This is a genomic window from Streptomyces violens (genome assembly GCF_000717745.1).
Lineage (GTDB): Bacteria > Actinomycetota > Actinomycetes > Streptomycetales > Streptomycetaceae > Streptomyces > Streptomyces violens.
On the sequence record NZ_JOBH01000013.1, the window covers coordinates 112,298 to 169,968 of the forward strand.

A 57,671-nucleotide genomic window follows, 5' to 3' on the forward strand; every position below is an offset into this window, starting at 1 on the left:
CTACTCGACGTGGCGACCACCGCGAGTCTGCGTGTCTATGTGTCCGAGTGGGAGAACGGGCGACGCTCCATCTCCGACCGATACGCCGCCATCCTGCGGCCGTTGCTCGGTCTCACCAATGACGAACTACGTGGTGCGCCCGCGGCCCCGACTTCCTCTGTGCAGTCGGTCATCGGGGGCTATGACGAGCTGATTGAGCGGGTCGACTCGGCGCGCAGCGTCAGCAAGTCGATGGTGGCCACGCTCATGGACCAGACAGAGCTCCTGCGCACGATGGACCGCCAGTTGGGCGCCGCCAACCTCGTGGATCAGATGAATGGCCACTTGGCGACGCTGGAGGACGCGCTCACCTTCGCGGTACTTCCCGACACGCGGAAGCCGATCGCGGTTGCCCTTGCGGGTGCAGCAACTCTGGCTGCATGGCAGGCATTGGACGCCGGTGCGGTCGAGAGAGCGTGGAGACACTACGAGCTGGGCAAGCGCGCGGCCCAGGAGGCAGACGCGCCTATGTACGTAGCGCACGCCATGGGGGAGCAGGCGTACGTCCTGTGTGACGCTGGCCGCCCGGAGCTGGCGGTCGAGCTGGTGCGCAACGCGCAGACGACTGGAGGCGACAGACTCTCTCCGCGACTGCGCGCGTGGTTGTTCGCCGCCGAAGCTGAACTGTGCTCGAAGGCAGGCAAGGCCGACGAGTGCCGGCGGGCGTTGGACAGGGCGGCCGCGTGCCTTCCGGAAGGCGATGAGGCACGCGACCCCGACATGCTGAGCGTCTTCCTGAACCACGGGCACCTCGCCCGCTGGCGGGGAAACGCCCTTGCTCTCCTCGGCGACGACGAGGCCGTGACCAGCCTGTACACGGCGTTGAAGGCCATGGACCCGACCTTCATCCGCGCGCAGGCCGGCCTGCGGTGCGACCTGGCGCATGCCCACCAGGCACGGGGTGAGCTCGACCAGGCCCGCGAACACCTCCGCCAGGCGCGGCTGCTGGCGAGCCGTACCGGCTCAGTGCGTCACCGCCGCCGAATCGATCTGCTCATGGGGCAGATGTAGGCCCGCTGGCCAGGACGTGGAGCAGGGCTACGAGCGTGCCGGATCCCATCAACTGTCCCTTGGCCATAAGCCCCGGTACGTCAGCCAGCGGCACCCAGGCGACGTGGCCGGCCTCTTCGAGGTCCGTCGGCTCACCGATACGGCGAGCGCCCCGCCCCACGTAGATCTCGTGGGGAGAGTCGACCATGCCCACCATCGGCTGGTACGTGACCACGTGCTCCAGCCGCTCCGGACGCCAGCCGGTCTCTTCCTCGACCTCGCGCAGCGCTGTCGCGTGTGGGTCCTCACCGGGGTCAACGATCCCGCCGGGGAGCTCCCACCCCCACTGCTGCGGCACGAAGCGATACCGCCAGAGCATCAGCACACGGTCTTCATCGTCCAACACGGCCGAGACGGCGACATGGTGGAGCTTCACGACGTGGTGCTCGAATCGCTCCACGCCGGGCGGCTCAACATCGACCAGGTCGAGCTTCACCCAGCGGTTGTCGTAGAGGTTCCGCTCCCCATGGATCTTCCACGGCTCCAGACCTTCAGGGGCCTCGGTGGTTACCCCGCCGGCCACTCGGTACGCGCTCCGCCCGTAGGCCCGGATCAGCCTCTCCGCAGCGAGCCGCGCCAGCACCTGCCGCAGGGCTGTACGCCCGATCTCCAGGTCCTCGCTCAACGAGCGCTCGGAGGGCAGCTTGTCTCCCGGCCGCAGCGTCCCCGACGTGATCCACTCCCGAATCGTCGAGTAGACCCTGGTCGACTTCGGTCCCATCCGCAGAGCACTCTCCTGGGTTCGTTGACTGGCGTGTACCAGCGTAGCCGTGGATATTCACCTCAGGCAGAGCCGAGCCCCCATTCCGTCCGGTCTCTGCTGCACTAGACAGGTAACAACCTCCCTTACGGACACAAGGCTGCTCACATTCGCGCGGTGGGACGCAGCCTGGCACTGTCCCGCTTCAGCCGAAGTCGCTCTGTCGTCCCGATCCCGCTCATCTACACGCGAAGCGAGCCTCCATCCAAAAACAGTTGGTCCTCTGCCTCAAGTTCACTCAAAGTGTCGATTAGCATCGGCAAGGCGCACTCACGCGCTATCGCGTCGAACAGTAGCGCCTGCTCTGGATAGATTTGAGAATCAAAAGCAGAAGGTTTGTAACGGACGAGTGAGGAGGCGTAATAAGTGATTGCATATCTAGCCAATGATGACGGCATCAGCAGCATTTTCGAATCGTAAAGGCTAGGGCAAAGAGCAGTCTCGTAATACTCGGAGTGTCTGCGCTGCAGGAAATCCTCCAGTCTCAGCGAGATGTGCAGGGCTCCCCTGACGTCCGGGTTTCCGTCTTTGTCGTGTGGCGCAGTGTCAATCGCCTCAAAGAGTCGAGCTCCCATTGAGCGACGACTGATCGCGAAGGTATCTCTCCAGTTGAACGCCGGTGCAACCTCTCGGAAAACCTTGTGGAAAGCTCGTGCGGTCACGCTGCCGTCCTTCGGGACCTCTTGCGAGAGGAGTACCGGCCACGCAGCACTGGAATCCATAGCGATCAGGTGATGAAGGCCAATAACCCGGTCGCTCCCGAAGCCCGCATCAACAGCTTGCGTGCCGATTTCGGGAACATGGCGGAGCAGTCTCTTGACGGGTAGCTTGGTGCCAACGGGGATCTTGTGGCCGGTCCGCTTCTCGTACAGCCATGGAAACACTCCGTCCTTGACGATCAGGGAATCTCCGGCCGTCGTCCGTGCCCGATTGGGGCCGAAGCTCAATCCGTGTCCCACAAACCTCCCGAGTATGTTCGACGGATGTGTTTTGAGTAGTTCAGCTTTGGCGAAATTCAACATGGAGTAGTAGTAAAGAAGGCATGCAGACCGATTCTCGACGCCTAGCGCCGCGCTGAAATTGCTTAGTGCTTGCCTCATGAAGTTCCGGTAGTCGAGCCAAAGTTTGTTCTTTTGTGCCAATGTGCCCGAGAACTGTTTTCTCCCTACGGTGCTGATTTCGGCATGCCGTCTTAGGTTTTCCAATAGGAGAGGGAAACTTGCTTTCTCGCTCCAATAGCGCACGTCTTGGGTGCTTGGCGTCGTTATGACCCAAGACGTGAACGGTCGTGGCTGCGGCAGGGGCATAGCTCCTCCAGTTATACTTGGTCACTCTTCTTACACTACTTACCGCAAGAGGTCTTAGCGTCTTTTCTGTAAGTGCGCGAGCGTCATCCTGACCCGGTTCGATGCCGTGGCTAGCGCCCAACAAAGATCAGCAGCCAGCGCAACAGGAGTTCAGAAGATCGATCGCCCGGGTGTCCGCAGGTCATAGCCGCCGACAGTCCGCTCCGACCTTCCGGCCCTGAGTGGGGATATGGCGCTGCGACCGAGGAAGATCATGAGGGAACTGTGGTCAAGGTGCTGCTGGCACCTCCAACGCGCAGTTCTGGGAACGGAACGGAGCAGGACACGTCCGCGGAACACGCAATGCTGACGTCGCTCATTGATTTCTGCAGCTAGACGAGACTGCCGCGCGCTCACGAGCGGATGCGGTGCCACCAGGAACTACGACGGCGTGCGTCCTTCAGTTGCCTGAGCAAGGACGAGAATGTTGCTGGCCCAGGAAGCCATTCCTGTTCCCAGTTCCACTCAAGATCTACATAAGGTTCAACGGCAGCGAGAGCATCGCGCATCTCCACAACGGCAACCCTGAACTCGGTAAAGCCTTCCAGAGGTAGTTGGACGCGAGCTGCGTGAGCTTGTTCCAAGTGCTCAGTTGTCAGTTCTGGCCAGCGGTCCTGTGCTGACATGTCTACATCTGCTGGTAGCAGCTGATCTTTTGCTACACCTCGAAGGTAGTTGCGCCGCAAGCTAGCTTTTCTAGTGGCTACGATGGCTCGGTCTAGGGTTTCGCGTCGAGCTGCAACCCACGCTTGCCGGCGAGCCGCCCAGGGGCTCACTATTGCACCCGTGATCACGCCAACCAACGCGAATGTAGCGGTTACCCAGACCCCCACCGTGCCCCCCCTCGTGAGCCCTCTGTAGGGACTAGTTTGGCGTACGGCACAGACAACATGGTCGGTCATGCGGAGAATCCCGGAAGTTGGCACGGCCAACCTGTGACCAAGCCTTGGGCCACCTGTACCGGCCCCCATAGTTCTATTGCAGGTCAGACGGGGTACAGAGCCGGGAACCTGGGCGTGTGGTGACAGGTTCTCTACTTGCCGTGCTCTGGGCCGTCCCTGGGCCGTCCCTGGGCCGTCCGATGGCGGCCCCGGACGGCCCGAGTCGACCAACGACGACCGCTACCGGAAGCCGACGGTCAGGGCGTCTGCCCAGCTACACCCAGGTGTCCAGCCACATCCGTGCCTGCCATGCGCTCTTGGGGATCGGTAGCCCTGTGTACACGGGATAGAAATAAATGAAGTTCCACACAATGAGCAGGACCAGGATGCCCGCCGCTACGATGCCCGCCGCGCGGCGCCGGTCGCCGGTGAGGAGCAGCTTGGATTCCGTGACGAGGCCCTCCTGGGGCCGTCCGATGATCGCGCCGAGCATCATGGCCAGCGCCAGGCAGAGGAACGGCACGAAGACGACCGCGTAGAAGAGGAAGATCGTGCGCTCCTGGTAGAGGAACCAGGGGAGATAGCCCGCCGCGATGCCGCAGGCGATCGCGCCGGCCCGCCAGTCCCGCTTGAACAGCCAGCGGTAGAGGACGTAGAGCAGCGCGAAGCAGCCGGCCCACCACAGGAGCGGGGTGCCGAGCGCGAGGACCTCGCGGGCGCAGCCCTCCGCCGCGGTGCAGCCGTCCTGGCCGGCCTTGGGGTCCTCGTAGAAGTACGACACGGGGCGGCCCAGGACCAGCCAGCTCCAGGGGTTGGACTGGTAGGTGTGGGTGCTGGTCAGGTGGGTGTGGAACTCGTACACCTCGTGCTGGTAGTGCCACAGGCTGCGCAGCCAGTCCGGCAGCCAGGTCCAGCCGGCGGCGCGGCCGTCGGCCGTGGTGGCCCAGTCGCGGTAGTAGCCGCCCTTCGTGACGATCCAGCCGGTCCAGGACGCGAGGTAGGTGGCCGCGGCGAGGACGACGGTGGAGAGGAACGCGGGCAGCACGTCACGGCGGAGGGCCGAGCGGTATGGGTGGCGGGCACCGGCCGTGCGCCGGGCGCCGACGTCCCACAGGACCGACATCAGGGCGAAGGCGGCGAGAAAGTACAGACCGTTCCACTTGGTCGCCGCGGAGAGGCCGAGGCAGAGCCCGGCCGCCAGCCGCCAGGGACGCCACCCGAGCCGCAGCCGGTCGCCGACTTCCTCGTCCGGCCGGGCCAGGCCGTCCTCCCCTACGGGCAGCGCCGCGGCGAGCCGGGCGCGGGTGCGGTCCCGGTCGATCAGCAGACAGCCGAAGGCGGCCAGCGCCCAGAACATCACGATGATGTCGAGGAGCGCGGTGCGGCTCATGACGAAGTGCAGGCCGTCCACGGCCAGCAGCAGGCCCGCCAGGCAGCCCAGGGCGGTGGAGCGCAGCAGGCGGCGGCCGATGCGGCAGAGCATCAGTACCGACAGGGTGCCGAGCAGGGCCGTCATGAAACGCCAGCCGAAGGGGTTCATGCCGAAGGCCCACTCGCCCAGCGCGATCAGCCACTTCCCGATGGGCGGGTGCACGACGTAGGAGTGCTCGGGGCTGAGCAGGATGCGGGACGGGTCGCCGACCAGCGCGTCGTTGGCGTTCTTCGCCCAGGTGCCCTCGTAGCCGTACTGCAGCAGGGACCAGGCGTCCTTCGGGTAGTACGTCTCGTCGAATATCACCTTGTCCGGGCTGCCCAGGCGCCAGAAACGCAGGATGCCGGCGAGCAGCGCGACCAGTACGGGCAGGCCCCACGCGGCGAGGCGGGCCGTGCCGTCGGAGACCCGCGGCGTGGGGAAGGGTGCGAGGAGCCGGGTCCGCAGGTCCCGCTCCGGGCGTGCGGTGTAGCCGAAGCGGCGCAGCCGCCGCAGCCAGGCGGTCGGCGCCGGGACGCCGCCCTGGGGCGCCTGCGCGGCGCGGGCGGCGGCCCCGGCGGTCACCGGGGCCCTGCCGTGGTCGCCGGCGCGCCGGTCGTTGGTCGCGGTGTCACTCGTCACCGGGCCATCGTAGGGAAGCGGCCTGTGAGAGGCCCGTCTCTCCGCGCGGCGGGAAGGATGCCGGTCCGCCTGAAAGGATGGGGCCGTGACTGGAACGCTCGTACTCGCAGGGACCCCCATCGGTGACACCGAGGACGCGCCGCCGCGGCTGGCCGCCGAGCTGCTCGCCGCCGACGTGATCGCGGCCGAGGACACCCGCAGGCTGCGCCGCCTGACGACCGCGCTGGGTGTGCACACCACGGGGCGGGTGGTGTCGTACTTCGAGGGGAACGAGTCCGCGCGCACCCCGGAGCTGGCCGACGCGCTCGAAGGCGGGGCGCGGGTGCTGCTGGTCACCGACGCGGGCATGCCCTCGGTCTCCGACCCCGGCTACCGCCTGGTCGCCGCGGCGGTGGAGCGCGGCGTGAAGGTGACGGCCGTGCCCGGCCCGTCGGCCGTGCTCACCGCGCTCGCCGTCTCCGGGCTGCCGGTGGACCGCTTCTGCTTCGAGGGCTTCCTGCCCAGGAAGGCGGGGGAGCGGACCGGCCGGCTGAGGGAGGTCGCCGACGAGCGGCGCACGCTCGTCTACTTCGAGGCGCCGCACCGGCTGGCCGACACCCTCGCCGCGATGGCGGAGGTCTTCGGCAAGGACCGACGCGCCGCCGTCTGCCGCGAGCTGACGAAGACGTACGAGGAGGTGCGCCGCGGCCCGCTGGAGGAGCTGGCCGGGTGGGCGGCCGACGGCGTACGCGGCGAGATCACGATCGTGGTGGAGGGGGCGCCCGAGCCGGGGCCCGGCGATCTGGACGCCGAGGAGCTGGTGCGCCGGGTGAAGGTCCGTGAGGAGGCCGGGGAGCGGCGCAAGGAGGCCATCGCGGGGGTCGCGGCCGAGGCCGGCGTACCCAAGCGGGAGGTCTTCGACGCGGTCGTGGCGGCGAAGAACGCGGAGCGCGGTGACTCTCGTGCGGGTAAATGACCGGTCCGAAAGGTAAAGAGCAGGTCGGCCCGGTGAGGTTCTTTCCCTCGGCACGCTCAAATCTGTGCCAATAGGAGGAACCTTTGCTGCATCGCGGCTCGGAAAGGCGTCCACTGGAACCGGGGCGTTCGTCCCCGAGAGCGAGAGCTTGTCCGGCGGACAAGAGGAGCTGCGATGACTGAATCCGTGGGAACCGCGAGCGGGACTCCGCACACGACCGGGACCGAACCCGCCGCGCACGAGGCGTACTCCTTCGCCTGTATGAAATGCGGGCACGGCTGGGAGCAGTCCTACGACATCGAGCACCACGTGGACGTGTCCGGCGCGCCGCGTGTCGTCTACTACACGGACGGCGAGCGCGTCCCGTCGCCGCTGACCAGGCCCACCTGCCGGCAGTGCGGCGGGCATCTGGTCCGGATCATGCGGGCCGGCCAGGTCTCCATGGTCTCGGCGGCCGCCGAGCGCCTGTACGCGCCGCGCAAGCCGCAGCCCACGACCGGTCCGGCGGGCGAGCCGGGCGACTCCGGCGACTCCGGCGGTGATGCCTCCGCGCGGCGCGGCCACCACCACTGGCACCTGTCCGACCTGCTGCACCCCTTCCAGCACCACCGCAGGTAGCCCGGTGCCGCGGGGCTCATAGGATCGAGGTATGAGCTCGAAGGACGCACCGCCGCCGCTGCCCGAACCGCTGGGGGCCTCCGTAGCGGACTCGCACACCCACCTCGACATGCAGTCCGGCACCGTCGACGAGGCACTCACCAAGGCCGCCGCCGTCGGCGTCACGACGGTGGTCCAGGTGGGCTGTGACGTGAAGGGTTCGCGCTGGGCCGCGGAGACCGCCGCCGCGTACGACGCGGTGCACGCGGCGGTGGCGCTGCATCCGAACGAGGCGCCGCGCATCGTGCTCGGTGATCCCGACGGGTGGTCGCGGCAGGGTGCGCGGGAGCCCGGCGGCGACGCGGCGCTGGACGAGGCGCTCGCGGAGATCGACGCGCTGGCCGCGCTGCCGCACGTCCGCGGCGTCGGCGAGACCGGCCTCGACTACTTCCGTACCGGCCCCGAGGGCATGGCCGCGCAGGAACGGTCCTTCCGCGCGCACATCGAGATCGCCAAGCGGCACGGCAAGGCCCTGGTCATCCACGACCGGGAGGCGCACGACGACGTGCTGCGGGTGCTGCGCGAGGAGGGCGCGCCCGAGCGGACCGTCTTCCACTGCTACTCCGGCGACGCGGAGATGGCGAAGGTGTGCGCCGAGGCCGGGTACTTCATGTCCTTCGCCGGGAACGTCACCTTCAAGAACGCCCAGCCGCTGCGGGACGCGCTGGCCGTCGCCCCGGCCGAGCTGGTGCTCGTCGAGACCGACGCCCCCTTCCTGACCCCCGCGCCGTACCGCGGTCGGCCTAACGCGCCGTACCTCATTCCGGTCACGCTGCGGGCCATGGCCGAGGTCAAGGGCATGGACGAGGACGCGCTGGCCACGGCCGTCGCGGCCAACACGGCCCGCGCTTTCGACTACTGACCCACCGTCAGCGCGCACCCTGCGTAGTCGCACGACTTTGGGGAGTGATCCCCCTCTCCGCTACATTCCGGCCCGTCAACCGGTCCCGGGCACGTGGAGCGTCGTGAGTCATTCGCAGGGATACGGATACGGGCTGCCGCAGTCGTACGACGGGACGGACTGGACGGGGGGTCCCCGCACCCAGGGCTACGGTCCGTACGGACCGCCGGACGAGGCCCAGGTGTACGACACGTACGTCGCGCAGTCGTACGCACCGCCGCAGACGTACGCACTGTGGCTGCCTGAACAGCAGTTGTACGAACCGCCGCCGCCCCCCGAGCCGCAGTCGTACGAACCACCGCAGTCGTACGACCAGCGACCGGAGCCGGTCACCAGGAGTCGGACGGCGGGCCGGGCCGCCGCCCGGCGCGCGGCCCGGCGCAAGCGGTTCGTCGAGCGGCCTCCCGAGGGATTGCGCAGGCTCGTCCCGCAGGCGCTGGTCGTCGCGTTCCTCGCGGGCGGCACCACCGCGTTCGTCGCGCACGACAAGGCCGTGCGCCTCAGCGTCGACGGTGATCCGCGGCGGCTGCACACCTTCGCCGGGGACGTCGGCGAGCTGCTGGCCTCCGAAGGCGTGCCGATCGGCCCGCACGACATCGTCGCGCCCGGCCCGGACGCCCCGCTGACCAGCGGGGACGAGGTGGCCGTGCGGTACGGCCGGCCCGTCGTGCTCACCGTGGACGGCCACCGCCGCCGGGTGTGGACCACCGCGCGCACCGTCGAGGGCGCGCTGCGCCAGCTCGGCGTGCGGGCCGAGGGCGCGTACATCTCCGCCTCGCGGTCGCTGCCCATCGCGCGGCACGGCATCGAGCTGGCCGTACGCACCGAGCGCACGGTGACCTTCATGGCCGACGGCCGCGCGCGCAGCATCCGTACCAACGCCGCCACCGTGCGCGCGGCGCTCGCCCGGGCCGGTATCGCGCTGCACGGCCAGGACACCACCTCCGTACCGCTGGACAGCTTTCCGCGCGACGGCCAGACCGTCTCCGTGCTGCGCGTCACCGGCTCCCGCGAGGTCCGCGAGGAGCCGATCGCCTACGAGACCCGGCGCGTCCCCGACGCCACGCTCTTCAAGGGCACCGAGTCGGTGGTCCAGCAGGGCCGCCAGGGCGTGCGACGGGTCACCTACCAGCTGCGTACCGTCAACGGCGTCCGGCAGCGGCCGCGGCTGCTGCGCCAGGAAGTGATCACCGCGCCGCGCAACGAGATCGTGCACGTGGGCACCGCGACCGTGCCCAGCAGCGTGGCCGGCGCCGACCACCTGAACTGGCAGGGGCTCGCGCAGTGCGAGACCGGCGGCCGGGCCGACGCGGTCGATCCCTCGGGCACGTACGGCGGGCTGTACCAGTTCGACCGCCCCACCTGGCACTCGCTCGGCGGGACCGGCGCCCCGCAGGACGCGCCGCCCGCCGAGCAGACCTACCGGGCCAAGAAGCTGTACGTGAGCCGGGGGGCGAGCCCGTGGCCCGTGTGCGGCCGTAAGCTTCACCAGTGACCAACAGCAGCACCGATGAGCCCGGCCCGCTCCTGGGCCCCGCCGACATCCGAGAACTGGCCGCGACGCTGGGCGTCCGCCCCACCAAGCAGAAGGGCCAGAACTTCGTCATCGACGCCAACACCGTCCGCCGGATCGTGCGGACGGCCGAGGTGCGCCCCGATGACGTGGTCGTCGAGGTGGGGCCCGGCCTCGGCTCGCTGACCCTGGCGCTGCTGGAGGCCGCCGACCGGGTCACGGCCGTGGAGATCGACGACGTGCTGGCGGCCGCGCTGCCCGCGACGGTCGAGGCCCGGATGCCGGAGCGCGCCGACCGGTTCGCGCTCGTGCACTCCGACGCGATGAAGGTCACCGAGCTGCCGGGCCCGCCGCCCACCGCCCTGGTCGCCAACCTCCCGTACAACGTCGCCGTCCCGGTCCTGCTCCACATGATGGCGACCTTCCCGACCATCGAGCGCACGCTCGTCATGGTCCAGTCCGAGGTCGCCGACCGGCTCGCGGCCCGCCCCGGCAACAAGGTCTACGGCGTGCCGTCGGTGAAGGCGAACTGGTACGCCGAGGTCAAGCGGGCCGGCGCGATCGGCCGGAACGTCTTCTGGCCCGCGCCCAACGTCGACTCCGGGCTGGTCTCCCTCGTACGCCGCGAGGCGCCGCTCGAAACCACCGCCAGCCGCGACGAGGTCTTCGCCGCCGTGGACGCGGCCTTCGCGCAGCGCCGCAAGACGCTGCGCTCCGCGCTCGCCGGCTGGGCGGGCTCGGCCGCCGCCGCCGAGGCCGCGCTGGTCGCGGCGGGCGTCTCGCCGCAGGCCCGGGGCGAGGCCCTGACCGTCGAAGAATTCGCCCGCATCGCCGAGCACAAGGAAGCCGCAGCCCAGTGACCCCGTCCAGCCCCCGCGCCGTCACCGTCCGCGTCCCCGCCAAGGTCAACGTCCAGCTCGCGGTCGGCGCCGCACGCGCCGACGGCTTCCACGACCTGGCCAACGTCTTCCTCGCCGTCGGCCTCTACGACGAGGTCACCGCGGCGCCCGCCGACACCCTGACGATCACCTGCGAGGGCCCGGACGCCGGGCAGGTCCCGCTGGACCGTACGAACCTCGCGGCCCGCGCCGCCGAGCTGCTGGCCGCCCGGCACGGCGTCGAGCCGCGCGTCCATCTGCACATCGCCAAGGACATCCCGGTCGCCGGCGGTATGGCCGGCGGCAGCGCGGACGGCGCGGGCGCGCTGCTCGCCTGCGACGCGCTGTGGGGGACCGGTGCGAGCCGCGAGGAGCTGCTCGACATCTGTGCCGAGCTGGGCAGCGACGTGCCGTTCAGCCTGGTCGGCGGGGCCGCGCTGGGCACGGGCCGGGGCGAGCGGCTGACGCCGCTGGAGACCGGCGGTACGTTCCACTGGGTCTTCGCGGTCGCCGACGGCGGGCTGTCCACGCCCGCGGTCTACCGCGAGTTCGACCGCCTCACCGAGGGCACCGACGTGCCCGCGCCCGAGGCGTCCCCGGCCCTGCTGGACGCGCTGCGTACGGGGGAGGCCGCGGCGCTGGCCAAGGCTCTCTCCAACGACCTGCAGCCCGCGGCCCTCTCGCTCTTCCCCTCGCTCGCCGCGACCCTGGAGGCGGGCACGAAGGCGGGCGCGCTCGCCGCCCTGGTCTCCGGCTCCGGCCCGACCACGGCCTTCCTCGCCGCGGACGGGGCTTCCGCCGCTGTGCTTGCCGACGCCCTGCTGGCTTCGGGCACGTGCCGTACGGCGCGGGTCGCGGAGAGCCCCGCGCCGGGCGCGACGGTCATCCGCCCGTAGGGGGGCGGCCCGGCAGGTTTTCCGGACCACCCCGCCGCTGTGGCTGGTCGCGCAGTTCCCCGCGCCCCTGACGGGGCGCCCGTCACTCGCGGCCCACTAGGCTGGTAGGCCGACCGCGTGAAACAGGAGTGAGATGGCCGCGAACCTCGTCAATCTGGAAGCCGTCAGCAAGGCGTACGCACTGCGCGCGCTGCTCGACGGCGTCTCCCTCGGCGTCAACGAGGGCGACCGGATCGGCGTCGTCGGCCGCAACGGTGACGGCAAGACGACCCTGATCCGCATCCTCGCCCAGCTGGAGTCCCCGGACGACGGCCGCGTCACACACGTGAACGGGCTGCGCCTCGGAGTGCTGACCCAGCACGACTCGCTCGACCCGGAGGCGACCGTCCGGCACGAGGTGATCGGCGACCTCGCCGACCACGAGTGGGCGGGCAACGCCAAGATCCGCGACGTGCTGACCGGCCTCTTCGGCGGCCTGGACCTGCCGGGCTTCCCGCAGGGCCTGGACACCGTCATCGGCCCGCTCTCCGGCGGCGAGCGGCGCCGCATCGCGCTCGCGAAGCTGCTCATTGCCGAGCAGGACCTGATCGTCCTCGACGAGCCGACCAACCACCTGGACGTGGAAGGCATCTCCTGGCTCGCGCGGCACCTCCAGGCGCGGCGCTCCGCGCTCGTGGTCGTCACCCACGACCGGTGGTTCCTGGACCAGGTCTGTACGCGCATGTGGGACGTGCAGCGCGGCGACGTGCACGAGTACGAGGGCGGCTACAGCGACTACGTGTTCGCGCGCGCCGAGCGGGAGCGGATCGCCGCCAGCGAGGAAGCCAAGCGGCAGAACCTCATGCGCAAGGAGCTGGCCTGGCTGCGGCGCGGCGCCCCGGCCCGGACGAGCAAGCCCCGCTTCCGCATCGAGGCCGCCAACGAGCTGATCGCGGACGTGCCGCCGCCCCGGGACAACGCCGAGCTGATGAAGTTCGCGAGCTCCCGGCTGGGCAAGACGGTCTTCGACCTGGAGGACGTGACCGTACAGGCCGGGCCCAAGGTGCTGCTGAAGCACGTCACCTGGCAGCTCGGCCCCGGCGAGCGGGTCGGTCTGGTGGGCGTCAACGGCGCGGGCAAGACCTCGCTGCTGCGGGCGCTGGCCGACGCGGCGCGCACGCAGGGCGACGCACAGCCGGCCGGCGGGAAGATCATCGTCGGGAAGACCGTGAAGCTGGCCTACCTCTCGCAGGAGGTCGCCGAACTGAAGCCCACCCTGCGGGTGCTGGAGGCCGTGCAGCAGGTCCGGGAGCGGGTGGACCTCGGCAAGGGCCGGGAGATGACCGCGGGCCAGCTCTGCGAGAAGTTCGGGTTCACGAAGGAGAAGCAGTGGACGCCGGTCGGCGACCTCTCCGGCGGTGAGCGGCGCCGGCTGCAGATCCTGCGGCTGCTGATGGACGAGCCGAACGTGCTCTTCCTCGACGAGCCCACCAACGACCTGGACATCGAGACGCTCACGCAGCTGGAGGACCTGCTCGACGGCTGGCCCGGCTCGCTGATCGTGATCAGCCACGACCGGTACTTCGTCGAGCGCACCACCGACCGGGTGTTCGCGCTGCTGGGCGACGCGGCGCTGCGGATGCTGCCGCGCGGCCTGGACGAGTACATCGAGCGGCGGGAGCGGATGGCGCAGGCCGCGGCCCCGGCGCCGGCGGCCGCCGCGCCCAAGCAGAAGGCCGCCGCGGTGGACCGGGCGACGCAGAAGGAACTGCAGAAGATCGAGCGGCAGCTGGACAAGATCGGTACGAAGGAGGCGAAGCTGCACACGCAGATCGCCGACAACGCCACCGACTTCACCAAGGTCGCCGAACTGGACGCGCAGCTCCGCGAGCTGAGGGACGAGAAGGACGAGCTGGAGATGCGCTGGCTGGAGCTGGCGGAGGACGCGTAGCGGCGCTGCGGCCCGGAACGGCGGCGTGCGTAACGGGTGCGTCGCGGGAGTGTCCCGGGCCGGTCTCGCCCTTTTGGTGGCGGCGTACCGCACCGGTGCGGTGTCGGTGCCGAGTGGTACAAAGAACTCCCGCTCAACTGCCGTTAATTGCCGAGCCTTATGTCTGATTCACTCCATCCCGAGGGGTTTTGCCGCTCGGGATCGCGGGGGAGGCCGATTCGGAGCCATGGGCCGGTGTGAAGAGGTAACGACCCGATGACCCAGCCGCCGCAGCCGCCTCCACCGCCCGGTCAGCCGCCGTCCGGCGGCTTCGGCGCGCCCCAGGACCCTTCGTACGGCTATCCGCAGCAGCCCCATCAGCCGCCGCAGGCCCCGCAGACTCCGCCGCAGCCGCCCCAGGCCCCGCAGGCCCCGCCGCAGCCGCCGCAGGCTCCGGGTCAGGCGCCGCAGGGCCCCCCGCCCCCACCGGGCCCGTACGGCGCGCCGCAGCCCGGGTACGGCTACCCGGCCCAGGGCCCGGGCTACGGCTACCCACAGCAGCCCGGCCAGCCCGGTCAGCCCGGCGCCCCCGGCCCGTACGGCGCCCCCTACCCGCCCGCCGCGCAGTTCCCCGGCGGCGGCATGCCCCCGCAGGGTGGCGGCGGCAATCAGCAGCGCACCCGCATCATGATCGTCGTCGCCGCGGTGGTCGCGATCGCGCTGATCGTCGGCGGCGGCGTGTGGTTCGCCAATAGCGGCGGTGACGACCCGGCGCCGAACGCCCAGGGCTCCAGCGAGGGCACCGACGGCGGCAAGGGCGGGGACGCGCCGACGTCGCTCAAGGGCGGCAAGGTCGCGCTGAACGCGGAGACCAAGCCCGGCAGTTCCACGGGCAAGCTGCTCTTCAATGTGCCGCTGCCCTCGCCGGACAAGTCGGTGGTGACGCTGAACGGCGCCTGGGCGACGGAGAAGACGTACGCCAAGGTCAGCAAGGCCGAGATCGTCGGCTACGACCTGGCCGCGAGGAAGCCGAAGTACAAGCTCCCGATGGACGGCATCATCTGCGGCGCCTCGAACTACGCCACCGAGGAGGGCAAGGCCGCGGTCGTGTTCGAGGCCGGTCCGCGCAAGGGCGAGAACGACCGCGAGCCCTGCAGCCAGATCGCGCTGCTGGACATCGACTCCGGCAAGTTCGACTGGCAGGAGACGATGCCGGGCGGCGACCAGGCGTCCAGCCTCGGCATGGGCGTCACCTTCAGCCAGGGCGCGGTCGTCGCCTCCTGGCCGGGCGGCGGCGAGGCCGCGTACGACATCTCCGGCAAGGAGCTGTGGCACCGCCGCGACAACGGCAACGACGCCTCGATGCAGTGCCTGGACCGGGGCATCGGCGGCGGCAAGAAGCTCGTCGCGGTGCTGCGCTGCGGTGAGTACGGCTCGCAGACCACGCAGGTCCAGGAGATCGATCCGGCCACCGGCAAGCCCAAGTGGACCTATGACGCGCCGAAGGGCGTGGAGAGCGCCGAGGTGGTCTCCACCAACGGCCCGGTCGTCATCGGCATCTCCGCGGGCGACGCCGGTATCACGGACATGGTCGTCATCGACGACTCCGGCAAGCAGCAGGCACAGATTTCGCTGCAGAAGGACAAGTACAAGCCCAACTGCGGCATCAGCGGCGGCGTCGAGCGCTGCGTCACCGCGACGGCGGACGAGAAGTACCTCTACATGCCCTCCAAGTCGCACGACGCGGTGGGCGGCGAGTCCTTCGACAAGCAGAACGAGATCGTCGCGTTCGACCTGAAGACCGGCTCCGCGACCTGGAAGGCGACCTCGGAGGTCAATCAGGAGATCGTGCCGATCCGTATGGCCGGCGACAAGCTCATCGCCTACCAGGACGGTTACAGCGATAAGGGCGGCCAGGTCCTCAGCATCGACCCGGCCCAGCAGGGCAAGAAGACGGTCTTCCTCAACCTCCCGAAGGAGACCGCCGACGCGGCCCGCAGCCTGCGCCCGGGTATGACCCGCGCGGTGTACGCGCACGGCCGCCTCTTCCTGAACCAGGACATCATGTCCGGCACGAAGTACGGCCTGGGTGACGACAAGTATCTGGGCCTGGCCTTCGGCAGCTGAGAAACCCGCAGGCCCGGGGGCCCGCCCGGCGGCCCCGTCCTACGCACTGTAGGACGGGGCCGTCGTCGTATCGGATCCGTCCGCCTCTGGAAATAAATGATCGGCGGCTGATGGCAAGTGGCCCAGAATGGCCGGGATTTCAGCATTCCGGCGGGCTTCTGCCCGGTAGGGGGCGCGCAATGTCGAACAAGCGTGTAGCTTCCGGATGCAAAGGGGCCCGGCGGAGATCGGGGGGCTGGTATCGCCGGGGAATGGGGGGTTGCTGAATGGGCGTGCGGCTCATGGTGGTCGATGACCACCGCCTGCTCGCCGAGGCGCTCGCCTCGGCACTGAAGTTGCGCGGGCACAGAGTGCTCGCGGCGGCCGCGCCGAGTGCCGGGGCGGCGGATCTGGTGGTGAGCAGAGCGCCGGAGGTGTGCCTCCTGGGGACGGCAGCGCCCGCCGAGCCGGGGGCGTTCGACCCGGTGGTCCGGATCAAGAAGGAGCGGCCCCAGGTGGCGGTCGTGGTGCTCGGTCCGGTGCCCAATCCGCGGGGCATCGCCGCGGCGTTCGCGGCCGGCGCGTCCGGTTACGTCCGCCACGACGAGCGGATCGAGGGCGTGGAGCGGGCGATGATGAAGGCCAGGGCGGGCGAGGCGGCGATCGCCCCGGCCCTGCTCCAGCAGGCGTTCGAGGAGCTGCTGCATCCGGCGGCGCAGCCCGACGACGAGGGCGCCCGGCTGCTGCAGATGCTGACCCCGCGCGAGGTGGAGGTGCTGGTCCGGGTCGCCGAGGGCGAGGACACCCGGCTCATCGCGGCCGGTATGGGCATCGCGCCGAGCACGGCCCGGACGCATGTGCAGCGGGTGCTGATGAAGCTGGGGGTGGGGTCGCGGCTGGAGGCGGCGGCGCTGGCGGCCCGTACGGGTCTGCTGGACCGGGCCGCGATCAGCAACGCGAACGCGGCGGGGCCGCAGCAGGCCCCGCCGCAGTGACCGCGCGGCGCGTCAGTCCGTCGTGCCGGACGTGGTGCCGCTCGTGCCGCCGGCCGTGGCGCCGGTCTCCTCGGGGGCCGGTGCCTCGGTCGGGCGCAGCTTCATCCACGCCAGGAAGAACAGGCCGAGGGCGAGCATCCCGAGGCCGGTCCAGAGGTTGATGTTGATGTCCTGGGCCTTCTTCAGGTCCGCGTCGGACGCCGTGATGCCGGCGATCGTGACGATGACGCCGTAGACGACGAAGAGTCCGCCGATGATGCGGCGTACGTCGAAGAGCCGGGCCGCCGTCGCGGACTTGCGCTCCAGTTCCTCGACCTCGTGCTGGTAGTCACTCATGATCTGTGCTCCTCGGTGCCTCAGAAGGAGAAGGGGATGTAGCAGAGGGCGGCGAGGACGACCGCGCCCCAGCCCAGCAGGGCGGGCTTGCGGTACCACGCGTCGTCGCCCTCGGCGGGCAACTCCTCCATGCCGGGCGAGGTGGTGCCGTAGACCAGGCCGGCCAGCGACTCGGCGGACTTCGGCTTGGTCACCAGGGTGACCACGAACATCACGACCGCGCCGACGACGAACGCCACGATCGAGGAGACGAAGTTGGCGCCCTGGTCGGAGGGGATCGCGATGACGCCCTGCTTGTAGAACCAGAAGTAGTTGACCATCGCGGCGACGGTGCCGGAGAGCAGGCCCCAGAAGCCGGCGGCGGCGCTGGTCCGCTTCCAGAACATGCCGATGATGAAGACCACGAACAGCGGGACGTTGAAGAACGAGAACAGCGTCTGCAGGTAGTTCATGATGTTGCTGAACGAGGACGCGATGAACGCGGTCCCCATGCCGATCAGCACGCCCACCGCGGTGACCACCCGGCCGGTCCTCAGGTAGTACGCGTCCTCGCGGCCCTTCTTGAGGTACGCCGCCCAGATGTCGTTGGTGAAGACCGTGTTGAACGAGGAGACGTTCGCGGCCATACCGGCCATGAACGCGGCGAGCAGGCCGGTCACCGCGATGCCGAGGACGCCGTTGGGCAGCAGGTCGCGCATCAGCACCGGGATGGCGTCGTTGTACTGCAGGCCGTCCTTGGTCTTGCCCAGCGAGGGCTCCATGACCAGCGCGATCAGGCCCGGCACGACCACGACCAGCGGGATGAAGATCTTGGGGAAGGCGGCGATGAGCGGGGTGCGCTTGGCGGCGGAGCCGTTCTTCGCGGACAGCGCGCGCTGCACCTCGGCGAAGTTGGTCGTCCAGTAACCGAAGCTCATCACGAAGCCGAGGCCGAGCACGATCGTCAGCCAGTTGGCGCCCAGCGGGTTGGCCTCGCCGATGCCGGTGCCGCCCCAGGCGGTGAGGAAGTCACCGCCGTGGGAGTCGGTGAGGCTGCTGGTCAGGCCGTCCCAGCCGCCGACGCGCTTGAGGCCGACGACGGTCAGCGGGATCAGCGCGGCGAGGATGACGAAGAACTGCAGGACCTCGTTGTAGATCGCGGAGGACAGGCCGCCGATGGTGATGTACGCGAGGACGAAGAAGCCGGCGACGACGATGGCCACCCACTCCGGCCAGCCCAGCAGCGCCTCCAGCACGATCGCCATCGCGTAGAGGTTCACGCCCGCGATCAGCACGGAGGAGACCGCGAAGATGATCGAGGACAGCAGGTGCGAGGACGGCCCGAAGCGGTGCAGCAGGAACTCCGGCACGGAGCGGACCTTGGAGCCGTAGTAGAAGGGCATCATCACCAGGCCGAGGAAGACCATGGCGGGGATGGCGCCGATCCAGTACCAGTGCACCGTGTACGCGCCGTACTGCGCGCCGTTGGCGGCCATGCCGAGGATCTCGGTGGCGCCGAGGTTGGCGGCGACGAACGCGAGGCCGGTCACCCACGCGGGCAGCGACCGGCCGGAGAGGAAGAAGTCCAGGCTGGTCTTCACGCTGCGCTTGGCGGCGAAGCCGATGCCCAGGACGACGGCGAAGTAGATCGCCAGGATGGTGTAGTCGAGCCCGTTGGTAGGGAGGCGTAGCCCTTCGGCCATCGTGATCATGGGGTCTCGCTTCGTTGCGTGGCGCCGGTGGCTTGAACGAGCAGAAAGTTACGCGCGGTCGCTCGGAAACTGAACACTTTTGTTGGTTTTGTTTGTTGGATCGTGATCGAGTGGCGCCCTTGGTGACGCTGGGTGCGAGCGGGGGTACCGCTCTGTTCCCGGCGTTGACGGAAGTGTTGGCTCGTGGTTCATTATGTTCGTTTGTGTTTGGTCGTCTGGCGAGGAGCAACAGTGAAGAAGACGTCCACGCGGCTCGCGGACGGCCGGGAGCTCATCTACTACGACTCCCGTGACGACGTCGTGCGCGACGCCGTCGACGAGCGTCCCCTGCCGCAGGTCACCACCGCATCCGAGATCCGGCACGACCGCCTCCTCGGCGACTCCGTCGCCGTCGCCTCGCACCGTCAGGGCCGGACCTACCACCCGCCGGCCGACGAGTGCCCGCTGTGCCCCTCGCGCGAGGGCCGGCACTCGGAGATCCCCGCCGCCGACTACGACGTCGCGGTCTTCGAGAACCGCTTTCCCTCGCTCGCCGGCGGCACCGGCCGCTGCGAGGTCGTCTGCTTCACCTCCGACCACCACGCCTCCTTCGCCGACCTCACCGAGGAGCAGGCCGCGCTGGTCCTGGAGGCATGGACCGACCGCACCGCCGAGCTCTCGCAGCTCCCGGACGTCGAGCAGGTCTTCTGCTTCGAGAACCGCGGCGCCGAGATCGGCGTGACCCTCGGCCACCCGCACGGCCAGATCTACGCCTATCCCTTCGTCACCCCCCGCACCGAGCGGATGCTCGCCTCGGCCACCGCGCACGCCGAGCGCACGGGCGGCCGCAACCTCTTCGACGACGTCGTCGCCGACGAGCTCGCCGACGGCAGCCGCGTCGTCCTGGAGGGCGAGCACTGGGTGGCCTTCGTCCCGTACGCGGCGCACTGGCCGTACGAGGTGCACCTCTATCCGCGGCGCCGGGTCCCCGACCTGCTCGCGCTGGACGAGGGCGCGCGCACAGAGTTCCCACAGCTCTACCTGGAAGTCTTGCGACGGTTCGACCGGATCTTCGGGGAAGGGGAGCCGCCGACGCCGTACATCGCCGCATGGCACCAGGCGCCGGTGCGCGCCCCGCACCGCGACGGCTTCGCCCTCCATCTGGAGCTCTTCACCATCCGACGCACTCCCGGCAAGCTGAAGTTTCTCGCGGGTTCCGAATCCGGCATGAATGTGTTCATCAACGATGTGCCGCCGGAAGCCGCGGCGCAGCGACTGCGAGAGGTAGCGAGCACGTGAGCAAGAAATACCTGGTCACCGGCGGAGCGGGATACGTCGGCAGCGTCGTGGCGGCACACCTGCTGGAAGCCGGCCACGAGGTCGTGGTCCTGGACGACCTGTCCACCGGCCACCGCGTGGGCGTCCCCGCGGGCGCGGAGTTCATCGAGGGCCGGGTCCAGGACGCGGCCAAGTGGCTGGACCGCTCCTTCGACGCCGTCCTGCACTTCGCCGCGTTCTCGCAGGTCGGCGAGTCCGTCGTGGACCCGGAGAAGTACTGGCGCAACAACGTCGGCGGCACGATGGACCTGCTCGCGGCGATGCGCGTCGCGGGCGTGCGCACGCTCGTCTTCTCCTCCACGGCGGCGACGTACGGCGAGCCCGTGAACACCCCCATCACGGAGACCGACCCGACCGCTCCCACCTCGCCGTACGGCGCCTCGAAGCTGGCCGTGGACCACATGATCAGCGGGGAGTGCGCGGCGCACGGCCTGTCCGCGGTCTCGCTGCGGTACTTCAACGTGGCCGGCGCGTACGGCGACTGCGGCGAGCGGCACGACCCCGAGTCGCACCTCATCCCGCTCGTCCTCCAGGTCGCCCAGGGCCGCCGCGAGTCGATCTCCGTCTTCGGCGACGACTACCCGACGCCGGACGGCACCTGCATCCGCGACTACATCCACGTCGCCGACCTCGCCGACGCGCATCTGCTGGCGCTGGACGCGGCCGTCGCGGGCGAGCACCTGATCTGCAACCTCGGCAACGGCAACGGCTTCTCCGTACGCGAGGTCATCGAGACCGTCCGCAAGGTCACCGGCCACCCGATCCCCGAGGTCGTCGCCCCCCGCCGCGGCGGCGACCCGGCGGTACTGGTCGCCTCGGCCCGGACGGCCATCGACCGCCTCGGCTGGCAGCCGAAGCGCGCGGACCTGGCGGAGATCGTCGCCGACGCCTGGGCCTTCGCTCAGCAGACCCAGCAAGCCTGAGGACAAGGGAGTCCCGTTGACAGACACGCAGCACGGCGCCGCCCGCACGGAGGCCGCCTTCCGCGAGGTGTACGGAACCGCCCCCGCGGGGGTCTGGGCCGCTCCCGGCCGGGTCAACCTCATCGGTGAGCACACCGATTACAACGACGGCTTCGTGATGCCGCTGGCCCTCCCGCACACCACGACCGCCGCGGCCGCGCCCCGTACCGACGGCGTGCTGCGTCTGCACTCCGGCAACGTCAAGGGCGGCATCGTCGAGCTGCGCACCGACGAGCTGCGCCCGGCACCCGACGGCGGCTGGGCGGCGTACCCGGCCGGCGTCCTGTGGGCGATGCGGGAGGCCGGACTCCCGGTGGGCGGCGGCGCCGATCTGCACTTCGACTCCGTCGTCCCCACCGGCGCCGGGCTCTCCTCCTCCGCCGCCCTGGAGGTCGCCACCGCCCTCGCGCTGAACGACCTGTACGGCCTGGGCCTGGACGGCCAGGAGCTGGCCCGGCTGGCCCAGCGCGCCGAGAACGCCTTCGTCGGCGTGCCCTGCGGGATCATGGACCAGACCGCTTCGGCCTGCTGCACCGAAGGCCACGCCCTCCTCCTGGACACCCGCGACCTCACCCGCCGTCAGGTCCCCTTCGACCTCGCGGCGGCCGGGCTGCGCCTCCTCGTCGTCGACACCCGCGTCCAGCACGAGCTGGGTGACGGCGCCTACGCCGAACGCCGCGCCGGCTGTGAGCGGGCCGCGCGGGCACTGGGCGTACGCGCTCTGCGCGACGTGGCGTACGACGGACTGCGCCAGGCGCTGGAGTCGCTGGCGGACGAGGCCGCCGTGCGGCCCCTGGTACGGCACATCGTGACCGAGAACCGGCGGGTGGAGGAGGTCATGGCGCGCCTCGACGCGGGCGACCCGCGCGGCATCGGCCCGCTGCTGACGGCCGGGCACGCCTCGCTCCGCGACGACTTCGCCGTGTCCTGCGCCGAGCTGGACCTCGTGGTCGAGGCCGCCAACGAGGCCGGTGCGCTGGGCGCCCGGATGACCGGCGGCGGCTTCGGCGGTTCGGCGATCGTGCTGGTGGAGGAGGCGGAGGCGGAGGCCGTGGGCAAGGCGGTCACCGAGGCGTTCGCGGCGGCCGGGCACGCCGCGCCGCGGATCTTCACCGCCGTGCCGAGCGCGGGGGCCCGGCGGCTGGCGTGAACCGGGCGGCGGCGGGGGCGCAAAAACGCGCCCCCGCACACCCCCGACGCACTGTCAGCCGCTCCGGGCGACTGGCCGATTGCCCCGCCGGCGTCCGTCGGTAACGGGTCGGAATGAGCCGATCACCCGCTACTGGTGCCTCGTGGTGGGCCGACTGCCCCACCCTGAACACATGGGTCGGGCAGTTTTGCCAATCGGCTTCCGTTGCCGGACCCCGTACGTACGCTGAACAGAGCACCGGTGGGGGCCGGTGCCGATCAGGGGGCGAGCTGGACCCTCTCCGCCGAACGCGGCGCGGGGAGGTGAGGGTACGGCGCCCGGGACGGGACAGCGACGCAGCACGGCGGCGGCCGTGCCGCTGCGTCGTCCCCGCCCCCGGGCGCACGTACCCGTTTCTGCCCGTTTCCCCGAGACAGGGGGTCCTCAGTGCAACGCATCCGGGTCTTGGTGGTCGACGACCACCGCATTTTTGCCGAGTCCCTGGCGGCAGCCCTCGCGGCCGAACAGGACGTGGACGTGGCGGCGGCCGGGAGCGGACCGGCGGCCCTGCGCAGTCTGGAGCGGGCGGCCTCCGAAGGCCGGCGCTTCGACGTCATGCTCGTCGACGCCGACCTCGGCGCCGCCGTCGCACCGCTCGCAGCCGTGCCCATACGGCCGCAGGGCCACCGGGACGGCGCGGCCGACGGCGCGCCCGTGGACGGTATTTCGCTGGTCACCTCGGTCCGCACCGCACACCCGATGGTGCGCGCCGTGGTGCTCGCGGAGAAGGACGACCCGCGCAGGGCCGCGTCCGCGCTGCAGGCCGGCGCCGGCGGCTGGGTCGCGAAGGACTGCTCGCTCTCCCGCCTGCTGGCCGTGATCCGCGGCGTGCTGCGGGACGAGACGCATCTGCCGCCCGCGCTCCTCACCGGCGTGCTGCGGGAGCTCACGGCGGCCCGCAAGCACCGTACGGAGAGCGAGCGGCTGGTGGAGTCGCTGACGCCGCGCGAGCGCGAAGTGCTGCGCTGCATGGTCGCGGGGCTCGGCCGCAAGGCGGTCGCGGAGCGGCTGTTCCTCTCGCCGCACACGGTCCGCACGCACATGCAGAACGTCCTGGGCAAGCTCGGCGTGCACTCCACGCTCGCGGCGGTGGCGCTGGCGCGCCGGGCCGGGGTGGGGCCGGTCGAGCTGGAGCCGCCCCCGTCGTCCCCGGCGGCGCAGCCGGTGCCGTCGGCGTCGGTCTCGGTGCCGTGAGGCGCGCGTGGACCGGCGGCCGCGCCCCGGCCGGCACGGCGGCCGGCGACCGCCTGAGCACGGCCGCCGGCAGACCCTGACCGCCCGCCGTCCGGGGCCGCGGATCAGGAGCGGGCCCTTGGGCCGGACTCCGTCAGGACGGCCACGCCGCGGGCGGGCAGGGTGAGGTGATACACGGTTGCCGCCCGCGGTGTGGCCTGCGCCAGTGCGTCGGTCATGGGGCGGGGCAGCGCCACCTCGGCCGGCTCCTGCCCGTGGTTGAGCAGGAAGAGATAGCGCGCGCGGGCATCGGCGCGCACGGTCGCCTGCACGCCGGGCGGCAACCCCGGCAGTACGGGCGTGACGCCCGCCGCCTCCCGTACGTCGTCCATCAGGGCCCGCATCAGCGCCGGGTCGGGCCGCGTGCCGACGTACCAGGCGGTGCCCCGGCCGTGGCCGTGCCGGGTGAACGCGGGCCGTAGCCCGTCATACAGGAAGTCCACGACGGAGCCCGCGCCTTCCAGGACGATGTCCTCCGCCCAGAGGTCGGCGCGCCCGGCGTACCGCCCGCGCAGCGGGACGGCCGCGCGCTCGTCCAGCGGCCAGAACTCCTCGACCCGCAGGCCCAGTACCTCGCGCAGCGGCGCCGGGTAGCCGCCGGGGTGCACCCGGTCGTGCGCGTCGACGATGCCGGAGAAGAACGACACCAGCAGGTGCCCGCCGTCGCGCACGTACGCGGCCAGCCGCTCGGCGTCCTCGGTGCGCAGCAGGTAGAGATTGGGCACGACGACCAGGCGGTACCCGGCCAGGTCCCGGTCCGGCGGGAGGATGTCGCAGGCGACGCCCGCCTCGAACAGCGGGCGGTAGTGGGCCAGGGCCCGCTCGGGCGCCTGGAGGGCGGTGGAGGGGCGGGAGTCCAGCTCCAGTGCGCGTCGGCTGTCCCAGTCGGTGAGCAGCGCGACCTGTGCCTCGGAGCGGGTGCCCTCGATGCCCGGTACGGCGGCCAGCTCCCGCCCCAGCTCGGTGACCTCGCGGAAGATCCGGGTGCCGGTGCCGCCGTGCGGGACCATCGCGGAGTGGAACTTCTCGGCGCCGCCGAGCGACTGCCGCCACTGGAAGAAGAGCACCGCGTCGGCGCCCTGGGCGACGGCCTGCCAGCTCCACAGCCGCATCGCGCCGGGCGGCTTGGGGCCGTTGCGGGGGCGCCAGTTGACGGCGCCGGGGGCCTGTTCGAGCAGCAGCCACGGCTGCCCGTCGCGCGCCGAGCGCATCAGGTCGAAGTTGTAGGCGGCGCGGATGTGGTCGTCCGGGTCGTAGGGGTCCTGGTAGAAGTCCAACGCCATGACGTCCATGTCGCGGGCCCACGCGAAGGCGTCGACGGGCTTGTGGTCCGGCATGAGGTTGGTGGTGACCGGTACCTCCGGGGTGACCCGGTTCAGTACCTCCTTCTCGGCGAGGTAGCAGGCGCGCAGCGCGTCGTCGCTGAAGCGGAGGTAGTCCAGCTGCTGCGCGGGATTGGCGGAGGCGGGCGCGGCACGCGGCGGCAGCACCTCCTCGAAGTCGCCGTACGCCTGCGACCAGAAGGCGGTGGACCAGGCGTCGTTGAGGGCTTCGATCGTGCCGTAGCGCTCCCGCAGCCAGCGGCGGAAGTCGCGGGCCGAGACGTCGCAGTAGCACTGCCGGGTGTGGCAGCCGTACTCGTTGCCGATGTGCCACAGGGCGAGCGCGGGATGGCCGGCGTAGCGGTGCGCGAGGCGTTCGACGAGGCGGACGGCGTGCTCGCGGTAGACCGGGCTGGAGGGGCAGTAGTGCTGGCGGGCGCCGGGCCAGCGGCGGGTGCCGTCGGCGTCCTCGGGGAGGATCTCCGGGTGCCGGTGGGCGAGCCAGGGCGGTGGCGAGGCGGTCATGGTGGCCAGGCAGACCGCGATCCCGGCCTGCCCGAGGCCGTCCATGACGCGGTCGAACCAGCCGAAGTCATAGGTACCCGGGCGGGGTTCGACCCCCGCCCAGGAGAAGATCCCGGCGGTCACCATCGTGACGTGCGCCTGCTTCATGAGGACGAGGTCCTCGGCCCGTACGTCCTCGGGCCACTGCTCGGGGTTGTAGTCCCCGCCGAACCGGATTCCCATCGCGCGCTCCCCCCTGGGGGCTTGTCGGATCGCGTGGTCGCTGGTCGCTGCTGTGGTGCTGAACGGGTTCGCTGGTCAGGACGAGTTCTTCAGGACGCTCCAGCCGCCGTCGACGACGAGGCTCGCGCCGGTGACGAAGGAGGCGTCCGGGGAGAGCAGGAAGGCGATCGTCGCGGCGACCTCCTCGGGGCGCCCGAGCCGGGCGGCGGCGGTCTCGGCGGCGGTCGCCTCGCGGTCCTCCTCGGGGACGCCTTCCCAGGCGGGCGTGAGGATCGGCCCGGGCAGCACGGAGTTCACCCGTACGTCGGGCCCGTACTCCACGGCCAGCTGCCGGGCGAGGCCGGTCAGGCCCGCCTTGGACGCGGCGTACGCGGGCCGCCCCGGCAGTCCGAAGAGGGCGTGCACGGAGGAGGTCAGCACGACGGCGCCCTGCCGCGCACGCAGGTCCTCCAGGGCTGCCCGTACGCCGAGGAACGCGCCGGTGAGGTTGACGGCGAGCTGGTGATCCCAGTCGGCGCGCGGGGTGCGGTCGGCGGGCGCGACGTACCGGGTGAAGGCGTTGGAGACCAGGCCGTCGACGGGCCCGTAGCGGCCCCTGGCCGCGGCCACGGCGCGCTCCCAGTCGCCCTCGTCGGTGACGTCGCAGTGCTCGTAGGAGGCGGTACCGCCGGCGGCCCGGATGCGGCGCGCGGTGCGCTCACCGCGCTCGTCGTCGACGTCGAGGAGAAGAACGCGAGCACCCTCCGCGGCGAGCCGGTCGGCGGTGGCGGCCCCGATGCCGGAGGCTGCGCCGGTGACGAGGTGGGTGCGGCCGCTAAACCGCGCCGTGGCGGGCGGCACGTCGCGCTGCTGGCTCATGGCCGCGATCCAAGTCGACGGTGCCCGTTCGGACAAGGGGGCGTGCCGATCAGGGGCGCGGGGAACTGCGCGACCGGCCACGACGGTGGCGCACTCGGCGGCCGGGCCGCAGCCCCGTGGCGCTGCCCTGCACGGCCCCGGCCACCGGGGTGGGGGTGCAGCACCGCTGCCGGGTGCGCCACTGCTGTGGCTGAGCGCGCAGTTCCCCGCGCCCCTGACGGGGCTACCCCGGGATGTTGTCGAACGGTGCCGTCAACTGCCGCAGCAGCCCCGCCAGTTCGCCGCGCTCCGCGCGGGACAGCTCTGCGAGGATCGCGCGCTCCTGGGTGAGCAGCCCGGCCAGGGACTGGTCGGCTCGGTCACGGCCTTCCGCCGTGAGCCGGACGAGGACGCCGCGCCGGTCGCTGGGGTCGGGCAGCCGCTCGACGAGGCCCTTCTTGGCGAGCCGGTCGATACGGTTGGTCATCGTGCCGGAGGTAACCAGGGTCTGGGTCAGGAGCTGGCCGGGGGAGAGCTGGTACGGAGAGCCCGCGCGGCGCAGCGCGGTGAGCACGTCGAACTCCCAGGGCTCCAGGCCCACCTCGGAGAAGGCCAGCCGCCGCGCGCGGTCGAGATGCCGGGCGAGCCGGCTGATTCGGCTGAGCACCTCGAGTGGTTCCACATCGAGGTCGGGGCGCTCGCGGCGCCATGCTGCGACCAGTCGGTCGACCTCGTCCTCCATGACGATCAGTGTAGTGGTTGTGTCGACGTGAAGTCTCTTGACGTCAAGATATATTTTGCTGGACGATTGGGCAGCGTCGGCAGCAGTTCCTGCTCCACCGGCCTTGGCCCGTACCAGCAGAGGGGTTCGACCCATGCACGACACGCACGTTGCGCCGACCTGGGACCCACAGCAGTACCTCCGCCACGCTACCCACCGCACCCGCCCCTTCCTCGACCTGCTCGCCCGGATACCCGAGCTGCCCACGGCGCGCCGCCCGCGCATCGCCGACCTGGGCTGCGGCCCCGGCAACGTCACGGCCCTGATAGCGGACCGCTGGCCCGACGCGCACATCACCGGCTACGACAGCTCCGCCGACATGCTGGCCAGGGCCGAGTCCTACGCGGGCCCCACCCCCGGCGGCGGCCGCCTGGACTTCGCCCCCGCCGACGCCGCCACCTGGATCCCCGACGAGCCCTTCGACCTCATCGTCTCCAACGCGGCACTGCAGTGGGTCCCCGGCCACGCCGACTCGTTCGCCCCCTGGATCGACTCCCTCACCCCCGGCGGCACCCTCGCCCTCCAGGTCCCCGGCAACTTCACCTCTCCCAGCCACGCCCTCCTCGGCGAGCTGTGCGAGACCCCGCAGTGGCGTCCCCGCCTCGGCGGCAAGGGCCGGCACTTCGTGCACATCCTGCAGCCGGAGGAGTACCTCGAGCGGCTGATCGACCTCGGCTGCGCGGCGGACGCCTGGGAGACCACGTACGTCCAGGTCCTGCAGGGCGAGGACCCGGTACTGGACTGGGTGAAGGGCACCGCGCTGCGGCCCGTCCTCACCGCCCTGGACGGCGACACCGAAGCGGTTGCGGAATTCCTCGACCAGTACCGCGACCTGCTGCGCAAGGCGTATCCGACCGGCCCGCACGGCACGGTCTTCCCCTTCCGGCGGATCTTCGCCGTGGCCCGTAAGGAGATCTGAGCGCATGATCACCGGCCTCGACCACGTCCAGCTCGCCTCGCCCGGCTCGGAGGAAGCGCTGTGCCGGTACTACGAAGGCGCGCTGGGCATGGTCCGGGCCCCCAAGCCGGCCACGCTCGCGGTGCGCGGAGGCTGCTGGTTCGAGGCCGGCAAGGTCCGGCTGCATCTCGGCATCGATGACGCCTACCGGCCATCGGCCAAGGCCCACCCGGGGATCCTCGTCACCGGCATCGACGCCTTCGCCGCCCGCCTCACCGCCCACGGCGCGGACGTCACCTGGGACGACGACCTCCCGGGCCACCGCCGCTTCTACTCCCACGACCCCGTCGGCAACCGGCTGGAATTCCTCGAACCCCTGTCCTGACCCGGCGCGCGCGGGTCGCGTGCGCTGCTCACTCTTTCGGGTGAACTTTGGGGCGCGTGTGACAGGAGTTCATGCCTTGCGATGCCCTATAAGCCGCGGTTTCGGCTCCAGCCCGTCCAGCCCGTGCCAGGCGAGATTCACCAGATGCGCGGCGACTTCCGCTTTCTTCGGCTTGCGCACGTCCAGCCACCACTGGCCCGTCAGCGCCACCATCCCGACCAGCGCCTGCGCGTACAGCGGCGCCAGCTTCGGATCGAAGCCGCGGGCCTTGAACTCCAGGCCCAGGATGTCCTCGACCTGGGTGGCGATGTCACTGATCAGCGACGCGAACGTACCCGTCGACTGGGCCACGGGCGAGTCCCGCACCAGAATGCGGAAGCCGTCGGTGTACGTCTCGATGTAGTCCAGCAGCGCGAACGCCGCCTGTTCCAGCAGCTCACGCGGGTGCCCCGCGGTCAGGGCACCCGTCACCATGTCCAGCAGCTGCCGCATCTCCCGGTCCACGACGACCGCGTACAGCCCTTCCTTGCCGCCGAAGTGCTCGTACACCACCGGCTTGGACACCCCGGCCTTCGCCGCGATCTCCTCCACCGACGTGCCCTCGAAGCCACGCTCCGCGAACACCGCGCGCCCGATGTCCAGCAGCTGCTCCCGGCGCTCCTTGCCCGTCATGCGGACCCGCCGCGCACGCCGCGCGCCCGCACCGGAAGATGTGTTGTCCTTACTGCCACTCACGCTGCTGCCATCGATTGCCACCCGTCAATCATGCCGCCTCGGCGGCCTTGTCCTTGCGGCGGGCGTCGTTCTCCTGGCGCCGGGAGTCGATCCGGGAGGCGTTCGGCCAGCGCACGTCGTACGCCCACCCCAGCTGCTCGAACCAGCGGATCAGCCGGGCACTGGAATCGAGCTGCCCCTTCAGCACACCGTGCCGCGCGGAGGTCGGGTCCGCGTGGTGCAGGTTGTGCCAGGACTCACCGCAGGACAGGATCGCCAGCCACCACACGTTCCCGGAGCGGTCACGGGACTTGAAGGGACGCTTGCCCACCGCGTGGCAGATGGAGTTGATCGACCACGTGACGTGGTGCAGCAGCGCCACCCGCACCAGCGAGCCCCAGAAGAACGCCGTGAAGGCGCCCCACCACGACATCGTCACCAGCCCGCCGACCAGCGGCGGGATCAGCAGCGACACGGCCGTCCACAGGACGAACTGGCGGGAGATCCGGCGGATCGCCGGGTCCTTGATCAGATCCGGCGCGAACTTGTGCTGCGGCGTCTGCTCCTCGTCGAACATCCACGCCATGTGCGCCCACCACAGGCCCTTCAGCAGGGCCGGCACGGTCTCGCCGTAACGCCACGGCGAATGCGGGTCACCCTCCGCATCGGAGAACTTGTGGTGCCGGCGGTGATCCGCCACCCACCGCACCAGCGGACCCTCCACCGCCAGCGACCCCATGATCGCCAGGGCGATCCGCAGCGGCCGCTTCGCCTTGAACGAACCGTGCGTGAAATAGCGGTGGAAACCGATCGTGATGCCGTGGCAGCCGATGAAGTACATCGCCACCAGCAGCCCCAGATCGAGCCAGCTCACGCCCCAGCCCCAGGCCAGTGGCACCGCGGCCACCAGCGCCAGGAACGGCAGGACGATGAACAGCAGCAGCGCGATCTGCTCCACGGAACGTTTGCTGTCGCCGCCCAGCGTCGCGGGCGGCGGCGCGCTCTCGGCGGTCTTCGGTGTTTTCTCGACGACTTCAGGGCCAGCGGTCATGTGTGTCCCTCGCTGGGGTCGGAGGCATGGCTACGGTTCCGTAACCTACGGTCTCGTAAGTATGGCAGTGCCGCCACACCGTACAAGGGTGTGACCGGCCCGACAGCCCCTCTCACAGAGCGGACGGTATGACCGCCCGAAAAGCGGAGATCTATTCTTGAGGCGTCGGACAGCGCGGTCCGCAACCCGCCACCAGGGAGTGTCCACAAGACACCCACCAGCCCAGACGTGCTCAACACTGCAAGGAGCCGCACCTGTGAGCAGTGCCGACATCTCTCCCGACGCCCACCGGCAGACCCCGCGCCCCGGGGCCCCCGACGCGGCCGACGCCGCCAACGGCGCCCTGCGCGCCGACATCCGCCGCCTCGGCGACCTGCTCGGCGAGACCCTCGTACGCCAGGAAGGCCCCGAGCTCCTCGATCTGGTGGAACGCGTACGCGCCTTGACGCGCACCGACGGCGAGGCCGCCGCCGAGCTCCTCGGCGACACCGACCTGATCACCGCCACCAAGCTCGTGCGGGCCTTCTCCACGTACTTCCACCTCGCCAACGTCACCGAGCAGGTGCACCGCGGCCGCGAGCTGCGCACCCGGCGCGCCGCCGAGGGCGGCATCCTCGCCCGCACCGCCGACATGCTCAAGGACGCCGACCCCGAGCACCTTCGCGAGACCGCGGCCCACCTCGGCGTACGCCCCGTCTTCACGGCGCACCCCACCGAGGCCGCCCGGCGCTCCGTCCTCACCAAGCTCCGCAAGGTCGCCGAGCTGCTGGAGACCACCGACGCCGGCGACCGCCGCCGCGCCGACCTCCGCCTCGCGGAGAACATTGACCTGATCTGGCAGACCGACGAGCTGCGCGTGGCGCGCCCGGAGCCCACCGACGAGGCCCGCAACGCCATCTACTACCTCGACGAGCTCGGCCGCGGCGCCGTCGGCGACGTCCTGGAGGACCTCGCCGCCGAGCTGGAGCGGGCCGGCGTGCAGCTGCCGCCCGGCACCCGCCCCCTCACCTTCGGCACCTGGATCGGCGGCGACCGCGACGGCAACCCCAACGTCACCCCCCAGGTGACCTGGGACGTCCTGATCCTCCAGCACGAGCACGGCATCACCGACGCGCTGGAGCACATCGACGAGCTGCGCGGCGCCCTGTCGAACTCCATCCGCAACTGCGGTGCCACCGAGGAACTCCTCGCCTCCCTCCAGCAGGACCTGGAACTCCTTCCCGAGATCAGCCCTCGCTACAAGCGGCTGAACTCCGAGGAGCCCTACCGCCTCAAGGCCACGTGTATCCGCCAGAAGCTCGTCAACACCCGCGAGCGCCTGGCCAACGACACCCCGCACGTCACCGGGCGTGACTACCTCGGCACCGGCGAGCTCCTCGACGACCTCGCCCTGCTGCAGACCTCGCTGCGCGAGCACCGCGGCGGCCTCGTCGCCGACGGCCGCCTGGAGCGCACGATCCGTACGATCGCCGCGTTCGGCCTGCAGCTCGCCACCATGGACGTCCGCGAGCACGCCGACGCCCACCACCACGCCCTCGGCCAGCTCTTCGACCGCCTCGGCGAGGAGTCCTGGCGCTACGTCGACATGCCGCGCGACTACCGCCGCAAGCTCCTCGCCAAGGAGCTGCGCTCGCGCCGCCCGCTGGCCTCCACCCCCGCCCCGCTGGACGCGGCCGGAGCCAAGACCCTCGGCGTCTTCGAGACCATCCGCAAGGCCAAGGCCACCTTCGGCCCCGAGGTCGTCGAGTCCTACATCATCTCCATGTGCCAGGGCTCCGACGACGTCTTCGCCGCGGCGGTGCTGGCCCGCGAGGCAGGCCTGATCGACCTGCACGCCGGCTGGGCCAAGGTCGGCATCGTCCCCCTCCTGGAGACCACCGAGGAGCTGAAGATCGCCGACCAGCTCCTGGACGAGATGCTCTCCGACCCCTCCTACCGACGCCTCGTCGCCCTCCGCGACGACGTCCAGGAGGTCATGCTCGGCTACTCCGACTCGTCCAAGTTCGGCGGCATCACCACCTCGCAGTGGGAGATCCACCGCGCCCAGCGACTCCTCCGCGACGTCGCCCACCGGCACGGCGTACGGCTGCGCCTCTTCCACGGCCGCGGCGGCACCGTCGGCCGCGGCGGCGGCCCCTCCCACGACGCGATCCTCGCCCAGCCGTACGGCACGCTGGAGGGCGAGATCAAGGTGACGGAGCAGGGCGAGGTCATCTCCGACAAGTACCTCGTGCCGTCCCTGGCCCGCGAAAACCTGGAACTGACCGTCGCGGCCACGCTGCAGGCCTCCGCCCTGCACACCGCGCCGCGCCAGTCCGACGAGGCGCTGGCCCGCTGGGACGCCGCCATGGACGTCGTCTCGGACGCCGCGCACTCCGCGTACCGCAAGCTGGTCGAGGACCCGGACCTGCCGACGTACTTCCTCGCGTCGACGCCGGTCGATCAGCTCGCCGACCTGCACCTCGGCTCCCGGCCTTCCCGCCGCCCCGGCTCGGGCGTCTCGCTCGACGGCCTGCGCGCCATCCCGTGGGTCTTCGGCTGGACCCAGTCCCGCCAGATCGTCCCCGGCTGGTTCGGCGTCGGCACCGGCCTCAAGGCCGCCCGCGAGGCCGGCCTGGACTCCGTACTCGGCGAGATGCACGAGCACTGGCACTTCTTCCGCAACTTCCTGTCCAACGTCGAGATGACGCTGGCCAAGACCGACCTGCGGATCGCCCAGCACTACGTCGACACCCTCGTCCCCGACGAGCTCAAGCACGTCTTCGACGTCATCAAGGCCGAGCACGAGCTCACGGTCCAGGAAGTCCTGCGGGTCACCAAGGAGGACGAGCTCCTCGAATCCAACCCGGTGCTCCAGCAGACCTTCCGCATCCGCGACGCCTACCTGGACCCGCTGTCCTACCTCCAGGTCTCCCTCCTCGCCCGCCAGCGCGAGGCCGCCCAGCGCGGCGAGGAAGCGGATCCGGTACTGGCCCGGGCCCTGCTGCTGACCGTCAACGGTGTGGCGGCGGGCCTGCGCAACACGGGCTGATCAACAAGAGAGCGCCGGACGGGCCGAAAATCCAGCCCGTCCGGCGCTTGAGGACCGGGGTCCGGGGCAGAGCCCCGGGACTAGAGCGCGACGAACGCCGCCACCAACACAGCGGCCCCCGCGAGACCGACGCCCCACGCCGTCCTCCGCATACGCAGTCCCCCCGCCACCACCAGCGAAGCCAGCAGCAGCGCACCGCCCAGCGGCGCCCACGCGTACAGAATGCCGCCCGGACCCGTACGCACCGCACGATCCGAATCGGGCTCCACCGTCACCTCGACGAGCTGCCCCTTCTCCGGAGCCGCCGCCTCCGCGAGCACGACCTTCGCCCGGCGCTCCCCGTCCCCGCCCGTCGGCACGTACGGACCCCAGCAGCGCTCCTCGCCGCACGACGCCACCGTCATCGTGCCGCGCTCCTTCGCCTGCACGAGCATCGCGTACTGCGCCGTGCTCCACGACGTCCACGCGCCCGCCACCAACAGCAGCAGCGCGAGCAGTGCCATCAGCAGGTTCTTCATCACGAGCAGCAGCCCGAAGGCGCTCTCGCCCGCCCGCTTGGTGCGGCTGCGCTTCTTGGACCCCTTCGTACCTGTCCTGGACATGGCGGCGATCCTTTGCCATGCGAGTACGCCCGGTCAACTCGATCAGAACGCTTCGTCAGGCGTCGTCCCGCGCTGTCCCACTCAGGAGTTGTAGGCGGATTGCGCCCGTTCCAGCCCCTCTGTGACCAGCGCCTCCACCGCATCCGCCGCCCGGTCCACGAAGTAGTCCAGCTCCTTGCGCTCCGCCGACGAGAAGTCCTTCAGCACAAAGTCCGCCACCTGCATCCGCCCCGGCGGCCGACCGATCCCGAACCGCACCCGGTGGTAGTCCGCGCCCATCGACTTCGTCATCGACTTCAGGCCGTTGTGACCGTTGTCCCCGCCACCCAGCTTCAGCCGCAGCGCCCCGTAGTCGATGTCCAGCTCATCGTGGATCGCCACGATCCGCTCCACCGGCACCTTGTAGAAGTCCCGCAGCGCCGTCACCGGACCCCCCGACAGGTTCATGTACGACGACGGCTTCGCCACCACCACCCGCCGGCTCGCCGGCCCAGGAGGACCGAACCGCCCCTCCACGACCTGCGCCCGCGCCTTGTGCGCCTTGAACCGGCCACCCATCCGCTCCGCCAGCAGATCGGCCACCATGAACCCCACGTTGTGGCGATTCGCGGCGTACTCGGGACCGGGATTACCCAGCCCCACCACCAGCCACGGGCTCGCCGAGTCCTCACTCACCGCTGCACTCCTGCACGTAAGAAACAGTACGTAAAAAAACCGCCGCCCCGCTCGCAACGAACGGGACGGCGGCGGAAGAACCGATGACGGAGACCGTCGGAGGCGGCGACCGTCAGAGGTGGTCCGAGGCTCAGGCCTCGGCGCCCTCCTCGCCCTCACCCTCGCCCTCGGCGGCGGCCTCGGCCTGCGCGGCCACGACCTGCAGGACGACCGCGTCGTCCTCGACACCCAGGGAGACACCGGCCGGCAGCTTGATGTCCTTGGCCAGCACCGACTGACCGGCGTCCAGACCCGCGATGTCGGCGGTGACCGACTCGGGGATGTGGGTCGCCTCGGCCTCGACCGGCAGGGTGTTCAGCACGTGCTCGAGCAGGTTGCCACCCGGGGCCAGCTCACCCTCGGTGTGGATCGGCAGCTCGACGGAGACCTTCTCGCCCTTGCGGACCAGCAGCAGGTCGACGTGCTCGATGATGCCCAGACGGATGGTGGCGCGCTGCACGGCCTTCGGGATCACCAGCTCGCGCTTGCCCTCGATGTCCAGGCTGATCAGGACGTTCGAGTTCTTCAGCGCCATCAGGGTGTCGTGGTGCGGCAGCGCCACGTGACGCGGCTCCGCGCCGTGACCGTAAACGACCGCGGGAACCTTGTCCTCGCGACGCAGACGGCGGGCGCTGCCCTTGCCGAACTCGGTACGCAGCTCGGCGGAAATCTTGACCTCGGCCATGATGCACTCCTCGTAGTACTTCTCAACGGATCTGACGGCCGTCACCCGGCCCACGACAGACCTGCTACGAAGAGCGCGTCGATAACGGACAGCCGTACATACGAGTACGGCCTCCCTCGCCGAGCAACTCCGTGAGTCTACCCGGCGGGGAGGCCGCCTCGAAAATCGATCTACGCAAGCCCCTGCGCGGAGCCTCGGCTAAGCAGGGAATCAGCTCACTGCTCCTCGAACAGGCTCGTCACCGAGCCGTCCTCGAAGACCTCACGGATCGCACGCGCGATCGTCGGGGCCATCGACAGCACCGTGATCTTGTCCAGCTCCAGCTCACCCGGAGTCGGCAGCGTGTTCGTGAACACGAACTCGCTCACCTTGGAGTTCTTCAGACGGTCGGCCGCCGGGCCGGACAGAATGCCGTGCGTGGCGGTGACGATCACGTCCGCCGCACCGTTCGCGAACAGGGCGTCGGCCGCGGCACAGATCGTGCCACCGGTGTCCACCATGTCGTCGACCAGGACACACACCCGGTCCTGCACGTCACCCACGACCTCGTGGACCGTGACCTGGTTCGCCACGTCCTTGTCACGCCGCTTGTGCACGATCGCCAGCGGCGCGTCCAGCCGGTCGCACCAGCGGTCCGCCACACGCACACGGCCGGCGTCGGGGGAGACGACCGTCAGCTTGTTCCGGTCCACCTTCGCGCCCACGTAGTCCGCCAGCACCGGCAGCGCGAACAGATGGTCCACCGGACCGTCGAAGAAGCCCTGGATCTGGTCCGTGTGCAGATCCACCGTGACGATGCGGTCCGCACCCGCCGTCTTCAGCAGGTCCGCCACCAGACGCGCCGAGATCGGCTCACGGCCGCGGTGCTTCTTGTCCTGACGGGCATAGCCGTACGAAGGAATGACCACCGTGATGCTCCGCGCCGAAGCGCGCTTCAGAGCATCAATCATGATCAGCTGTTCCATGATCCACTTATTGATGGGAGCCGTGTGGCTCTGCATCAAAAAGCAGTCCGCACCACGCGCCGACTCCTGATAACGGATATAGATCTCACCGTTCGCGAAGTCGAAAGCCTTCGTCGGGACCAGGCTGACACCCAGCTGGTGAGCAACCTCCTCCGCCAGCTCGGGGTGGGCGCGGCCGGAGAAGAGCATCAGCTTCTTCTCGCCGGTCGTCTTGATCCCGGTCACAGCAAATCTCCTTGCCAAGCTCTCAAACATGAGGGCGCTTTGCCTGCGCCGACCACGTTGCGTGCGCTTATCACGGTACGCCCCGCACGGCGCACCCGTTGCCCGGTCACTGCTCGTCCTCACTCTCCTGACGAGCAGCCGAAGCGGCCTGCGCGGCGGCGCTTCCCGGTCGCTTACGAGCGACCCAACCCTCGATATTCCGCTGCTGACCACGCGCGACAGCCAGCGAACCCGGGGGCACATCCTTGGTGATCACAGAGCCCGCCGCGGTGTACGCGCCGTCCCCGATCGTGACAGGAGCCACAAACATGTTGTCCGACCCCGTCTTGCAGTGAGACCCCACTGTCGTGTGGTGCTTCGCCTCACCGTCATAGTTCACAAAGACGCTCGCAGCACCGATGTTGGTGTACTCACCAATGGTCGCATCCCCCACATACGACAGATGCGGCACCTTCGTGCCCTCACCGATCGAAGCGTTCTTCATCTCCACATACGTGCCGGCCTTCGCCTTCGGCCCCAGCTCCGTACCCGGCCGCAGATACGCATACGGACCCACGCTCGCCCCCGGCCCGACCTTCGCACCGTCCGCCACCGTGAAAGACACCACAGCGCCCTCACCGACCACCGTGTCCGCCAGCCGCGACTGCGGCCCCACCTCGGCGAACGACGCCACATGCGTACTGCCCAGCAGCTGCGTACCCGGCTGCACCACCGCATCCGGCTCGAACGTCACCGTGGCATCCACCCACGTCGACCCCGGATCCACAACCGTCACACCACTCAGCATCGCCGCTTCCAGCAGCCGGTCGTTCAGCAGCCGGCGCGCCTCCGCCAGCTGCACACGGTTGTTGATCCCCAGAATCTCCCGGTGATCGGCCGCCACCGCCGCACCCACCCGGTGCCCGGCCTCCCGCACGATCCCCAGCACATCCGTGAGGTACTCCTCACCCTGGCTGTTGTCCGTCCGCACCTTGCCCAGCGCCTCGATCAGCAGCCGCGCGTCGAACGCGAACACGCCGGAGTTGATCTCCCGGATCGCCCGCTGCGCGTCGCTCGCGTCCTTGTGCTCCACGATCGCGGTGACCGCGCCGGTCGCCTCGTCCCGCACGATCCGGCCGTACCCGGTCGCGTCCGGCACCTCGGCCGACAGCACGGTGACGGCGTTGCCGTCGGCGGCGTGCGTCTCGGAAAGCTTCCTGAGCGTCTCCCCGGTCAGCAGCGGCGTGTCGCCGCACACGACGACCACGGTGCCGTCCAGCTCGACACCCGGGGCACCGGCCTCGCCGGACCCTCCGGAGGTCAGCTCCTCCAGCCCCATACGGACGGCGTGCCCGGTGCCGTTCTGCTCGTGCTGCACCGCCGTACGGACGCTCGCGTCGATCTCACCGAGGTGCGCGGTCACCTGCTCACGGGCATGGCCCACGACCACGACGAGGTGTTCGGGGTCCAGCTCACGGGAGGCGGCGACGACATGGCCGACGAGGGAGCGGCCGCAGATCGCGTGCAGGACCTTCGGGGTCGCCGACTTCATGCGGGTGCCCTCACCCGCTGCGAGAACGACGACGGCTGCCGGGCGGTTGGCGCTCACGGGGATGCCCTTCGGCTTCTTGGCTACTTCGGGTGGTGGACACCCGAAGGATACCGGTGCGTATTGCAGCCGAAACGCGGACGGGTCCCGACGATGCGGTCAGGACCCGAACTGAGCAGTGCTCCCCTGCCAGGACTCGAACCCGGACATAAGGCACCAAAAGCCTCAGTGCTGCCAATTACACCACAGGGGATGGCAAACGGGGTTAAACCGGACATCCGCCCGGGTGATCCCGTTCAGCACCCAACACTATGCCGCACCACCAGCCTTCGATGCGACGGTATAGGTCGGCGCCTTGTTTGACGCGGATCACGAGGCAGCCGCGGTAGCCCTCGCCGACGTTCTTCCGGACCGTCTTCGGGTTGTGCTTCTTGAGCGTGGTTTTGCCGAACGTGGTGACGTCCACGCCGGTCAGGTCGGCCCAGTAGCGCTCCGCTCCCGCAACGTCCGCCGACTCGTGGATCATCACGTGCAGGTGGAGCCGGTCGCGGCCGACGCCGAGCAGGTCCAGCCAGCGGAGGTATACGCGGATCATGTCGGGGTCGCTGTTGACGAACGCGACGACCTCGGTTCGGCGATACGGCTTGTCCTTGGAACCCTCGGCCCAGTAGAGGCCCGCGCCGATGAGGAACAGTTCGCGATCGCTCAGCTTGCCGATCTCCTTCGCGGCCGCCGCCTTTGTCTCTGCGCACTGCCGGTCGCGTGCCTCCCGGTACGGGGCCCAGCGGGCCTCCCGCATCCGGTGCATGCGCTCGGGTGAGGGGATGGGCTTCGGTAGATCCCGGACCCACAGTGATACCGAGCTCTTCGAGACTCCCAGCTCGGCCACGATCTCGTTGTACGTCTTGCCTGCTCGTCGCAGCTCGCGGGCCTGGGCGCGAAGGTCGTCCTTCGCATTGGGGCGCTTCGTCCACTCCGGCGGCGGCTCGCCTTGGAGGAGTCGGGTCAGCAGATGGTCGTCGTCGACCTTGAGGCGGTCGCGGATCTGGCGGCGGCTGAGGCCCGCGCGGCGGAGGGCCAGTGCCTCGTCGCGCAGGGACTCGAATCCCGTGTGGGTGTTTGTCACAGAGCGAAGCGTCGCGTCCGCGGTGGACAGATGTGCCGAAAATGTGGGTGATTCGCCGGTTCGAGGGAAAGTCGCAGGTACTGGTCCGTAACGGGCGGGTCGCAGGGTGGTGGGCGTGGCCGGAAATCGGTGGCGGGCGCCCGTAGGGTGGGCGGTATGACCGCGACGGGGGTAAGGGACGCCGGGGGCGTCAGGGGTGCGCCGGGTGGCGGGCCATGGTGGTGGGAGAGCCGCCGCAGTGCCGCGTTGGATGTGTGTCTGGCTGTCGCTTCGACGGCGGAGTGCGTGCTGGAGGGGATCCAGTTCGCGGAGGAGTCCCGGCTGCCGGTGGCGGCGGGGATCGTGCTCGGGCTGCTGGTCGGCCCGGTGCTGCTGCTGCGCCGCAGGTGGCCGATTGTCGTCGTGCTGGTGTCGATCGCGGTGACGCCCGCGGAGCTGGGCGCGCTGCTGGGGATCGTGGGCCTGTACACGCTGGCAGCGTCGGACGTGCCGCGGCGGTTCACGGTGCTGCTGGCGGGGATGTCCGTCATCGGCACGTTGATCATCACGATCCTGAAGATGCAGCAGGACGTGGCGTCGCAGGAGGACTTCGATCCGCCGTGGTGGTTCGTGCCGCTGGTGTCGGTGGCGCTGGGGCTGGTGCTGACGGCGCCGCCGGTGCTGCTGGGGCTGTACGTGGGGGCGCGGCGGCGCCTGGTGGAGAGCCTGCGGGAGCGCAATGACGGCCTGGAGCGGGAGCTGATGCTGCTCGCGGAGCGCGCGGAGGAGCGTGCGGAGTGGGCGCGCAATGAGGAGCGGACGCGGATCGCGCGGGAGATGCACGACGTGGTGGCGCACCGGGTGAGTCTGATGGTGGTGCATGCGGCGGCGTTGCAGGCGGTGGCGTTGAAGGATCCGGAGAAGGCGTCGCGGAATGCGGGTCTGGTGGGGGACATGGGCCGGCAGGCGTTGACGGAGTTGCGGGAGATGTTGGGGGTGCTGCGTACGGGGGAGGGCGCGGGGGCGTCGGTGCGGGTGTCGGACGAGCCGGAGCGTTTGGTAGCGGTGGCGTCGAAGGTGTCCCGGGCGTCGCAGGTGCCGGAGTCGGCCGAGTCCGCGGAGGGGGCGGCTGCGGCCGGGGATGTGCTGGTGGAGGGTGCGCCGGGGGCGGTGCGGGCGCGTCATGCGGGTGGTGGTCCGGCGGCGGGGCGGCCGGAGGCCGAGGGGGAGGGGCCGTCGCTGGCGGATGTGGCGGGGCTGGTGGATCAGTCGCGGGCGGCGGGCACGGCGGTGGAGCTGTCCGTGGAGGGTGAGGCGCGGGCGTACGGGCCGGGGGTGGAGCAGACGGTGTTCCGGGTGGTGCAGGAGGCGCTGACGAACGTGCACAAGCATGCGCCGGGGGCGCGGGTGCGGGTGCGGCTGGCGCATCGTGAGGGGGAGGTCGCGGTGCAGGTGGAGAACGGTCCGTCGGAGCGCGGTGCGGCGGACGCGGGGCTGCCGAGTGGGGGGAACGGCCTGGTGGGGATGCGGGAGCGGGTCACCGGGCTGGGCGGGGTGTTCGTCTCGGGCGCGACGGAGGCGGGTGGCTTCCGGGTGTCGGCGGTGGTGCCGGACGGGGCGGAGAGCTAGCGGGGCGGTGTTTGGCTTTTTCCGCCCCGCCGGAGGGGGCAGGTCGCGTCAGGTCGTGTCCTCGTGTCAGCTCGTGCCGACCGTCAGGCGGGTCGGGCGGGTGCCCAGTACGAGGGTGGCGAATGCCTGGTCGATGTCGCGGCCGAGGTACCAGTCGCCGGTGTGGTCGAGGCTGTAGACGCGGCCTTCGGCGTCGATGGCGAGGGTGGCCTGGCTGTCGGCTTCGCGGCCGAGCGGTGCGACCTGGGTGTCCAGGGCGCGGCCGAGGTCGCCGAGGGTGCGGGCGAGGTGGATGCCGTACAGCGGGTCGATCTCGAAGGGGGTGGGGGCGATGTGCCGGCCGGGTCCGGGGGCGCTGATGCGGAGGGTGCCGAATTCGGCCCAGGCTTCGACGGCGGCGGGGAAGACGGTGTGCCGGTGGCCGCCGGGGGAGGCGTATTCGCGGAGGGCGTCGGCCCAGCGTTCGGCCTGCTTGATGTCCCAGTGGCCGGGCTGCCAGCCGGCTTCGTGCAGGGCGGCGTCGACGGCGACGGGGAAGCGGGTGGTGGCGCCGGCGGCGCGGTCGTACGCGGTGGTGGGTGGGGTCATGGTGCGGTTCAGCTCCCTGCGGCGGAGAGGCCGACGGGCATGACGCCGAAGAAGGCCAGGAGGGCGTCGCAGGAGCGGCAGGGCGCGGCGTAGTGGCCGTGCTGGGGGTCGCCGTCCTCGCGGATGTGGCGGGCGGTGAGTTTGGAGTGTTTGAGGGAGCGGCGGGCTTCGCCGTTGGTGAGCGGTTTTTTGGACTGGCGTTTGGAGCGGTTCGCTTCGACGGCGGTGAGGTGCCGGGAGAGCAGGACGGCTTCGGGGCAGCGGCCGGTGAAGCGTTCGCGCTGTGCGGTGTTGAGGGTGTCGAGGAAGTCCTGGACGAGGGGGTGGAGCGCGGGGGGCTGTTCGGACTTGCTCGCGGTGCAGGTGAGGGTGGTGCCGCGGACGGAGAGGGCGGCGGCGACGGTGGGGAGGATGCCGTCGCGGCGGTGCCGGAGTGTGGGCGGCCCTTCGTTGTCGGCGGTGGCGCTCCAGCCGATTCGGGGGTCGCCGGTGGGGTGCGCGGATGACGGCGCGGCGCCTTGTTCGGCGTTGCCTGCGCCGGCGCCTGTGGCGGTCCGTGCGGCGGACTGTGCGGTGGTGCTCATGCGGTGCTTTCCCTCCCTGCATCCCCCCGTCTGCGGGGGTCAGCCTGCCAAACGCGCTGGGTGTTGCGGAAGTCGGGCATGCCCTGTGGGTGTCACGGGTGTGTGCCGGTCCTTGTCACTGGTCTGTGAAAGTCGGCCGGTCGGGGGTGTGGTGGCACGGATGTACGAGGGTGTGGTGGTGCGTGTGTGATGCCCCGAAAAGGTGCTCGGCGGGTGGCCGGCGGGCGGCCTGTGGGGGCGGGCGGGGGCGGGAGCGGGGGTTGCCGTAGCGCTTAGGCTGTGCGGCAGTAGCCAGTTCCAGCCAGGGGGCAACCGCCATGACGACAGGTCGGCTCGGGCAGAGCGCCGCGCCACCGAACACGGCCTACGCCGGGCAGGTCGTGCATTTCCCGGACCCGGTCCGGGCCGCGCGCTTTCCGCGGGGTGTACGGGTGGACGGTTCGGGTTTTCCGGACTTCTCTCCGTATGCGCGGGCGGCGGCGGAGATCGCCGAGCCGCCGGAGGGTTTCGGGGTCGACGAGCTGCGGCTGACGGACTTCGTGTCGGCCAACGCCGCCCTGCACGCGGCGGGCCACGAGCTGTGGGAGGACGTGCCGTCGGTGGCGACGCCGCACGGCTGGACGTGGCATCACGTGGCGGGGACGCGGCGCATGGAGCTGGTGCCGGTCGAGGTGAAGGCGCTGCTGCGGCACCACGGCGGGCTGGCGACGGCGGCGGTGGACCACGAGAAGCGCGGGACGCGGCCGCTGCAGGAGACGCGGCCGACGCACTTCGGGCTGCCGCACCGTGATGTGTCGGTGCCGGAGGACGCGCTACTGCAGGCCGAGGAGGCGCTGGGGTACCGGCTGCCGGGCGCGTACCGGGCGTTCCTGAAGGCGGCGGGCGGGTGCGCGCCCGTGGGCGCGGCGCTCGACGCGGATCTGGGGCTGCTGGTGGACCAGCCGTTCTTCACGGTGCGGGACGAGGCGGCCGTGAACGACCTGGTGTATGTGAACAAGTGTCTGCGGGACCACTTCACGAAGGACTACCTGGGCGTCGGTTTCGTCCAGGGCGGTGTGATCGCGGTGAAGGTGCGGGGGGACGCGGCGGGGTCGGTGTGGTTCTGCGCGTACGACGACGCGCGGGACCGGGACGGCTGGTCGGTCCAGGAGCGGGTGGAACGGCTGCTGCTGCCGTGCGGCGGGGACTTCGACGAGTTCCTGGAGCGGCTCGCGGGCAATCCGCCGGAGCTCACGACCGTGGCGAACCTGATGGTGGACGGTGGCTTCGCGCGTGCCGTTCCGGTGGAGGGGTGAGCGCGATGGTGACGTTCGCGCAGGCGCAGGAGCGCGCGGAGCGCTGGGTCAACGATGAGGTGCCGGCGTACCAGCAGCGTGAGGTGCGGGTACGAGAGTTCGAGCTGGGCTTTGTGGCCTGGGCGGAGGACCGCGAGGGCGGGCCGGTGGTCGGCGGTGGCCGGCAGCGGATGGTGATCGCCCGGGACAGCGGGGAGACGACGCTGTGGCCGGGGCTGCCGGTGGGTGAGGTGATCCGGCGGTACGAGGAGGAGTACGGCGCGGTGCCGGAGGCGGCGCCCGCGCCTGAGGTGCCGCGGCAGCGGATCGATCTGGAGCAGACGTCGTTCCTGCTGACGCCGCCGGAGTGGCTGCAGGAGGCGGCGGACGCGGCCGGGGTGCCGGAGGCTCCTGCCGCGCCTGCTCCTGCTGAGCAGCCGCCTGCCGCGGCGCCGGAGCCGGAGCCGGTGGCGGAGGAGAAGAAGGACACCGGTACGTCCGCCGCCCCCTCCTGGGAGGGCACGGACATCACCGCTGACGACGACGATGACGACCGGTCGGTGGGTCTGCCGGCGACCGTGTTCGCGCCGCCGCTGAGCTTCGACGAGGACGCGGAGGGTGCGGCGCAGGCTTCGGCGCGCCCGGATGCCAAGACCGAGCTGCTCGAGGGGGGCAGTCAGCTGCCGTCCACGGCGGTTGCGCCGGCCATCGAGGAGCCGGCCGCCGGTCCTCCTCCGGGCCCCGAGGCTCCGGCCGCTGCCGCGCCCGCGCTGTCGGATCTGCCGCCGCCGTCGGGCCCGCCCGTCACGCATCTGCCGCCGCCCCCCGGGGCCGCCGCGGCATCCGGTACGGCCACGCCGCCGCCCCCGGCGCCCAGTACGCCCCCTGCGCCCAGTACGCCCGCGCCGTCCGGCGCCTCGGGAGGCGGCGGTTACGTACCGACGCAGATGGTCTCCCAGCTGGACCCGGACACCGCTGGTCCGTCCGGTGCCCCGGTCGCGGCCGAGGGCTCGCAGCCCCCGCCGCCCGGTGGCCCGGCCACCCCGCCGCCGGGAGCCCCCGGCGCTCCCGGTGGTGGCGTGCACGCGGCTGCCACGATGCTGGCCGACGGCTCGTCGCTGCCCGGCAACGCCGGTGCGGCGAAGAGCGGTGGCGACGGTCCGCCGCCGCCGCCCCCGCCCCCGCCCGGTGTGCCCGGCGCCGCGGGCCCCGGTACGCCTCCGCCGCCGCCCGGCGTCCCGTCGACCCCGCCGCCGGGAGCCCCCGGCGCTCCGGGCGCTCCCGGTGGTGGCGTGCACGCCGCGGCGACGATGCTCGCGGGCCCCGGTACACCGCCGCCCGCGGCCCCCGGTGCGCCGCCTGCCCCTGCCCCCGGTATGCAGCCTCCGCCCGCCCCGGGTGCGCAGCCTCCCGCGGCCCCCGGTGCGCAGCCGCCCGCCGCTCCCGGTATGGCGCCTCCTCCTGGCCCCGGTATGCAGCCTCCGGCCGCCCCTGTAGCGCAGCCTCCGGCGGCTCCCGGTGCGCAGCCTCCCCCCGGCCCCGGTATGCCGCCGCCCGCCGCTCCCATGGGGCAGCCCGGCGCTCCGGCCGGGCCGGCGCCGGCGTACGGCTATCCGCAGGCGCCGCCGAACGGTCAGCCGACCGTCGGGCCCGGCTACATGGCCGTGCTGCGTTACCGTGCGCACGACGGTTCCGAGCAGCAGATCATCCGGCGTTCGGCGCCCGGTACGCCGCATCCGGAGTGGCAGATCCTGCACGAGCTGCGCGGGCTCAACGTGCCGCCGGAGCAGGTGCTGGAGCTCCACACCGAGCTGGAGTCCTGCGATCTGCCGGGCGGTTACTGCGCCCGGATGATCCGGGAGACCTGGCCGCAGGTGCGGATCAGCCACACCGCCGCGTACGGCCACGACCACGCCTCGCGACAGCAGGGTGTACGGCATCTGGTGGAGCATCAGGGCGAGCTGCACCAGGTGGCGGACGGGCCCGCCCGTCCGGCGCCGGTGCGGGTGCCGCTGCCGCATCCGTCGCAGATCCAGCTCGCGCCGCCGGTCCCGCCGCAGGCGATCGGGCAGGAGCTCGAGCAGGCGTTCGGTCCGCAGGGGGTGTTCCGCTTCAGTCAGCAGGCGGTCTCCCGGCAGGGCGTGCCCGACGTGGTGGGGCAGACCCTGGTCTGGGCCGGTGTACCGGTCGATTTCGGCCCGTTCTTCTGGGGGCAGGCGCAGCCGGGCCGTCCGGTGCCGACGCTGGCCGAGCTGGCCCAGGAGCGCGGCGTGCAGCCGGCTCCCGACGCGGGTTCGTACCTGGTCATGGGCTCGGACTTCGGCCGTCAGCTGTGCGTGCAGTACGGCACGGCGCACATCGTGGCGGTGCCGCTGGAGGCCGGCCCCGGTGGGCAGGCGGCGACGCCGCAGTTCGTGAACACCGGGCTGCCGGAGTTCGTGCGCTGCATGGCGATGCTGGGCCGGATGTGGCGGCTGCGGTACGGGCTGACCCCGGAGCAGGCGGGCCGCTGGACCACCGACTTCCAGGTGCAGCTGGCGGCGCTGGATCCGGCGGCGCTCGGCTCGCCGGAGAACTGGTGGTCGGTCCTGCTGGAGCAGATGTGGGACGGCCTGCTGTAGGCGTGGGGCGGCGGCGCTGAGCGCGGTGTCGCCCGTACGGCTGTGACGGTGTGTCATACGTGGCGCTCGACCTGCGAGGCGGGTCGGGCGCCACGATCATGCCGGTATGGCACCACGGTCCCCGTCCTCCCGTTCGTCGCCGCCGCAGCCGAGTGCGACGGCGCTGTACCGCGCGGGGCGCGGGCGGGGCCGTCGCAGGTGGACCTGGCCGCGGCGGATCGCGCTGCTGGTGACCGTGCTGGTGCTGCTGGCCGTGGCGCTGGCGGTCGCGCTGTTCTTCTGGGCGGGCGGGCAGCTGCGCCAGATGGACGCATTGAGCGGCTACCCGGGCCGGCCGGCCGCGGGCAAGGGCACGAACTGGCTCCTGGTGGGCTCGGACAGTCGGCGCGATCTGACCCCTCGCCAGCAGCAGGAGCTGCATGTGGGCCATGACGCGGTGCGCAACACGGATACGGTGATGCTGCTGCACTACGGGGACAGCGGCCCGTATCTGGTGAGCCTGCCGCGGGACAGTTATGTCGCGGTGCCGGGTCACGGCAAGAACAAGATCAATGCGGCGTACGGGCTGGGCGGCGCGAAGCTGCTCTCGCGCACCGTCGAAGAGGCGACGGGCCTGCGCGTGGACCACTACGCCGAGGTCGACTTCCTCGGCCTGGTGCGGGTGGTGGACGCGCTGGGCGGGGTACGGCTGTGCCTGGACGCGCCGCTGAAGGACGAGAAGTCCGGCGCCGACTTCCCGGCGGGCTGCTCGCACATGAACGGTACACAGGCGCTTGCCTACGTACGGGCCCGCTACAGCGACCCGAAGGGTGACCTGGGGCGGGTACAGCGGCAGCGGGAGCTGATCAGCGCGGTGTCGGAGAAGATGCTCGCCCCCGGGACGCTGCTGAACCCGTTCCGGACGGTGCCGGCGCTGGACGCGTCGCTGGCGGCGCTGCGCGTCGACGGCCGGACCGGCGTGGTGGACCTGACGCAGATGGGACTGTCGATGAAGCAGGTGGCGAACGGTTCGGGGACGGCCACGACGGTGCCGGTCACCGGCCCGGGGACGGTGGTCGCCGGCGCCGGGGACGTGCTCATGTGGGACGCGGAGCGGGCGCGGCGATTGTTCCGTGCGCTGCGTACCGACGAGCCGATTCCGACTTCTGCTGAAAAGTAACGCATCCTTGGGCAGTGATAGGTGCGGAGTGTCGCGTTATGGGCGCTTCGGAACAATCAACAAAGATGTGCGCCGGACCACGTCACTGTCGGAGAGGGGCTTTGAGGGATGAGTGCATCGGTGTCGCCTCACGGATTCGAGGTCGTACGAGGGCGTGGTTACCGTCCGGCGGACGTGGACCGCAGAGTCGAAGGGCTCTCCCTGGACCGCGACTCCTGCTGGGAACGGGCGGCCCGGCTCACCGTGCTGGCCAACGAGATGACCGCCGAGCTGGAGCGGTTGCGCGAGTATCTCGCCCATATGCCGCCCCAGACGTACGAATCCCTGGGCGAGCAGGCCCGTCTGATCCTCACCACGGTGGAGTCCGAGGCGGAGCGGCTGCGCACCGAAGCGGCGGCGGACGCCGAGCGGCTGCGGGAGGAGGCGGCGGACTACGGGCGGGAGCAGGGCGACGCCGCCGACGCGTACGCGCTGAGGCTGTGTCAGGAGGCCGAGGACGCCGCGGTACGCGCCGAGGAGGCGGCGGAGGCCGAGGCGCGGACGATGGTCGAGGAGGCCGCCAGAGACGCCGAGGAGGCGCGCCAGGAGGCGGAGGAGGGGCTCCGCGAGATGCGCCGGCGCACCGCGGAGGTCCTGGAGGACCAGGAGAAGAGCCTGGCCGAGCAGTGGGCGGCGGCGGAGCAGGAACTGGCCGACCGAGAGCTGGCCATACAGCAGCGGATCGCGGACATGGAGGAGCGCGGCGAGGCGCGCATCGTGGAGGTGCAGCGCCACTACGCCAGGATGGAGGAGTCCGCGCGGCACATCGATGAGGAGGCCACGGCCCGCGCCGCCGAACTGATCGCGGAGGGCGAGGCGGAGGCGGCCCGCGTCGAACGCGCCACGGAACGTGTCCTGCGCGAGCACGAGGAGCGCCGCGAGGAGCTGCGCTCCCACATGGCCCACGTACGCAGCAGCCTGGCCACCCTCATGGGCAAGGACCCGGACGCGGTGGAACAGGGACACGAGCAGGAGCACGAGCACGAGCAAGGCTACGAACAGGAGCCCGACGCCGGGCACGTGTACGACGTGGCGACGGACGGCGGGGAAGGCGTACGGGGCCACACGGAGGCGCCGTACGAAGAGCAGCGGGACGCGTCGCACGAAGAGGCTCCGGACGCTGGGCATGAAGGCGGCGCGGACGCTGCGTACGAAGGCGGCGCGGACGCTGGGCATGAAGGCGGCGCGAACGCTGCGTACGAAGCGGTGCCCGCTACCGAAGCCGCGCACGCCCCCGAGGAGGCCCCCGCCAAGCGTGGCGTGGACCCCGACGAGGAGGACACGCTCGAGACCGAACTGCCCCGTACGGAGAGCTGAACCGCCCGCCTCAGCCCTTCTCGGCGGGCGCGGCCTCCCCCTCGCCCCGCGCGTCCGCGTGGACGGGGAAGCGGCGCGGAGCGAAGAGCAGCGCCGCCAGGGCGAGCAGCCCGGCGACGGCGGCGCCGTAGTAGACGTGCTCGACCGTGGTGTCCACGGCGCGCCGCAGGTAGTCGGTGGCCTGCTCGGTGAGCGTGCCGGCGTGTTCCAGCGCGCGGGAGACGGCGTCCAGGTCGCCCGGCAGTCCGGCGCGGATGCCGGCGGGCGCGTCGGCCAGCCGCCCGGCCAGGGTGGCGTTGGCGACGGCCCCGAAGAGCGCGGCTCCGACGGACTGGCCGACCTGGCGGCAGAAGAGGATCGAGGCGGTGGCGGTGCCCCGTTCGGCGTATCCGACGGAGGACTGCACCCCGATGATCAGCGGCAGCTGGAACAGCCCGAGGGCGGCGCCCAGCGCGAGCATCAGCAGCGCCGGCTGCCACGCCGCACCTGGATAGGGCAGCTGCGGGAAGGCCAGCAGCACCAGCGTGGCGGCGCCGATGCCGAGGAGCGCGCAGGTGCGGATGCCGAAGCGGTTGTAGACGTGGCTGCTGAGCGCGGCCGCCACCGGCCAGCTCATGGTCATGGTGGACAGCACGAAGCCGGCCGCGATCGGGCCGAGGCCCAGCACGGCCTGGGCGTACGTGGGCAGGAAGACGGTCGGGGCGACCATCAGCAGCCCGAGGGCGCCGAGCGCGAGGTTGACCGTGGAGATGGTGCGGCGGCGCCAGACCCAGCCGGGGATGATCGGTTCGGCGGCGCGGCGTTCGATCAGTACGGTGGCGGCCGCGCACAGGGCGCTGCCGCCCAGAAGGAGCAGCGAGGGTGTGGACAACCAGGGCCAGGCGACGCCGCCCTGGACGAGCGCGGTCAGCAGCAGTCCGCCGCAGGCGAAGATGGCGAGCGCGCCGGGCCAGTCGATGACCGGACGCGTGGCACGGGAGCGGCGCGCGGGGTCCTTGCCCTTGTAGCCCCTCTTGTCCTCGAAGAAGTGGCGCAGGACGAGCCAGAGGGCGAGCGCGCCGACCGGCAGGTTGACGAGGAAGATCCAGCGCCAGTCCGCGTACGCCGCGAGCAGGCCGCCGAGCGCGGGCCCGGCCACGGAGGAGGTGGCCCAGACGGTGGAGAGCTTCGCCTGTATGCGCGGCCGCTCCTTCATGGGGTACAGGTCGGCGGCGATGGTCTGCACGGTGCCCTGGAGGGCGCCGCCGCCGAGGCCCTGCAGGACGCGGAAGGCGATCAGTGAGGCCATGTTCCAGGCGCCCGCGCACAGCAGCGAGCCGACGAGGAAGATCACGATGCCGGCGACGAGGACGGGCTTGCGGCCGAAGGTGTCGGAGAGCTTGCCGTAGACGGGCAGGGTGACGGTGACGGCCAGCAGGTAGCCGGAGAAGAGCCAGGAGAAGACCGAGAAGCCGCCGAGGTCGCCGACGATCTGCGGGACGGCGGTGGCGATGATCGTGGAGTCCAGGGCGGCCAGCGCCATGCCGAGCATGAGAGCCGCGACGACGGGACCGCGGCGGGTGGCGGGGGACGCGGCGCGTGTCTCCGGCTGCTCCGCTACCGCGCTCCCGGTCGGCTCCGTCTCCGGTACCGCGCCCGCCGTCCGCTCCGGTTCCGTCCGTCCGCCGGTGCCGCCCACCGTGCCCCCTCCGCCGTATCCGTGTACCAGACACCATTCCACGCGCAGCCGGGATGCGGTACGGGGCTTCTCGCCCGTCGAGACGGTGCGGCGCCGTCGTGGCCGAGCGCGCGTTTCCCGCGCCCCTGAGGGCGCGCCTCAGGGGCGCGGAGAACTGCGCGACCTGCCACGGCGGCGGTGCGCCGGTACCGCGCTCCCGAACCGCCCCGATGGCCTCATCCGCACCGCGGCCGGGCGTACGCTGGGGGATCTGGCCCGCCCGCGGTGCCGGCCGTCGAGCCGCCGCAGGGCCGCACCGCGTTGTCCGACTCCCTGGGACGGAAGCCTTTTCATGAGCCTGACAGGACTGCTCGACGCCGTCGTACGGGACCCGGCGCTGGCCGAAGCGGTCGACGCCGCCACCGACGGGCACCGCCGCCACGTGGACCTGGTCGGCCCGCCGGCCGCCCGCCCCTTCGCCGTCGCCGCCCTGGCCCGCGACGCCCAGCGCCCGGTGCTCGCGGTCACCGCGACCGGCCGGGAGGCCGAGGACCTGGCCGCCGCGCTGCGCTCGCTGCTCCCCGAGGACAGCGTCGTGGAGTACCCCTCCTGGGAGACCCTGCCGCACGAGCGCCTCTCGCCCCGTTCGGACACCGTCGGCCGCCGTCTCGCCGTGCTGCGCCGGCTCGCCCACCCCAGCAAGGACGACCCGGCGACCGGCCCGGTCTCGGTCGTGGTCGCTCCCGTGCGGTCCGTGCTGCAGCCGCAGGTCAAGGGGCTGGGCGACCTGGAGCCCGTCGCGTTGCGCAGCGGCGAGAGCGCCGACCTCGGCGAGATCGTGGACGGCTTGGCGGCCGCCGCGTACAGCCGCGTGGAGCTGGTCGAGAAGCGCGGCGAGTTCGCGGTCCGCGGCGGCATCCTGGACGTCTTCCCGCCCACCGAGGAACACCCGCTGCGGATCGAGTTCTGGGGCGACGACGTCGAGGAGATCCGTTACTTCAAGGTCGCCGACCAGCGCTCCCTGGAGATCGCCGCGCACGGCCTGTGGGCGCCGCCCTGCCGCGAGCTGCTGCTCACCGCTTCCGTACGGGAGCGGGCAGCGGCGCTCGCGGAGGAGCACCCGGAGCTCGGCGAGCTGCTCGGCAAGATCGCCGAGGGCATCGCGGTGGAGGGCATGGAGTCCCTCGCGCCGGTCCTCGTGGACGAGATGGAGCTGCTGCTGGACGTGCTGCCGGCGGGCTCCATGGCGGTGGTCTGCGACCCGGAGCGGGTGCGGACGCGCGCCGCCGACCTGGTCGCCACCAGCCAGGAGTTCCTGCAGGCCAGCTGGGCGGCCACGGCCGGCGGCGGGGAGGCGCCCATCGATGTCGGCGCGGCGTCCCTGTGGGGCATCGCGGACGTCCGGGACCGCGCCCGTGAGCTGGGCATGATGTGGTGGTCGGTCTCGCAGTTCGCCGCCGACGAGGCGGCCGAGACGGACGGGGACACGCTCAAGCTCGGCATGCACGCCCCCGAGACGTACAGAGGCGACACCCAGCGCGCGCTCGCCGACACCAAGCAGTGGCTGGCCGACGGCTGGCGCACGGTCTACCTCACCGAGGGGCACGGCCCCGCGGCCCGTACGGTCGAGGTGCTCGGCGGCGAGGGCATCGCCGCCCGCCTGGACCCGGAGCTGACGGAGATCTCGCCGTCCCTCGTGCACGTCTCCTGCGGCTCGATCGACAACGGCTTCGTCGACCCGCAGCTGAAGCTCGCGGTGCTCACCGAGACCGACCTCTCGGGACAGAAGGCGGCCGGCAAGGACGCCACGCGGATGCCGGCCCGCCGCCGCAAGACCATCGACCCGCTGACCCTCGAAGCGGGCGACTACATCGTGCACGAACAGCACGGCGTGGGCCGGTACATCGAAATGGTGCAGCGCACGGTCCAGGGCGCCACCCGCGAGTACCTCCTCGTCGAATACGCGCCCGCCAAGCGCGGCCAGCCCGGCGACCGCCTCTACATCCCCACCGACCAGCTGGAGCAGGTCACCAAGTACGTCGGCGGCGAGGCCCCGACGCTGCACCGCCTCGGCGGCGCCGACTGGACCAAGACCAAGGCGCGCGCGAAGAAGGCCGTCAAGGAGATCGCGGCCGACCTGATCAAGCTGTACTCGGCGCGGATGGCGGCGCCCGGCCACACGTTCGGCCCGGACACCCCCTGGCAGCGCGAGCTGGAGGACGCGTTCCCGTACGCGGAGACGCCCGACCAGCTCACCACCATCGCCGAGGTCAAGGAGGACATGGAGAAGTCGGTCCCGATGGACCGGCTGATCTGCGGCGACGTCGGCTACGGCAAGACCGAGATCGCGGTGCGCGCCGCCTTCAAGGCCGTCCAGGACGGCAAGCAGGTCGCCGTGCTGGTGCCGACGACGCTGCTCGTGCAGCAGCACTTCGGTACCTTCACCGAGCGCTACGGCCAGTTCCCCGTCAACGTGCGCGCCCTCTCCCGCTTCCAGACGGAGACCGAGTCCAAGGCCACCCTGGAGGGACTCAAGGACGGCTCGGTCGACATCGTCATCGGCACCCACCGGCTGTTCTCCTCCGAGACCAAGTTCAAGGACCTGGGCCTGGTCATCGTCGACGAGGAGCAGCGCTTCGGTGTCGAGCACAAGGAGCAGCTGAAGAAGCTCCGCGCCAACGTGGACGTGCTGACGATGTCCGCGACGCCCATCCCCCGTACGCTCGAAATGGCGGTGACCGGCATCCGCGAGATGTCGACGATCACCACCCCGCCCGAGGAGCGGCACCCGGTCCTGACCTTCGTCGGGCCGTACGAGGAGAAGCAGATCGGCGCCGCCATCCGCCGTGAACTGCTCCGCGAGGGCCAGGTCTTCTACATCCACAACCGTGTGGAGTCCATCGACCGGGCCGCGGCCCGCCTCCGCGAGATCGTCCCCGAGGCGCGCATCGCTACCGCCCACGGCCAGATGTCGGAGTCCGCGCTCGAACAGGTCGTGGTCGACTTCTGGGAGAAGAAGTCCGACGTACTGGTCGCGACGACGATTGTCGAGTCCGGCATCGACATCTCCAATGCCAACACGCTGATCGTCGAACGAGGGGACAACTTCGGCCTCTCGCAGCTCCACCAGCTGCGCGGCCGCGTCGGCCGTGGCCGCGAGCGGGGCTACGCCTACTTCCTCTACCCGCCCGAGAAGCCCCTGACGGAGACCGCGCACGAGCGGCTGGCCACCATCGCCCAGCACACGGAGATGGGCGCCGGCATGTACGTCGCGATGAAGGACCTGGAGATCCGCGGCGCGGGCAACCTTCTCGGCGGCGAGCAGTCCGGCCACATCGCGGGCGTCGGCTTCGACCTGTACGTCCGCATGGTCGGCGAGGCCGTGGCGGACTACCGCGCCTCCCTGGAAGGCGGCGCGGAGGAGGAGCCGCCGCTGGAGGTCAAGATCGAACTGCCGGTGGACGCGCACGTCCCGCACGACTACGCCCCCGGCGAGCGCCTGCGCCTGCAGGCATACCGCGCGATCGCCTCCGCCAACACCGAGGAGGACATCGCCTCGGTACGCGAGGAACTGACCGACCGCTACGGCAAGCTCCCCGAGCCGGTGGAGAACCTCCTGCTGGTCGCGGGCCTGCGGATGCTCGCCCGCGCCTGCGGCGTCACCGACATCACGCTGCAGGGCTCCAACATCCGCTTCGGCCCGGTCGAACTGCGCGAGTCCCAGGAGCTGCGGCTGAAGCGGCTGTACCCGCGTACGGTCATCAAGCCCGCCACCCACCAGGTCCTGGTCCCCCGCCCGACCACGGGCAAGATCGGCGGCAAGCCGCTGGTCGGCCGCGAACTGCTGGCTTGGGTGGGGGAGTTCCTCACTTCGGTACTGGGGTCGTAGCGGGCCGCGGGGGCCGGCCTTTGGCTAGTCCTTCGTGGCGCGCTTGAGGAGCGTGAGGCCGCCGGCCTCGCCGTCCGGTACGTACACCGCGCCGGGATGGCGGTGGCCGGCGTCCACGAGGGCCTGCGGGGTGGTCCGGCCGTCGCGGAGCTGGACGGCGATGTAGTCCGGGGCGATGCCGCGGGTGTCGCCTATCCAGTACACCGTCGTACGGCCGGTGAGCCGGCTGATGGGCCGGACGTCGGCCTCGACGGTGGCGCCGTCGGGGACCCTGTTCAGCAGCGCCTCGGCCTGGGGGACGGTAGCCGGCGTGCGGTAGGTGGCCGCTTCGGTGAGCCGCGCCAGCGGGAGCGTGGTGGTCAGCGCGAGCGCCGCGGCGAGCACCGCAGCCGGGATGTGCGTCGCGTAACTGCGCAGCCAGGGCCGGCCGCTCGTACGGAACCGGGGCACCGCGTCGACCAGCGCGAGGAAGACCACCGGCATCAGGACGGCGCTGTAGTGCCAGTCGGTGCCCCAGTAGTGGTCGTCGTGCGAGACGAAGCGCCAGCCGACGGTCGGCACCGCGGCGAGCAGCAGCGGTGAGCGCAGGGCCAGCAGCCCGGTGGTGGGCAGCAGGATCCACAGCAGCGTACGGAAGGCCGTGTCCACGGGGATGAGCGGCGCCGCGCCGCCGTCACCGCTGAGCTTGGTCCAGTAGTCGTACGAGCCGGCGCCGTTGAAGGCAGGGATGATCACGGCGAGGGTGAGGGCGGTGGCGGCGAGGCCGAGGAGGACCAGCGTCACGGCCGCGGGCACCGCGCGCCGGGCCCGGATCAGGATGATCACGCCGATGGCCGCCGCGGTCACCCCCAGGTCCTCCTTGACCAGGACCAGCGGGGCCGCCCAGCACACCGCGGCGGTCCAGCGCCTGCCGATCACCGCCTCCAGCGAGAAGGCGATCATCGGCAGCGCGAACGCGATCTCGTGGAAGTCGAAGTCGACCGCGCGCTGCAGCCCCCAGGACAGCCCGTACGCCACGCCGACGGCGAGCCCGGCGCGGCGGCCGAGCAGCCGGGCCGCGCACCGGGCGACGGGCACGGCGGACAGCGCGAAGAGCGCGGCCTGCGCGACGAGCAGGGTCACCGGGGAGGGCAGCAGCCGGTAGAGCGGGGCGAGCAGGGCGAGTACCGGACTGAAGTGGTCGCCGAGGATGTTCGCGCCGGGCCCCTTGAGGTCGGCGACGGGGGCCTGAAGATGCGCGTAGGACCGGACGACCTGCTCGAATATCCCGAGGTCCCAGGAGATCGTGCCCATGGTGCGGTACCGCTGCACGGACACCGTGGCGAACAGGGCGAAGAGGACGGCGGCCGTCCAGTACGGATCCAGGCGCGGGGATCGCAACGCGGCGGCCCGGGCCCGAAGGCGGCCCGGCCCGTGTCCGGTACGGGTCTCGGCCGCGACCGGGGTCCGTGCGCCGGCCTCGCCCGTCGCGATTGCTGCGGCCGTGTCCATGCGGATCCTTACTCTTCCTCGCTCGTCTGGCCCTGTACTTGTACGTGCTCTCTGCCGTCCCAGCTCCCGAAAAGGTACTCGAAACCACCGAATCGGACGGCCCGTCATACAAGGTGGCCGACGAGACGTACGGTCACCAAGGGGCGGACACCCGCCCTGGCCGGTCGCGGTGGCCGGCCGCCGGCCCCGGCCCTCATGCCGAACCGAGGGCCGCCGTGACACAACCGAAGATCGCCGTGCCCCACGGCCTGCAACCGAAGATTGGATGTCCCCCTTGATACGGTCCGCGCTTCCCGTACGCCGTGCCGCGCTCTCCGCGACGGCCCTGGCCGCCACCCTCGCCCTGGCCGGCTGCAACCCGTCCGGCGGCAGCACTCAAGGAGACGGAAAGCGGAGCCCGGACGTTCCCACGGCGACGGGTGAACCGGGCAGTGCGCTGGCGGCGCTCGGCTCGCTCACGGTCAAGGGCCGGGCCCCGAAGACCGGATACGAGCGGGACCGCTTCGGCACCGCCTGGGCCGACACCGACAGCAACGGCTGCCCGACCCGCGAGGACATCCTCAAGCGCGACCTGACGCAGGTGCAGTACCAGGACGGACACTGCAAGGTGTCCAAGGGCGAACTGGCGAAGGACCCCTACACCGGGCAGCGGGTGATCTTCCGCCGCGGCAGCAGCCTGGTGGACATCGACCACGTCGTGGCCCTGTCGGACGCCTGGCAGAAGGGCGCCCAGCAGTGGCCGGCCGGCAAGCGGATCGCGCTGGCCAATGATCCGCTGAACCTCATCGCGGTCGGCGCCTCCGCCAATCGCCAGAAGAGCGACGGCGACGCGGCCACCTGGCTGCCGGCCAACAAGGGCTACCGCTGCGACTACGTCGCCCAGCAGGTCGCGGTGAAGAAGAAGTACGGCCTGTGGGTGACGCGCGCGGAGAAGGCGGCGATGGGGAAGGTGCTGAACACCTGCCCGGCCGAGCAGCTCCCCGCAGGCGGCAACCCCACCGAGGCCCCACCCCGCTTCCACGCGAACTAGCCGACCGAGGCCCCGCCCCGGTCCCGCGCCGGCCGACAGGCCGGGCGGTGCGGGAGACGGCGGCCGTGCCCGTCAGCCTGTGACGGCTGATCGGGCACGGCGCCGGTGGTCAGAGCCTGTGTCATCGCCTGGTCAGAGCGTGTGTCATCACCCTGATGCAGGCTCTCAGGGGCAGGTCACAGACCCAGGTCCCACTGGGACGCCTCGTGCTCCAGGCCCGGCGTCACCTCGATGTCGAGGTTCTTCGCCCCCGCCGGCGCGTCGAAGGCGAACTCCACGCTCGCGCTCTTGCCCGGCAGGATCTTGCCGTTGAAGCCCTCGCCGACCGTGCCGTCGAATATCTGCTCCGCGGCCTTGCCGTCCTTGCCGGCGCGCGCCTCGACCAGGGTCAGGGCGCTGTCGAACTTCTCCTTGCCCTTGTTCTCCAGATGCACCGTGATCTTGTAAGCCTGCTGGCCCTCCTTGTGGCCGACGGCGAACTCCCCGACGGTGTACGCCGTCGCCTTGGACACCGTGACGCTCAGGCCCGTGTCGTACTCGGCGGTGTCGCCTGCGTGCAGCGCCTCGCCCTCGGCGTCCTTCGCGCCGCCGCTCGTGCCGGCCGCGTCCTCGCCCTCCGAACCGCCGCTCTTGGGCTGCGCCGTGGAGGTCTCCAGCGACTTGTTGATCTCGTCGACCGTGTCCTTGACCGCGGTGAAGGTGATGACCGCACCGACCACCGACAGGATCAGCGCGGCGACGCCCAGCAGCACGCCCGCCAGCGCGACCCCCTTATTGGTGGCCTGACCGCGCTTGGCGCGGCCCCGGCCGACCAGGCCGAAGATCAGGGCCAGCAGACCGAGCGTGCCGGCGAACCAGAACATGAGCGGTATCAGGCCGGACAGGGCGCCGATCACGCCGAGCACGAGGGCCGCGATGCCCAGGCCGTTGCGCGCGGCCTGCGGTGCCGGAGCGCCCATCGGAACCGGGGCGCCGGGCGGGAACTGCATCTGCTGGGACATGGCTGTGGGTCCCTTCCGGGAGTCTCGATCGGTTCTGACGAATCGACCTGAAGAAAGAGAGAGGAGAAGAACGAGAAGAAAGTTGAGAAAGGTGGAGCTGGTGTCGCGATGACTCAATAACAGCAGAGGCTGTGA

The 57,671-nt window shown here is 71.1% G+C and carries 45 protein-coding genes and 1 tRNA gene (1 of these 46 cut by a window edge); 24 read left to right on the top strand and 22 right to left on the bottom strand.

The features are described 5' to 3' along the window. A protein-coding gene (locus IF04_RS0124965; RefSeq protein WP_030262068.1) for a helix-turn-helix domain-containing protein crosses the window boundary here: on the top strand, positions 1-1,050 show its 3' portion. Its footprint begins 90 nt before the window's first position; 1,050 of the gene's 1,140 nt are visible here — the last part of the coding sequence; its start codon lies beyond the left edge, outside the window; its stop codon occupies positions 1,048-1,050. On the opposite strand, the gene IF04_RS0124970 is transcribed toward IF04_RS0124965, so the two are convergent. From IF04_RS0124970 to IF04_RS0124980, 3 genes are all read right to left on the bottom strand, one after another. Continuing rightward, positions 1,034-1,810: an NUDIX domain-containing protein gene (locus IF04_RS0124970; RefSeq protein ID WP_078600753.1), complete on the bottom strand. Its 777-nt coding sequence runs from the start codon at positions 1,808-1,810 to the stop codon at positions 1,034-1,036. The two genes, IF04_RS0124965 and IF04_RS0124970, sit on opposite strands and share 17 nt — an antisense overlap. A 221-nt stretch (positions 1,811-2,031) precedes the next feature. After that, a complete protein-coding gene (locus IF04_RS37745) occupies positions 2,032-3,156 on the bottom strand; it encodes a YaaC family protein (RefSeq protein WP_078600755.1) in 1,125 nt (374 codons plus the stop codon). Positions 3,157-4,350: 1,194 nt separating this feature from the next. Continuing rightward, complete coding sequence (locus tag IF04_RS0124980) at positions 4,351-6,129, bottom strand: dolichyl-phosphate-mannose--protein mannosyltransferase (protein WP_425428449.1); 1,779 nt, start codon at positions 6,127-6,129, stop codon at positions 4,351-4,353. Positions 6,130-6,214: 85 nt separating this feature from the next. Here IF04_RS0124980 and rsmI point away from each other — a divergent pair, with 85 nt between their 5' ends. The 9 genes from rsmI to IF04_RS0125025 all read left to right on the top strand — a co-directional run bounded on the left by rsmI (position 6,215) and on the right by IF04_RS0125025 (position 16,939). After that, positions 6,215-7,084: a 16S rRNA (cytidine(1402)-2'-O)-methyltransferase gene (gene rsmI, locus IF04_RS0124985; protein ID WP_030262074.1), complete on the top strand. Its 870-nt coding sequence runs from the start codon at positions 6,215-6,217 to the stop codon at positions 7,082-7,084. Between the two features lie 174 nt (positions 7,085-7,258). Next, on the top strand, positions 7,259-7,702 hold the full coding sequence (locus IF04_RS0124990; protein WP_030262078.1) for a hypothetical protein: 444 nt from the start codon (positions 7,259-7,261) through the stop codon (positions 7,700-7,702). 31 nt (positions 7,703-7,733) lie between these two features. Further along, positions 7,734-8,603 (top strand): TatD family hydrolase, encoded by an 870-nt coding sequence (locus IF04_RS0124995; protein WP_030262083.1) that lies wholly within the window; start codon positions 7,734-7,736, stop codon positions 8,601-8,603. A 103-nt stretch (positions 8,604-8,706) separates the two neighbouring features. Next, positions 8,707-10,137, top strand: coding sequence for a resuscitation-promoting factor (locus tag IF04_RS0125000; RefSeq protein WP_078600757.1), 1,431 nt, complete (start codon positions 8,707-8,709; stop codon positions 10,135-10,137). After that, entirely contained in the window at positions 10,134-11,015 is an 882-nt protein-coding gene (gene rsmA, locus IF04_RS0125005; protein WP_030262089.1) for a 16S rRNA (adenine(1518)-N(6)/adenine(1519)-N(6))-dimethyltransferase RsmA, read from the top strand. Before IF04_RS0125000 ends, rsmA begins: the two co-directional genes overlap by 4 nt. Beyond that, on the top strand, positions 11,012-11,929 hold the full coding sequence (locus IF04_RS0125010; RefSeq protein WP_030262092.1) for a 4-(cytidine 5'-diphospho)-2-C-methyl-D-erythritol kinase: 918 nt from the start codon (positions 11,012-11,014) through the stop codon (positions 11,927-11,929). The genes rsmA and IF04_RS0125010 overlap by 4 nt, the downstream gene beginning before the upstream one ends. 133 nt (positions 11,930-12,062) lie before the next feature. Beyond that, entirely contained in the window at positions 12,063-13,859 is a 1,797-nt protein-coding gene (locus tag IF04_RS0125015) for an ABC-F family ATP-binding cassette domain-containing protein (RefSeq protein WP_030262096.1), read from the top strand. Positions 13,860-14,114: 255 nt separating this feature from the next. Next, complete coding sequence (locus IF04_RS0125020; RefSeq protein ID WP_030262100.1) at positions 14,115-15,965, top strand: PQQ-binding-like beta-propeller repeat protein; 1,851 nt, start codon at positions 14,115-14,117, stop codon at positions 15,963-15,965. A 266-nt stretch (positions 15,966-16,231) separates the two neighbouring features. Continuing rightward, positions 16,232-16,939 carry a helix-turn-helix transcriptional regulator gene (locus IF04_RS0125025; RefSeq protein WP_051831541.1) on the top strand — a complete coding sequence of 236 codons (708 nt, stop codon included), beginning with the start codon at positions 16,232-16,234 and terminating at the stop codon, positions 16,937-16,939. Positions 16,940-16,951: 12 nt separating this feature from the next. Here IF04_RS0125025 and IF04_RS0125030 read toward each other — a convergent pair whose 3' ends face one another. Both IF04_RS0125030 and IF04_RS0125035 read right to left on the bottom strand, forming a co-directional pair. After that, entirely contained in the window at positions 16,952-17,275 is a 324-nt protein-coding gene (locus tag IF04_RS0125030; protein WP_030262109.1) for a hypothetical protein, read from the bottom strand. Between the two features lie 20 nt (positions 17,276-17,295). Beyond that, positions 17,296-18,966, bottom strand: coding sequence for a sodium:solute symporter family protein (locus IF04_RS0125035; RefSeq protein ID WP_030262112.1), 1,671 nt, complete (start codon positions 18,964-18,966; stop codon positions 17,296-17,298). Between the two features lie 231 nt (positions 18,967-19,197). Between IF04_RS0125035 and galT the strand changes: the two genes are divergently transcribed. The 4 genes from galT to IF04_RS0125055 all read left to right on the top strand — a co-directional run bounded on the left by galT (position 19,198) and on the right by IF04_RS0125055 (position 23,628). Continuing rightward, entirely contained in the window at positions 19,198-20,244 is a 1,047-nt protein-coding gene (gene galT, locus IF04_RS0125040; protein WP_030262116.1) for a galactose-1-phosphate uridylyltransferase, read from the top strand. Further along, positions 20,241-21,206 (top strand): UDP-glucose 4-epimerase GalE, encoded by a 966-nt coding sequence (gene galE, locus IF04_RS0125045; RefSeq protein WP_030262121.1) that lies wholly within the window; start codon positions 20,241-20,243, stop codon positions 21,204-21,206. Before galT ends, galE begins: the two co-directional genes overlap by 4 nt. A gap of 16 nt (positions 21,207-21,222) precedes the next feature. Continuing rightward, complete coding sequence (galK, locus tag IF04_RS0125050; protein ID WP_030262124.1) at positions 21,223-22,395, top strand: galactokinase; 1,173 nt, start codon at positions 21,223-21,225, stop codon at positions 22,393-22,395. Positions 22,396-22,821: 426 nt separating this feature from the next. After that, a complete protein-coding gene (locus IF04_RS0125055; protein ID WP_037960603.1) occupies positions 22,822-23,628 on the top strand; it encodes a response regulator transcription factor in 807 nt (268 codons plus the stop codon). A gap of 104 nt (positions 23,629-23,732) precedes the next feature. On the opposite strand, the gene IF04_RS0125060 is transcribed toward IF04_RS0125055, so the two are convergent. The 3 genes from IF04_RS0125060 to IF04_RS0125070 all read right to left on the bottom strand — a co-directional run bounded on the left by IF04_RS0125060 (position 23,733) and on the right by IF04_RS0125070 (position 27,315). Continuing rightward, positions 23,733-25,736 (bottom strand): beta-galactosidase, encoded by a 2,004-nt coding sequence (locus tag IF04_RS0125060; protein WP_030262129.1) that lies wholly within the window; start codon positions 25,734-25,736, stop codon positions 23,733-23,735. Between the two features lie 75 nt (positions 25,737-25,811). Then, entirely contained in the window at positions 25,812-26,594 is a 783-nt protein-coding gene (locus tag IF04_RS0125065; RefSeq protein ID WP_030262131.1) for an SDR family NAD(P)-dependent oxidoreductase, read from the bottom strand. 223 nt (positions 26,595-26,817) lie between these two features. Beyond that, positions 26,818-27,315: a MarR family winged helix-turn-helix transcriptional regulator gene (locus IF04_RS0125070; RefSeq protein WP_030262135.1), complete on the bottom strand. Its 498-nt coding sequence runs from the start codon at positions 27,313-27,315 to the stop codon at positions 26,818-26,820. Between the two features lie 133 nt (positions 27,316-27,448). Between IF04_RS0125070 and IF04_RS0125075 the strand changes: the two genes are divergently transcribed. Both IF04_RS0125075 and IF04_RS0125080 read left to right on the top strand, forming a co-directional pair. Then, on the top strand, positions 27,449-28,273 hold the full coding sequence (locus IF04_RS0125075) for a trans-aconitate 2-methyltransferase (RefSeq protein ID WP_030262138.1): 825 nt from the start codon (positions 27,449-27,451) through the stop codon (positions 28,271-28,273). 4 nt (positions 28,274-28,277) lie between these two features. Continuing rightward, entirely contained in the window at positions 28,278-28,637 is a 360-nt protein-coding gene (locus IF04_RS0125080) for a VOC family protein (RefSeq protein WP_030262141.1), read from the top strand. Positions 28,638-28,706: 69 nt separating this feature from the next. Here the strand turns inward: IF04_RS0125080 and IF04_RS0125085 are convergent, their stop codons facing one another. Both IF04_RS0125085 and IF04_RS0125090 read right to left on the bottom strand, forming a co-directional pair. Continuing rightward, positions 28,707-29,393: a TetR/AcrR family transcriptional regulator gene (locus IF04_RS0125085; RefSeq protein WP_211259857.1), complete on the bottom strand. Its 687-nt coding sequence runs from the start codon at positions 29,391-29,393 to the stop codon at positions 28,707-28,709. A gap of 7 nt (positions 29,394-29,400) precedes the next feature. After that, on the bottom strand, positions 29,401-30,402 hold the full coding sequence (locus tag IF04_RS0125090; RefSeq protein ID WP_030262148.1) for an acyl-CoA desaturase: 1,002 nt from the start codon (positions 30,400-30,402) through the stop codon (positions 29,401-29,403). 271 nt (positions 30,403-30,673) lie between these two features. On the opposite strand from IF04_RS0125090, the gene ppc reads away from it, so the two are divergent. Then, positions 30,674-33,433, top strand: coding sequence for a phosphoenolpyruvate carboxylase (ppc, locus tag IF04_RS0125095; RefSeq protein WP_051831562.1), 2,760 nt, complete (start codon positions 30,674-30,676; stop codon positions 33,431-33,433). A gap of 80 nt (positions 33,434-33,513) precedes the next feature. On the opposite strand, the gene IF04_RS0125100 is transcribed toward ppc, so the two are convergent. The 7 genes from IF04_RS0125100 to IF04_RS0125135 form a co-directional block, all read right to left on the bottom strand. After that, positions 33,514-34,035, bottom strand: coding sequence for a hypothetical protein (locus tag IF04_RS0125100; protein WP_030262155.1), 522 nt, complete (start codon positions 34,033-34,035; stop codon positions 33,514-33,516). A gap of 81 nt (positions 34,036-34,116) precedes the next feature. After that, entirely contained in the window at positions 34,117-34,710 is a 594-nt protein-coding gene (gene pth, locus IF04_RS0125105; protein ID WP_030262158.1) for an aminoacyl-tRNA hydrolase, read from the bottom strand. 130 nt (positions 34,711-34,840) lie between these two features. Next, positions 34,841-35,434, bottom strand: coding sequence for a 50S ribosomal protein L25/general stress protein Ctc (locus IF04_RS0125110; protein ID WP_030262161.1), 594 nt, complete (start codon positions 35,432-35,434; stop codon positions 34,841-34,843). Positions 35,435-35,649: 215 nt separating this feature from the next. Further along, on the bottom strand, positions 35,650-36,624 hold the full coding sequence (locus IF04_RS0125115; RefSeq protein WP_030262165.1) for a ribose-phosphate diphosphokinase: 975 nt from the start codon (positions 36,622-36,624) through the stop codon (positions 35,650-35,652). A gap of 106 nt (positions 36,625-36,730) precedes the next feature. Then, on the bottom strand, positions 36,731-38,212 hold the full coding sequence (glmU, locus tag IF04_RS0125120) for a bifunctional UDP-N-acetylglucosamine diphosphorylase/glucosamine-1-phosphate N-acetyltransferase GlmU (RefSeq protein WP_078600761.1): 1,482 nt from the start codon (positions 38,210-38,212) through the stop codon (positions 36,731-36,733). A gap of 121 nt (positions 38,213-38,333) precedes the next feature. Next, positions 38,334-38,405 (bottom strand) — tRNA-Gln (locus IF04_RS0125125). Positions 38,406-38,417: 12 nt separating this feature from the next. After that, entirely contained in the window at positions 38,418-39,278 is an 861-nt protein-coding gene (locus tag IF04_RS0125135) for a hypothetical protein (protein WP_030262171.1), read from the bottom strand. A 156-nt stretch (positions 39,279-39,434) separates the two neighbouring features. Here IF04_RS0125135 and IF04_RS0125140 point away from each other — a divergent pair, with 156 nt between their 5' ends. Then, complete coding sequence (locus IF04_RS0125140) at positions 39,435-40,886, top strand: sensor histidine kinase (protein ID WP_030262174.1); 1,452 nt, start codon at positions 39,435-39,437, stop codon at positions 40,884-40,886. Between the two features lie 66 nt (positions 40,887-40,952). Here IF04_RS0125140 and IF04_RS0125145 read toward each other — a convergent pair whose 3' ends face one another. After that, positions 40,953-41,474 (bottom strand): SUKH-3 domain-containing protein, encoded by a 522-nt coding sequence (locus tag IF04_RS0125145; protein WP_030262177.1) that lies wholly within the window; start codon positions 41,472-41,474, stop codon positions 40,953-40,955. Between the two features lie 8 nt (positions 41,475-41,482). After that, a complete protein-coding gene (locus IF04_RS0125150; protein ID WP_078600763.1) occupies positions 41,483-42,058 on the bottom strand; it encodes a YwqJ-related putative deaminase in 576 nt (191 codons plus the stop codon). 317 nt (positions 42,059-42,375) lie between these two features. Between IF04_RS0125150 and IF04_RS0125155 the strand changes: the two genes are divergently transcribed. From IF04_RS0125155 to IF04_RS36040, 4 genes are all read left to right on the top strand, one after another. Next, positions 42,376-43,353 carry an SMI1/KNR4 family protein gene (locus IF04_RS0125155; protein ID WP_037960609.1) on the top strand — a complete coding sequence of 326 codons (978 nt, stop codon included), beginning with the start codon at positions 42,376-42,378 and terminating at the stop codon, positions 43,351-43,353. Between the two features lie 5 nt (positions 43,354-43,358). Then, positions 43,359-45,953 carry an SUKH-4 family immunity protein gene (locus IF04_RS0125160; protein WP_030262186.1) on the top strand — a complete coding sequence of 865 codons (2,595 nt, stop codon included), beginning with the start codon at positions 43,359-43,361 and terminating at the stop codon, positions 45,951-45,953. A 223-nt stretch (positions 45,954-46,176) separates the two neighbouring features. Beyond that, positions 46,177-47,112, top strand: a complete 936-nt coding sequence (locus IF04_RS0125165) for an LCP family protein (protein ID WP_030262191.1) — start codon at positions 46,177-46,179, stop codon at positions 47,110-47,112. Positions 47,113-47,286: 174 nt separating this feature from the next. Next, a complete protein-coding gene (locus IF04_RS36040; protein ID WP_037960612.1) occupies positions 47,287-48,468 on the top strand; it encodes a coiled-coil domain-containing protein in 1,182 nt (393 codons plus the stop codon). Between the two features lie 10 nt (positions 48,469-48,478). Here IF04_RS36040 and IF04_RS0125175 read toward each other — a convergent pair whose 3' ends face one another. Continuing rightward, entirely contained in the window at positions 48,479-50,146 is a 1,668-nt protein-coding gene (locus IF04_RS0125175) for an MFS transporter (protein WP_483855321.1), read from the bottom strand. Between the two features lie 331 nt (positions 50,147-50,477). On the opposite strand from IF04_RS0125175, the gene mfd reads away from it, so the two are divergent. Then, on the top strand, positions 50,478-54,014 hold the full coding sequence (gene mfd, locus IF04_RS0125180) for a transcription-repair coupling factor (protein WP_030262203.1): 3,537 nt from the start codon (positions 50,478-50,480) through the stop codon (positions 54,012-54,014). 24 nt (positions 54,015-54,038) lie between these two features. Here the strand turns inward: mfd and IF04_RS0125185 are convergent, their stop codons facing one another. Then, positions 54,039-55,505 (bottom strand): DUF2079 domain-containing protein, encoded by a 1,467-nt coding sequence (locus tag IF04_RS0125185; RefSeq protein ID WP_030262206.1) that lies wholly within the window; start codon positions 55,503-55,505, stop codon positions 54,039-54,041. Between the two features lie 265 nt (positions 55,506-55,770). Here IF04_RS0125185 and IF04_RS0125190 point away from each other — a divergent pair, with 265 nt between their 5' ends. Continuing rightward, on the top strand, positions 55,771-56,535 hold the full coding sequence (locus IF04_RS0125190) for an HNH endonuclease family protein (protein ID WP_051831543.1): 765 nt from the start codon (positions 55,771-55,773) through the stop codon (positions 56,533-56,535). Positions 56,536-56,711: 176 nt separating this feature from the next. Here IF04_RS0125190 and IF04_RS0125195 read toward each other — a convergent pair whose 3' ends face one another. Next, positions 56,712-57,536: a DUF4190 domain-containing protein gene (locus IF04_RS0125195; protein WP_030262212.1), complete on the bottom strand. Its 825-nt coding sequence runs from the start codon at positions 57,534-57,536 to the stop codon at positions 56,712-56,714. Between the last annotated feature and the right edge of the window lie 135 nt (positions 57,537-57,671).

What these genes read in the sequence shown, in the direction of transcription:
- IF04_RS0125075 (WP_030262138.1), top strand. Translation starts at nt 27,449, where the DNA reads ATGCACGACACGCACGTTGCGCCGACCTGGGACCCACAGCAGTACCTC.
- IF04_RS0125015 (WP_030262096.1), top strand. Translation starts at nt 12,063, where the DNA reads ATGGCCGCGAACCTCGTCAATCTGGAAGCCGTCAGCAAGGCGTACGCA.
- IF04_RS0125140 (WP_030262174.1), top strand. Translation starts at nt 39,435, where the DNA reads ATGACCGCGACGGGGGTAAGGGACGCCGGGGGCGTCAGGGGTGCGCCG.
- IF04_RS0125060 (WP_030262129.1), bottom strand. Translation starts at nt 25,736, where the DNA reads ATGGGAATCCGGTTCGGCGGGGACTACAACCCCGAGCAGTGGCCCGAG.
- IF04_RS0124970 (WP_078600753.1), bottom strand. Translation starts at nt 1,810, where the DNA reads ATGGGACCGAAGTCGACCAGGGTCTACTCGACGATTCGGGAGTGGATC.
- IF04_RS0125080 (WP_030262141.1), top strand. Translation starts at nt 28,278, where the DNA reads ATGATCACCGGCCTCGACCACGTCCAGCTCGCCTCGCCCGGCTCGGAG.
- IF04_RS0125190 (WP_051831543.1), top strand. Translation starts at nt 55,771, where the DNA reads ATGTCCCCCTTGATACGGTCCGCGCTTCCCGTACGCCGTGCCGCGCTC.
- IF04_RS0125150 (WP_078600763.1), bottom strand. Translation starts at nt 42,058, where the DNA reads ATGAGCACCACCGCACAGTCCGCCGCACGGACCGCCACAGGCGCCGGC.
- IF04_RS0125160 (WP_030262186.1), top strand. Translation starts at nt 43,359, where the DNA reads ATGGTGACGTTCGCGCAGGCGCAGGAGCGCGCGGAGCGCTGGGTCAAC.
- IF04_RS0125035 (WP_030262112.1), bottom strand. Translation starts at nt 18,966, where the DNA reads ATGATCACGATGGCCGAAGGGCTACGCCTCCCTACCAACGGGCTCGAC.
- IF04_RS0125090 (WP_030262148.1), bottom strand. Translation starts at nt 30,402, where the DNA reads ATGACCGCTGGCCCTGAAGTCGTCGAGAAAACACCGAAGACCGCCGAG.
- IF04_RS0125065 (WP_030262131.1), bottom strand. Translation starts at nt 26,594, where the DNA reads ATGAGCCAGCAGCGCGACGTGCCGCCCGCCACGGCGCGGTTTAGCGGC.
- IF04_RS0125030 (WP_030262109.1), bottom strand. Translation starts at nt 17,275, where the DNA reads ATGAGTGACTACCAGCACGAGGTCGAGGAACTGGAGCGCAAGTCCGCG.
- IF04_RS0125155 (WP_037960609.1), top strand. Translation starts at nt 42,376, where the DNA reads ATGACGACAGGTCGGCTCGGGCAGAGCGCCGCGCCACCGAACACGGCC.
- IF04_RS0125145 (WP_030262177.1), bottom strand. Translation starts at nt 41,474, where the DNA reads ATGACCCCACCCACCACCGCGTACGACCGCGCCGCCGGCGCCACCACC.
- IF04_RS0125020 (WP_030262100.1), top strand. Translation starts at nt 14,115, where the DNA reads ATGACCCAGCCGCCGCAGCCGCCTCCACCGCCCGGTCAGCCGCCGTCC.
- IF04_RS0124990 (WP_030262078.1), top strand. Translation starts at nt 7,259, where the DNA reads ATGACTGAATCCGTGGGAACCGCGAGCGGGACTCCGCACACGACCGGG.
- IF04_RS0125195 (WP_030262212.1), bottom strand. Translation starts at nt 57,536, where the DNA reads ATGTCCCAGCAGATGCAGTTCCCGCCCGGCGCCCCGGTTCCGATGGGC.
- mfd (WP_030262203.1), top strand. Translation starts at nt 50,478, where the DNA reads ATGAGCCTGACAGGACTGCTCGACGCCGTCGTACGGGACCCGGCGCTG.
- IF04_RS0125070 (WP_030262135.1), bottom strand. Translation starts at nt 27,315, where the DNA reads ATGGAGGACGAGGTCGACCGACTGGTCGCAGCATGGCGCCGCGAGCGC.
- IF04_RS0125185 (WP_030262206.1), bottom strand. Translation starts at nt 55,505, where the DNA reads ATGGACACGGCCGCAGCAATCGCGACGGGCGAGGCCGGCGCACGGACC.
- IF04_RS0125025 (WP_051831541.1), top strand. Translation starts at nt 16,232, where the DNA reads ATGGGCGTGCGGCTCATGGTGGTCGATGACCACCGCCTGCTCGCCGAG.
- IF04_RS0124995 (WP_030262083.1), top strand. Translation starts at nt 7,734, where the DNA reads ATGAGCTCGAAGGACGCACCGCCGCCGCTGCCCGAACCGCTGGGGGCC.
- IF04_RS0125110 (WP_030262161.1), bottom strand. Translation starts at nt 35,434, where the DNA reads ATGGCCGAGGTCAAGATTTCCGCCGAGCTGCGTACCGAGTTCGGCAAG.
- IF04_RS0125100 (WP_030262155.1), bottom strand. Translation starts at nt 34,035, where the DNA reads ATGTCCAGGACAGGTACGAAGGGGTCCAAGAAGCGCAGCCGCACCAAG.
- IF04_RS37745 (WP_078600755.1), bottom strand. Translation starts at nt 3,156, where the DNA reads ATGCCCCTGCCGCAGCCACGACCGTTCACGTCTTGGGTCATAACGACG.